The sequence below is a fragment of the Halorubrum persicum genome (assembly GCF_002727125.1).
Lineage (GTDB): Archaea > Halobacteriota > Halobacteria > Halobacteriales > Haloferacaceae > Halorubrum > Halorubrum persicum.
Genome location: NZ_NHOA01000020.1, coordinates 57,109 through 107,713, shown reverse-complemented (window position 1 = coordinate 107,713; position 50,605 = coordinate 57,109). Strand labels below are relative to the sequence as shown.

At 68.0% G+C, this 50,605-nt stretch carries 43 protein-coding genes (1 of these 43 cut by a window edge); 24 read left to right on the top strand and 19 right to left on the bottom strand.

Annotated features, from left to right (window positions below):
• Positions 1-541: HAD-IC family P-type ATPase (locus DJ69_RS03490; RefSeq protein WP_144050374.1), on the top strand; the 541-nt coding region annotated here is incomplete at its 5' end.
• A 19-nt stretch (positions 542-560) separates the two neighbouring features.
• Here the strand turns inward: DJ69_RS03490 and DJ69_RS03485 are convergent.
• Positions 561-1,436: a hypothetical protein gene (locus tag DJ69_RS03485; RefSeq protein WP_099254319.1), complete on the bottom strand. Its 876-nt coding sequence runs from the start codon at positions 1,434-1,436 to the stop codon at positions 561-563.
• A gap of 216 nt (positions 1,437-1,652) precedes the next feature.
• Between DJ69_RS03485 and DJ69_RS03480 the strand changes: the two genes are divergently transcribed.
• The 4 genes from DJ69_RS03480 to DJ69_RS03465 all read left to right on the top strand — a co-directional run bounded on the left by DJ69_RS03480 (position 1,653) and on the right by DJ69_RS03465 (position 6,677).
• Positions 1,653-1,982, top strand: a complete 330-nt coding sequence (locus DJ69_RS03480) for a DUF5783 family protein (protein WP_099254318.1) — start codon at positions 1,653-1,655, stop codon at positions 1,980-1,982.
• Between the two features lie 102 nt (positions 1,983-2,084).
• Positions 2,085-2,462 (top strand): NifU family protein, encoded by a 378-nt coding sequence (locus DJ69_RS03475; protein WP_099254317.1) that lies wholly within the window; start codon positions 2,085-2,087, stop codon positions 2,460-2,462.
• Positions 2,463-2,665: 203 nt separating this feature from the next.
• A complete protein-coding gene (locus tag DJ69_RS03470; protein WP_099254316.1) occupies positions 2,666-3,085 on the top strand; it encodes a PPC domain-containing DNA-binding protein in 420 nt (139 codons plus the stop codon).
• A 16-nt stretch (positions 3,086-3,101) separates the two neighbouring features.
• Entirely contained in the window at positions 3,102-6,677 is a 3,576-nt protein-coding gene (locus DJ69_RS03465) for a DNA polymerase II large subunit (RefSeq protein WP_099254315.1), read from the top strand.
• Between the two features lie 30 nt (positions 6,678-6,707).
• Here the strand turns inward: DJ69_RS03465 and DJ69_RS03460 are convergent, their stop codons facing one another.
• The gene (locus DJ69_RS03460; RefSeq protein WP_099254314.1) at positions 6,708-7,352 is read right to left on the bottom strand and encodes a bifunctional 4-hydroxy-2-oxoglutarate aldolase/2-dehydro-3-deoxy-phosphogluconate aldolase; all 645 of its coding nucleotides are present in this window, start codon (positions 7,350-7,352) and stop codon (positions 6,708-6,710) included.
• Between the two features lie 183 nt (positions 7,353-7,535).
• Between DJ69_RS03460 and DJ69_RS03455 the strand changes: the two genes are divergently transcribed.
• From DJ69_RS03455 to rpsJ, 6 genes are all read left to right on the top strand, one after another.
• On the top strand, positions 7,536-9,725 hold the full coding sequence (locus DJ69_RS03455) for an elongation factor EF-2 (RefSeq protein ID WP_099254313.1): 2,190 nt from the start codon (positions 7,536-7,538) through the stop codon (positions 9,723-9,725).
• A 196-nt stretch (positions 9,726-9,921) separates the two neighbouring features.
• The gene (locus DJ69_RS18995; RefSeq protein WP_275539509.1) at positions 9,922-10,044 is read left to right on the top strand and encodes a hypothetical protein; all 123 of its coding nucleotides are present in this window, start codon (positions 9,922-9,924) and stop codon (positions 10,042-10,044) included.
• On the top strand, positions 10,041-10,634 hold the full coding sequence (locus tag DJ69_RS03450; protein ID WP_099254312.1) for an amino acid-binding protein: 594 nt from the start codon (positions 10,041-10,043) through the stop codon (positions 10,632-10,634). Before DJ69_RS18995 ends, DJ69_RS03450 begins: the two co-directional genes overlap by 4 nt.
• Positions 10,631-11,617, top strand: coding sequence for a homoserine dehydrogenase (locus tag DJ69_RS03445; RefSeq protein WP_099254311.1), 987 nt, complete (start codon positions 10,631-10,633; stop codon positions 11,615-11,617). Before DJ69_RS03450 ends, DJ69_RS03445 begins: the two co-directional genes overlap by 4 nt.
• A 185-nt stretch (positions 11,618-11,802) precedes the next feature.
• Positions 11,803-13,068, top strand: a complete 1,266-nt coding sequence (gene tuf, locus DJ69_RS03440; protein ID WP_099254310.1) for a translation elongation factor EF-1 subunit alpha — start codon at positions 11,803-11,805, stop codon at positions 13,066-13,068.
• Between the two features lie 3 nt (positions 13,069-13,071).
• Positions 13,072-13,380: a 30S ribosomal protein S10 gene (gene rpsJ / locus DJ69_RS03435; RefSeq protein WP_004048854.1), complete on the top strand. Its 309-nt coding sequence runs from the start codon at positions 13,072-13,074 to the stop codon at positions 13,378-13,380.
• 96 nt (positions 13,381-13,476) lie between these two features.
• On the opposite strand, the gene DJ69_RS03430 is transcribed toward rpsJ, so the two are convergent.
• Together DJ69_RS03430 and DJ69_RS03425 are read right to left on the bottom strand one after the other, a co-directional pair.
• Complete coding sequence (locus tag DJ69_RS03430) at positions 13,477-14,037, bottom strand: rhomboid family intramembrane serine protease (RefSeq protein ID WP_099254309.1); 561 nt, start codon at positions 14,035-14,037, stop codon at positions 13,477-13,479.
• Between the two features lie 47 nt (positions 14,038-14,084).
• A complete protein-coding gene (locus DJ69_RS03425) occupies positions 14,085-14,381 on the bottom strand; it encodes a hypothetical protein (RefSeq protein ID WP_099254308.1) in 297 nt (98 codons plus the stop codon).
• A 219-nt stretch (positions 14,382-14,600) separates the two neighbouring features.
• Here DJ69_RS03425 and DJ69_RS03420 point away from each other — a divergent pair, with 219 nt between their 5' ends.
• The 4 genes from DJ69_RS03420 to DJ69_RS03405 are packed head-to-tail and all read left to right on the top strand — an operon-like array spanning position 14,601 to position 20,553.
• On the top strand, positions 14,601-15,821 hold the full coding sequence (locus DJ69_RS03420; protein ID WP_099254307.1) for a lysylphosphatidylglycerol synthase transmembrane domain-containing protein: 1,221 nt from the start codon (positions 14,601-14,603) through the stop codon (positions 15,819-15,821).
• Between the two features lie 22 nt (positions 15,822-15,843).
• Positions 15,844-17,025 (top strand): alpha-1 4-glucan-protein synthase, encoded by a 1,182-nt coding sequence (locus tag DJ69_RS03415; protein WP_099254306.1) that lies wholly within the window; start codon positions 15,844-15,846, stop codon positions 17,023-17,025.
• Positions 17,026-17,064: 39 nt separating this feature from the next.
• Entirely contained in the window at positions 17,065-18,222 is a 1,158-nt protein-coding gene (locus DJ69_RS03410) for an extracellular solute-binding protein (protein WP_099254305.1), read from the top strand.
• A 21-nt stretch (positions 18,223-18,243) separates the two neighbouring features.
• Positions 18,244-20,553, top strand: a complete 2,310-nt coding sequence (locus tag DJ69_RS03405) for an ArnT family glycosyltransferase (RefSeq protein ID WP_099254304.1) — start codon at positions 18,244-18,246, stop codon at positions 20,551-20,553.
• A 700-nt stretch (positions 20,554-21,253) separates the two neighbouring features.
• On the opposite strand, the gene DJ69_RS03400 is transcribed toward DJ69_RS03405, so the two are convergent.
• The 3 genes from DJ69_RS03400 to DJ69_RS03390 all read right to left on the bottom strand — a co-directional run bounded on the left by DJ69_RS03400 (position 21,254) and on the right by DJ69_RS03390 (position 24,260).
• A complete protein-coding gene (locus tag DJ69_RS03400; protein WP_245851468.1) occupies positions 21,254-21,907 on the bottom strand; it encodes a dolichyl-phosphate hexose transferase in 654 nt (217 codons plus the stop codon).
• A gap of 182 nt (positions 21,908-22,089) precedes the next feature.
• Positions 22,090-23,700, bottom strand: a complete 1,611-nt coding sequence (locus DJ69_RS03395) for a GMC family oxidoreductase (protein ID WP_099254302.1) — start codon at positions 23,698-23,700, stop codon at positions 22,090-22,092.
• Positions 23,697-24,260, bottom strand: a complete 564-nt coding sequence (locus tag DJ69_RS03390; RefSeq protein ID WP_099254301.1) for a gluconate 2-dehydrogenase subunit 3 family protein — start codon at positions 24,258-24,260, stop codon at positions 23,697-23,699. Before DJ69_RS03390 ends, DJ69_RS03395 begins: the two co-directional genes overlap by 4 nt.
• A 112-nt stretch (positions 24,261-24,372) precedes the next feature.
• On the opposite strand from DJ69_RS03390, the gene DJ69_RS03385 reads away from it, so the two are divergent.
• From DJ69_RS03385 to prf1, 5 genes are all read left to right on the top strand, one after another.
• Positions 24,373-25,983 carry an ABC transporter permease gene (locus DJ69_RS03385; RefSeq protein WP_099254300.1) on the top strand — a complete coding sequence of 537 codons (1,611 nt, stop codon included), beginning with the start codon at positions 24,373-24,375 and terminating at the stop codon, positions 25,981-25,983.
• Between the two features lie 87 nt (positions 25,984-26,070).
• Positions 26,071-27,006 carry an NAD-dependent epimerase/dehydratase family protein gene (locus tag DJ69_RS03380; protein ID WP_099254299.1) on the top strand — a complete coding sequence of 312 codons (936 nt, stop codon included), beginning with the start codon at positions 26,071-26,073 and terminating at the stop codon, positions 27,004-27,006.
• A gap of 144 nt (positions 27,007-27,150) precedes the next feature.
• Entirely contained in the window at positions 27,151-29,832 is a 2,682-nt protein-coding gene (locus DJ69_RS18210; protein WP_180271708.1) for a hybrid sensor histidine kinase/response regulator, read from the top strand.
• Between the two features lie 193 nt (positions 29,833-30,025).
• The gene (gene argS / locus DJ69_RS03360) at positions 30,026-31,834 is read left to right on the top strand and encodes an arginine--tRNA ligase (RefSeq protein WP_099254298.1); all 1,809 of its coding nucleotides are present in this window, start codon (positions 30,026-30,028) and stop codon (positions 31,832-31,834) included.
• 108 nt (positions 31,835-31,942) lie between these two features.
• Positions 31,943-33,193: a peptide chain release factor aRF-1 gene (gene prf1 / locus DJ69_RS03355; RefSeq protein ID WP_099254297.1), complete on the top strand. Its 1,251-nt coding sequence runs from the start codon at positions 31,943-31,945 to the stop codon at positions 33,191-33,193.
• 36 nt (positions 33,194-33,229) lie between these two features.
• Here the strand turns inward: prf1 and DJ69_RS03350 are convergent, their stop codons facing one another.
• The 6 genes from DJ69_RS03350 to DJ69_RS03325 form a co-directional block, all read right to left on the bottom strand.
• Positions 33,230-33,667 carry a metal-dependent transcriptional regulator gene (locus tag DJ69_RS03350; RefSeq protein ID WP_099254296.1) on the bottom strand — a complete coding sequence of 146 codons (438 nt, stop codon included), beginning with the start codon at positions 33,665-33,667 and terminating at the stop codon, positions 33,230-33,232.
• 43 nt (positions 33,668-33,710) lie between these two features.
• Positions 33,711-34,196 carry a rubrerythrin gene (locus DJ69_RS03345; RefSeq protein WP_099254321.1) on the bottom strand — a complete coding sequence of 162 codons (486 nt, stop codon included), beginning with the start codon at positions 34,194-34,196 and terminating at the stop codon, positions 33,711-33,713.
• Positions 34,197-34,356: 160 nt separating this feature from the next.
• Positions 34,357-35,571 (bottom strand): Fe-S cluster assembly protein SufD, encoded by a 1,215-nt coding sequence (sufD, locus tag DJ69_RS03340; RefSeq protein ID WP_099254295.1) that lies wholly within the window; start codon positions 35,569-35,571, stop codon positions 34,357-34,359.
• Position 35,572: 1 nt separating this feature from the next.
• Positions 35,573-37,003, bottom strand: coding sequence for a Fe-S cluster assembly protein SufB (gene sufB / locus DJ69_RS03335; RefSeq protein ID WP_099254294.1), 1,431 nt, complete (start codon positions 37,001-37,003; stop codon positions 35,573-35,575).
• Between the two features lie 52 nt (positions 37,004-37,055).
• Positions 37,056-37,976 (bottom strand): ABC transporter ATP-binding protein, encoded by a 921-nt coding sequence (locus tag DJ69_RS03330; RefSeq protein ID WP_099254293.1) that lies wholly within the window; start codon positions 37,974-37,976, stop codon positions 37,056-37,058.
• 148 nt (positions 37,977-38,124) lie between these two features.
• Positions 38,125-42,228, bottom strand: coding sequence for a DNA polymerase domain-containing protein (locus DJ69_RS03325; protein WP_099254292.1), 4,104 nt, complete (start codon positions 42,226-42,228; stop codon positions 38,125-38,127).
• Between the two features lie 101 nt (positions 42,229-42,329).
• Here DJ69_RS03325 and DJ69_RS18205 point away from each other — a divergent pair, with 101 nt between their 5' ends.
• The 3 genes from DJ69_RS18205 to DJ69_RS03315 all read left to right on the top strand — a co-directional run bounded on the left by DJ69_RS18205 (position 42,330) and on the right by DJ69_RS03315 (position 43,567).
• Positions 42,330-42,503: a DUF7331 family protein gene (locus DJ69_RS18205; RefSeq protein WP_180271707.1), complete on the top strand. Its 174-nt coding sequence runs from the start codon at positions 42,330-42,332 to the stop codon at positions 42,501-42,503.
• A gap of 137 nt (positions 42,504-42,640) precedes the next feature.
• Positions 42,641-43,099, top strand: a complete 459-nt coding sequence (locus tag DJ69_RS03320; RefSeq protein WP_099254291.1) for a DUF7322 domain-containing protein — start codon at positions 42,641-42,643, stop codon at positions 43,097-43,099.
• Positions 43,100-43,126: 27 nt separating this feature from the next.
• A complete protein-coding gene (locus DJ69_RS03315; RefSeq protein WP_099254290.1) occupies positions 43,127-43,567 on the top strand; it encodes a DUF7346 family protein in 441 nt (146 codons plus the stop codon).
• A 21-nt stretch (positions 43,568-43,588) separates the two neighbouring features.
• Here DJ69_RS03315 and rad50 read toward each other — a convergent pair whose 3' ends face one another.
• The 4 genes from rad50 to DJ69_RS03295 all read right to left on the bottom strand — a co-directional run bounded on the left by rad50 (position 43,589) and on the right by DJ69_RS03295 (position 48,334).
• The gene (gene rad50 / locus DJ69_RS03310; protein WP_099254289.1) at positions 43,589-46,282 is read right to left on the bottom strand and encodes a DNA double-strand break repair ATPase Rad50; all 2,694 of its coding nucleotides are present in this window, start codon (positions 46,280-46,282) and stop codon (positions 43,589-43,591) included.
• A complete protein-coding gene (gene mre11 / locus DJ69_RS03305; protein ID WP_099254288.1) occupies positions 46,279-47,562 on the bottom strand; it encodes a DNA double-strand break repair protein Mre11 in 1,284 nt (427 codons plus the stop codon). Before mre11 ends, rad50 begins: the two co-directional genes overlap by 4 nt.
• A 66-nt stretch (positions 47,563-47,628) precedes the next feature.
• Complete coding sequence (locus DJ69_RS03300) at positions 47,629-47,961, bottom strand: hypothetical protein (RefSeq protein WP_099254287.1); 333 nt, start codon at positions 47,959-47,961, stop codon at positions 47,629-47,631.
• A 109-nt stretch (positions 47,962-48,070) separates the two neighbouring features.
• Positions 48,071-48,334: a MarR family transcriptional regulator gene (locus DJ69_RS03295; protein WP_099254286.1), complete on the bottom strand. Its 264-nt coding sequence runs from the start codon at positions 48,332-48,334 to the stop codon at positions 48,071-48,073.
• A 140-nt stretch (positions 48,335-48,474) separates the two neighbouring features.
• Here DJ69_RS03295 and pan1 point away from each other — a divergent pair, with 140 nt between their 5' ends.
• Entirely contained in the window at positions 48,475-49,692 is a 1,218-nt protein-coding gene (pan1, locus tag DJ69_RS03290) for a proteasome-activating nucleotidase Pan1 (protein ID WP_099254285.1), read from the top strand.
• A gap of 89 nt (positions 49,693-49,781) precedes the next feature.
• Here the strand turns inward: pan1 and DJ69_RS18200 are convergent, their stop codons facing one another.
• Entirely contained in the window at positions 49,782-49,928 is a 147-nt protein-coding gene (locus tag DJ69_RS18200; RefSeq protein WP_180271706.1) for a hypothetical protein, read from the bottom strand.
• 83 nt (positions 49,929-50,011) lie between these two features.
• Positions 50,012-50,605, bottom strand: the 3' portion of a protein-coding gene (locus DJ69_RS03285; protein ID WP_099254284.1) for a DHH family phosphoesterase. It continues 582 nt past the right edge of the window; the window shows 594 of its 1,176 coding nt (coding positions 583-1,176); its start codon lies off the right edge, out of view — the gene reads right to left on this strand; it ends in the stop codon at positions 50,012-50,014.

The following is a 50,605-nucleotide window of genomic DNA, read 5'->3' as shown; positions in this document are numbered from 1 at the left end:
CGACCTGCTCCGCGACCGCGGTATCGACGTGATGATGATCACGGGAGACAACGAGCGCACGGCCCGCGCGGTCGCCGAGCAGGTCGGGATCGCCCCCGAGAACGTCCGGGCCGAGGTCCTCCCCGAGGACAAGTCCGACGCGGTCGAGGAGATTCAGGCCGACGGCAGTCACGCGATGATGGTCGGTGACGGCGTCAACGACGCGCCCGCGCTCGCGGTAGCGTACGTCGGCACCGCCATCGGGAGCGGCACGGACGTGGCCATCGAGGCCGCGGACGTGACGCTGATGCGAGACGACCCCGTCGACGTGGCGAAGGCGATCCGGATCTCGGACGCGACGCTCCAGAAGATCAAACAGAACCTCGTGTGGGCGCTCGGCTACAACACGCTGATGATCCCGCTCGCCTCGCTCGGGCTGCTCCAGCCCGCGCTGGCCGCCGGGGCGATGGCGCTGTCCAGCGTGAGCGTGCTCACCAACAGCCTGCTGTTCCGCCGGTACAAGCCGGACCGCGACTACCGGATCCTCGGCCGGCTACGGTGAGCGAGGCCGCTAGCCCCGGTCACGGCTCGCTCTTCGTGACACTGTACGCCTGATCGTCGTACCGAACCCGGGCCGTCTCGCCGTCGTCGACGATCCAGTCTGCCGTTTGCCTGTCCGTCCGGAGGACCACCCTCTCGACGTCTTCGTCCACGAACGCGAGCAGATTTCGGTAGCCGCGGTTCGGATGTCGCATCACCTGCTCGACGATGAGCGTGCGGCCGGCCGTCTGCGCTCGCTCCAGCGTGAGGGTGGCCCGCTCTCCGCCGTCGGCGGTACGCCACCTGTCCGCGGTGACGGTCACCGCGCTCCCGTTCGAGTCGCTCGTCGCGTCGTCCGTCGACACGACGGAGACCGGCGGTGCGTCGAACTCGACGAGGGCGGCGCTCTTCGCCGTCGCGTGCCCGTATCCCGCGACGGCCGCGTAGCGGCCGCCACCGAGGTACGGATAGCGATCCGCGTCTCCGTCGTCCACCTCGCCGGTCGCCGCCGCTATTGTCCACGTCTCGCTCTCGCCCGCGGGGAGATTGTGACAGATGCCATCGTGGCCGTACGGGCCGACGAGAAACCACCGGTCGTCTCTCAGCTTGTAGAGGCTCCAGTGGCCGCAACTGGTCGATTCCTGTGATCGATTGTGATACGTGAAGTCGATCTGAGCAGGCAGCTCCGTCCTTTCGGTGCTCGGACGGACGAACCCCTGAGTCGTTTCGTCGGACTCGTGGTACCAAGTGACCTCGTTCTCGCCTGGAAGATCCGGCACCGACATCCCGGCGAACCCCGAGTCGGTTGTCGGCCCGGATGTGCCTGCCGGATCGGTCGACTCGTTCCCTGTCGTGTTGCAGCCGGCGAGCGTTCCGAGTGTGGCCGACAGGCCAACGAGGAGGGAGCGTCGGCGCATACTCGTTCTGCCCGCCAGCGTGTGAAGGGTCTTGTGGGGGGCTCTCTCGGTGGGGTACGGATGGCCCGCGAATACATATTTAGTATAGCGACATACCATTTAAAACTCGATCGGGCCCTCAATTCCCGATCGACGGCGACGACCGCCTCGCCGGTCGATTCCGCCCCCTGAGCGACGATCGACCGGCTTTTTCCCCGTCGTGCCGTCAGCCCGCGTATGGCCGACGAGTTCGACCCCGAGAAGTTCGAGGACAAGTACGCGAACTACTTCAACGAGCTCCAGCGGGCGTACAAGAACGCGTTCAACCAGATGAACGACCGGTACGACTCGGAGCTGATCCACGGGATCGACCAGACGGTGCTCAACGAGTCCGAACCGTTCTACGAGGACGGCGAGTTCCGCGTCGAACTTCCCGAAAACCCCCGCGAGCGCATCCGCGGAGCGGTCTCCGTCGACGACGAGACGTTCGAGGAGACGCTCGACGAGTACGTCGACCGGATCGAGACGGAGCTGTACCGGACGCTGGGCGTCGAGCGTCCAGAGTGACACCGCCGCGTTCCGGCCGCTTCACCGCCCGATACGCCGATTCTCGCGGCGCGCGTTCCGTCGAACCAAAGGCATAAGCCGCCCGGACGCCAACCCGCTGGCATGAGCACGGACACGACTGACGCGGACAACGACCTCCGCGAGCGGATCACGAACTTCCTGCGGCGCAACTTTCCGCAGATCCAGATGCACGGCGGGAGCGCCGCCATCAGCCACCTCGACCGCGAGAACGGCGAGGTCACGATCCAGCTCGGCGGCGCCTGCTCCGGCTGCGGTATCTCCCCCATGACGATCCAGGCGATCAAGTCCCGGATGGTCAAGGAGATCCCCGAGATCGAGACGGTTCACGCGGACACCGGGATGGACTCGGGCGCCGACGGCGACCTCGGCGGCACCAGCAGCGGCGGCATGTCGCCCTCCTTCCCCGGCGAGACGACCGACGACGGCGGCGACGACGAAGGCCCCCAGGCCCCGTTCTGAGCGGTTCTCCCCCTCTACGGCTCGCGTTTTTCACCCGTCGGTAGCTGTTCGTTCGGTTATCCGGTGAGTGGCGTCTCTCCGGCCGATTTCGTGTGGACGTGGCCGACGGTCGCTGACTCGCGTTAAATCACATTTCGCTATATCAATTCACGACCGCCGTCCGACTGAAGGGTTTTTGCCCCCGGCGGTCGTGGACGGTTCCTATGCACCATCGAGAAGTCGAGTCGACGGCGGAGTACGTCGCACGATTCGAAACTGGCGCCGACTGGCGCGAGGAGATCGAGGACCTCGCTCGCGCGGAGGACGTCGAGGCGGGCTGGTTCACGGCGCTCGGGGCCGTGCAGGACGCGGAGGTGTGGTTCTACGACCAGGAGGAGACCGAGTACCGCTCGGTGACGTTCGACGAGCCGCTGGAGGTCGCCGCCTGCGTCGGCAACGTCTCGCTGCTCGAGGGCGACGTGTTCGCCCACACGCACGCCGTGCTGTCGCGGCCGAGCGGGCAGGCGCTCGCGGGACACCTCAACGCCGGGACCGTCTGGGCCGGCGAGTGTCATCTCCGGGCGTTCGCGGAGCCGCTGGAGCGCTCCCACGACGAGGCCACCGACCTCGACCTATGGCTCTGAGGCGGGACACGCGGCGATGAGGCAGGACGACGAGCGCTACTTCGCCCGGATCGAAGACCGGCTCGACGAGGCGTGGGACGTGGCCGAGGCCGCCAAACGGCAGGGTCACGACCCGAAACCGGAGATCGAGATCCCGATCGCCCGCGACATGGCGGACCGCGTCGAGAACATCCTCGGGATCGACGGGGTCGCGGAGCGCGTCCGCGAGCTGGAAGGCGAGATGTCCCGCGAGGAGGCGGCGCTGGAGCTCGTCACCGACTTCGTCGAGGGCACCGTCGGCGACTACGACTCCCGGGCCGGTAAGGTCGAGGGCGCGGTCCGGACCGCGGTCGCGCTGCTCACCGAGGGGGTCGTCGCCGCGCCGATCGAGGGGATCGACCGCGTGGAGCTGCTGGAGAACGACGACGGGAGCGAGTTCGTCAACGTCTACTACGCCGGCCCGATCCGGTCGGCGGGCGGGACCGCGCAGGCGCTCTCCGTGCTCGTCGCCGACTACGCCCGGTCGCTGCTCGACATCGACGAGTACAAACCCCGCGACGTGGAGGTCGAGCGCTACGCCGAGGAGATCGCCCTCTACGACAAGGAGACCGGGCTCCAGTACACGCCGAAGGATAAGGAGTCGAAGTTCATCGCCCAGCACATGCCCGTCATGCTCGACGGGGAGGCGACGGGCGACGAGGAGGTCTCCGGGTTCCGCGATCTGGAGCGCGTCGACACCAACTCCGCGCGCGGCGGGATGTGTCTCGTCGCCGCCGAGGGGATCGCGCTGAAGGCCCCGAAGATCCAGCGGTACACCCGCGATCTGGACGAGGTCGACTGGCCGTGGCTCCAAGACCTGATCGACGGCACGATCGGGAAGGACGGGGCGGGCGCGAGCGACGAGGCCGCCGCGGACGCCGACGGAGAGGCGGACGCCGAGAGCGCCGAGAGTGACGACACTGGCGACGACGCCGACGACGCGACGGACGGTGGCGCCGCGGACTCGGAAGCCGCCGAGCCCGACGGCCCCCTCCGCCCGAAGCCCTCGCAGAAGTTCCTCCGCGATCTGATCGCGGGTCGCCCCGTCTTCACCCATCCGAGCGAGTCGGGCGGGTTCCGGCTCCGGTACGGTCGCGCGCGCAATCACGGGTTCGCGACCGGCGGGGTCCACCCGGCGACGATGCACCTCGTCGACGACTTCCTCGCGGCGGGCACCCAGATCAAGACGGAGCGCCCGGGGAAGGCCCACGGCGTCGTTCCCGTCGACTCCATCGAGGGGCCGACCGTCCGGCTCGCGAACGGCGAGGTCCGGCGGATCGACGACCCAGAGGAGGCGAAGGAGATCCGGAACGGCGTCGAGAAGGTGCTCGATCTCGGCGAGTACCTCGTCAACTACGGCGAGTTCGTCGAGAACAACCACCCGCTTGCGCCCGCCTCGTACGTCTACGAGTGGTGGGTCCAGGAGTTCGAGGCGGCGGGCGCCGACGTGCAGGCCATGCGGGACGACCCGCACATCGACCTCGAACACCCAGACGTCGACGAGGCGCTCGCGTGGGCGCGCGAGTACGACTGCCCGCTCCACCCGACGTACACCTACCTCTGGCACGACGTCTCGGTCGACGCGTTCGAGGCGCTCGCGGACGCGGTCGCCGCCGGCGACGTGGTCGAGGGCGTCCTCGCGCTCGAGCGCACCGAGACGACGCAGCACGCGCTGGAGTCGCTGCTGATCGAACACGTCGCCACGCCGGACGCGCTCCGGGTCCCGGTATGGCGCCCGCTGGCGCGGTCGCTCGGTGTCGACGACGGGCTCCGAAAGACGTGGGAAGCGGGGGACATCTCGGCGGCGGCCCGCGAGTGGGACGACGGCGAGAACGCGGTGAAAGCCGTCAACGAGGTCGCTCCCTTCGAGGTCCGCGAGCGGGCGCCGACCCGGATCGGCAACCGGATGGGTCGCCCGGAGAAGTCGGAGAGCCGCGACCTCTCGCCCGCGGTCCACACGCTGTTCCCGATCAACGAGGCCGGCGGCCCCCAGCGCGACGTGGCGGAGGCGGCGAGCGTCATGGACGACACGGGCCACCGGGGACGGCTGGACCTGGAGGTCTCCGACCGCGTCTGTCCCGAGTGCGGCGAGCACACGTACCGGGCGCAGTGCCCGGACTGCGAGATCCACACCGACCTCCACTACGAGTGCGGCGACTGCGGCACCGTCTGCGAACCCGACGAGGCCGGCCGCGTCGAGTGTCCGCGCTGCGAGTGGGAGGTGACCGCGGCGACCCGCCAGGAGGTCGATCTCAACGACGCGTACCGCTCCGCGCTGGGGAACGTCGGCGAGCGGGAGTCGGCCTTCGAGATCCTGAAGGGGGTTCAGGGGCTCACCTCGCGGAACAAGACCCCCGAACCGATCGAGAAGGGAGTCCTCCGCGCGAAGAACGGCGTCACGTCGTTCAAGGACGGCACGGTCCGCTACGACATGACCGACCTCCCCGTCACGTCGGTCCGGCCCGAGGAGCTCGACGTCACCGCCGACCACCTCCGGGAGATCGGCTACGAGACCGACATCGACGGCGAACCGCTGCGCCACGACGACCAGCTCGTGGAGCTCCGCGTGCAGGACATCGTCCTCTCCGACGGCGCCGCGGAACACATGCTCAAGACCGCGGACTTCGTCGACGACTTGCTGGAGCAGTTCTACGACATCCCGCGCTTCTACGAGGTCAACGAGCGCGACGACCTCGTCGGCGAGCTCGTCTTCGGGATGGCGCCGCACACGAGCGCGGCGACTGTCGGGAGAGTGGTGGGTTTCACGTCGGCAGCGGTGGGATACGCTCATCCGTACTTTCACGCAGCCAAACGTAGAAACTGCGATGGTGACGAGGACTGCGTGATGCTCCTCATGGACGGACTGCTCAACTTCTCGAAATCGTTCTTGCCGGACCAGCGCGGCGGGCGGATGGACGCGCCCCTCGTGATGTCCTCGCGGATCGATCCGTCGGAGATCGACGACGAGGCGCACAACGTCGACATCGCGCGGGAGTACCCCCGCGAGTTCTACGACGCGACGCTGGAGATGCCCGATCCGGAGTCGGTCGAGGACCTGATTCAGATCGGCGAGGACACGCTCGGGACCGACGAGGAGTACCACGGGTTCGGTCACACCCACGACACGACGGACATCGCGATGGGGCCGGACCTGTCGGCGTACAAGACGCTCGGCGACATGATGGAGAAGATGGACGCCCAGCTGGAGCTGGCCCGGAAGCTGCGCGCGGTCGACGAGACCGACGTGGCCGAGCGCGTGATCGAGTACCACTTCCTGCCGGACATCATCGGCAACCTCAGAGCGTTCTCGCGGCAGGAGACGCGGTGTCTCGACTGCGGCGAGAAGTACCGCCGGATGCCCCTGTCCGGGGACTGCCGCGAGTGCGGCGGTCGGGTGAACCTCACCGTCCACCAGGGGTCGGTGAACAAGTACGTCGACACGGCGATCGAGGTCGCCGACCGGTTCGGCTGTCGTCCCTACACGAAACAGCGGCTGAAGGTGTTAGACCAGTCGCTGGAGTCGATCTTCGAGGACGACACGAACAAGCAGTCCGGCATCGCGGACTTCATGTGACGCGGTCGGGCCGCGCGATCTCCGGCGGCTCTAGTCGTCCGCCCGCGCCTCCTCGACCACCCGCGTGAACTCGCGGGCCGTCTCGGTGATCGCCTCGTAGTCGCCGCGCTCGGCGGCGTCGTAGTCGACGAGCGCGCCGCCCGCGCCGACCGCGAACGCGCCGGCGTCGATATACTCCGCGGCGTTGTCGGGGCCGACGCCGCCGGTCGGCATCATCGGGATCTGGCCGAGCGGCCCCTTCATCGCGCCGAGGTGGGCCGGGCCGACGGTTTTCGCGGGGAACACCTTCACGAAGTCGGCGCCGGCCTCGTAGCCGCGGACCGCCTCGGTCGGGGTCATCACGCCGGGCGCGCTGACGGCGCCGTAGCGGTTGCACGTCTCGATCACGTCCTCGTGGAGGCTCGGCGAGACGACGAACTCCGCGCCGGCCATCAGGGTCGCCCTCGCGGTCTCGCTGTCGAGGACCGTCCCGGTGCCCACGACGACCTCGTTGTCGAAGGAGCCGGCGACCGCGCCGAGCTTTTCGGTCACGTCGGGCGTGTCCGCCGTGATCTCGACGGCGGTGACCCCGCCCTCGCGCAGCGCCTCGGTGATCTCGATCAGCTGGTCGGCCTCGACCCCGCGCAGCACCGCGACGACGCCGCTGTCGACGAGCCGTGAGAGCGTCTCGTTCATACGCCCTCGTTTCTGACGACTACTTAAATAGAACCGGATGCGCACGGGAGATCGCTCTCCGACTGAGCCTCCGATCGTGCGACCGATCGACACGAAAACGGCGGCGATCGCGGGTCGATCCGGTCGAAACGGCCGAGACGAAACACTACCCTTTTGACCCTCCTATCGATAACAAGCGGTATAATGGGCCGACGCAAGAAGATCGTTCAAGAGTGCGAGCGGCTGATGGACAACCCGGAGCACATCCGGAACATCGCCATCGCCGCCCACGTCGACCACGGGAAGACGACGCTCTCCGACAACCTGCTGGCCGGTGCCGGCATGATCTCCCAGGACACCGCGGGCGAGCAGCTCGCGATGGACACGAAGGAGGACGAGCAGGAACGGGGCATCACCATCGACGCGGCGAACGTTTCGATGACCCACGAGTACGAGGACACCAACCACCTCATCAACCTCATCGACACCCCGGGCCACGTGGACTTCGGGGGCGACGTCACCCGCGCGATGCGCGCGGTCGACGGCGCGCTGGTGGTCGTCGACGCCGTCGAGGGTGCGATGCCGCAGACCGAGACGGTGCTCCGGCAGGCGCTCCGCGAGGGCGTGAAGCCGGCGCTGTTCATCAACAAGGTCGACCGCCTCATCTCCGAGCTCCAGGAGGGGCCCCAGGAGATGCAGGAGCGGCTGATGTCGGTCATCGCCGACGTCAACGAGCTCATCCGCGGGATGGCCGAGAACATGGAAGACATCCCCGAGGACTGGACCGTCTCCGTCGAGGACGGGACGGTCGGGTTCGGCTCCGCGCTGTACAAGTGGGGCGTCTCGATGCCGTCGATGCAGCGGACCGGCATGGACTTCGGCGATATCATGGACCTCGAGCAGAACGACAAGCGGGACGAGCTCCACGACCGGACGCCGCTCTCGGACGTCGTGCTCGACATGGTCTGTGAGCACTTCCCGAACCCGGTCGACGCGCAGCCCCGTCGTGTCCCGCGCATCTGGCGCGGCGACGCCGACTCGGAGCTGGCCGAGGGGATGCAGCTCGTCGACGAGGACGGCGATGTCGTCTTCATGGTCACCGACATCTCCATGGACCCGCACGCGGGCGAGATCGCGACGGGTCGCGTCTTCTCCGGCACGCTGGAGAAGGGCCAGGAGCTGTACGTCTCCGGGACGGCCGGCAAGAACCGGATCCAGAGCGTCGGGCTCTTCATGGGGTCCGAGCGCGAGGAGGTGGACCGCGTTCCGGCCGGGAACATCGCGTCGGTCACCGGCCTGCGCGACGCCATCGCCGGCTCCACGGTGTCTTCGGTCGAGATGACGCCGTTCGAGTCCATCGAGCACATCTCGGAGCCGGTCATCACGAAGTCCGTCGAGGCGCAGAACATGGACGACCTGCCGAAGCTCATCGAGACGCTCCAGCAGGTCGCGAAGGAGGACCCGACGATCCAGATCGAGATCAACGAGGACACGGGCGAGCACCTCATCAGCGGGCAGGGCGAGCTCCACCTCGAAGTGATCACCCAGCGGATCCGCGACAACCAGGGCATCCCGGTCATCACCGGTGAGCCGATCGTCGTCTTCCGCGAGCAGCCGCAGGAGTCCTCCCGCGAGGTCGAGGGGCAGTCGCCGAACCGCCACAACAAGTTCTACATCACCGTCGAGCCGATGGACCAGGAGATCGTCGACGCCATCCAGCTCGGCGAGGTCTCGATGGACATGCCCGAACTGGAGCGCCGCGAGGCGCTGCAGGAGGCCGGCATGGACAAGGACACCTCCCAGAACGTCGAGGACATCCACCGGACGAACATCCTCATCGACGACACGAAGGGGATCCAGCACCTCAACGAGACGATGGAGCTCGTCCTCGAAGGGCTTCAGGAGGCGCTCGACGACGGGCCGCTCGCCGCCGAGCCCGTCCAGGGGTCGCTGTTCCGGCTGCACGACGCGAAGCTCCACGAGGACACCATCCACCGCGGTCCGGCGCAGGTTATCCCCGCGGTCCGCGACGCGGTCCACCGCGCGCTGATCGACGGCGAGGTCCGCCTGCTGGAGCCGATTCAGGACGTCCGGATCGACGTGCCCTCGGAGCACATGGGCGCCGCGTCCGGCGAGATTCAGGGTCGCCGCGGTCGCGTCGACGACATGTACCAGGAGGGCGACCTCATGGTCGTCGAGGGCATCGCGCCCGTCGAGGAGATGATCGGCTTCTCCTCCGACATCCGCTCGGCCACCGAGGGCCGCGCCTCGTGGAACACCGAGAACGCGGGCTTCCGCGTGCTCGTCGACAACCTCCAGCGCGAGAAGATCATGGAGATCCGCGAGCGTAAGGGGATGAAGCTGGAACTGCCGCAGTCGATCGACTACTTCTAAGTCGACGACGCGGTTCGCGGTTTCTGCGGCTTTCTACGGATCTCGCGTCGGTCCTGCGCTCCCTTTTGCCCCTCTCACTCTTGTGTTCCGCTTGTCGGGGCGATCCCGTCGCCGTGCTGTGGGTTCACACGATTGAAGCGAGGCAACGCCTGCCATCGCCGAAGGCTTATACCTGATCCCCCGACTTCTTCCGGGTATGCAGACGGGCACGACTCCCGCTCGGCGCATCGTGACGGAGCCAGCAAGCGACCGCTCCGCCCCGCCGACAGGACCGTGCCGGATCGCTGTCACCACGCGTCCCGCGGAGGTGGCGGCGTGAGCGACGCCCGCGACGGGGTCCCCGAGGAGGCGGCGGACGGCGAGGACGCGACTCCCGACGGCGGCCACGCCGCGACGACGCCCTCGACGCACACGGTGCGGCTCGAGCTCGTCGACGAACCGGGACAGCTGCTCGCCGCGCTCCACCCGATCGCCGACAACGGGGGGAACCTCCTCTCGATCTACCACGAGCGCGGCAACAAGACGCCCCGCGGTCGCATCCCGGTCGAGGTCGACTTCGAGGCGACCCAAGAACGGTTCGAGGGGATCGTCGAGGCCCTCCGAAGCGAGGGCGTGAACGTGATGCAGGCGGGGACGGAGCGGTACGCGGAGGAGGTGACCATCCTGCTCTTCGGCCACCTCATCGACACGGACCTGTCGGACTCCCTCTCCCGGATCGAGGCCTGCGAGTCGGCGTCCGTCGCCGACGTGTCGCTGGCGGCGCCGCAGGGGACCGAGCAGGCGTCGAGCGCCCGGCTCCGCTTGGAGGCCCGCGCCGGCGAGACCGAGGCGGCGCTCGCGGCGGTCCGAGAGCTGGCCGATGAGAAGGATCTGCGTCTGGTCGAGCCGCTCACGGGGGTGGAAGCGTGAGGCTCGCCGTCGTCGGCGCCGGCGCGGTCGGTCGATCGGTCGTCGACCTCGCGGGCGAGTACGGCCACGAGGTCGTGGCGGTCGCCGACTCGTCGAGCGCGGTCGTCGCGGACGGCGTGGACAGCAGACACTCCGGCGTCGATTCCGACGCGGTGGTGGCCCGCAAGGCCGAGCGCGGGATCGTCGGCGACGACGATCCGGAAGACGCGCTGGCGGCGGACTACGACGTCCTCATCGAGGCGACGCCGACGACGCTGGGCGACGCCGAGCCCGGCTTCTCTCACGTCCGGACCGCGCTGGAGCGCGACCGCCACGCCGTGCTCGCGAACAAGGGCCCGGTCGCGGAGCGCTTCGGGGACCTGCGGGGGCTCGTCGACGACAGCGACGGCGAGATCCGGTTCGAGGCCACCGTCGGGGGCGCGATCCCCGCGGTCTCGACCGTCGAGGACATCGAACCGGGCCACGTCACGGCGGTCCGGGGCGTGCTCAACGGGACGGCGAACTTCATCCTCACGCGGATGGCCGCCGAGGGGCTCGACTACGAGCACGTCCTCGCGGAGGCGCAGGACCTCGGCGTCGCCGAGGCCGACCCCTCGTTCGACGTGGACGGGACCGACGCGGCGCTCAAATGCGTCATCCTCGCGAACGTGCTCTCGTTCGGCGCGGCGGACGACCCGGCCGACGCCCGGGAGTTCACGCTCGCCGACGCCGATGTCGAGGGGATCCGCGACGTGCCCGGCTCCGCGCTCCGGCTCGCGGCCGAGGACGGTCGGACCGTCCGGCTCATCGGTGAGGCGACGGGCGAGACCGTCCGCGTCGCGCCGCGGCTCGTCCCCGAGAACGGAACCCTCGCGGTCTCCGGGACGCAGAACATCGTCCAGATCGAGACCACCCACGCCGGCCGGCTCAACATCTCCGGGCGCGGCGCGGGCGGTCCGGAGACCGCGAGCGCGGTGCTCGGCGACGTCGGGCGGCTGGAGTAACCCGTTTCGCTTCCGAACCGCCTCACCGGACCGGGGACGCGAACCGGGCCGTGTGTCGTCTTCCCGTGCGCCGCGTTGTCGAGAATCGCCCGACGGCGTCGCGATCGTCTGTGGGGCGTATCGAAACCGTTTTAGTGGAATCTACCGAAACTTACTCACAGAGCGCCTTAGCGCGTGATTACCCCATGAGTGACAAACCGCACCAGAACCTGGCCATTATCGGCCACGTCGACCACGGCAAGAGTACGCTCGTGGGTCGCCTCCTCTTCGAGACGGGGAGCGTCCCCGAGCACGTAATCGAGCAGCACCGCGAGGAAGCCGAAGAGAAGGGCAAGGGCGGCTTCGAGTTCGCCTACGTGATGGACAACCTCGCCGAGGAGCGCGAGCGTGGCGTCACGATCGACATCGCCCACCAGGAGTTCGACACCGACGAGTACTACTTCACCATCGTCGACTGCCCGGGCCACCGTGACTTCGTGAAGAACATGATCACGGGCGCCTCGCAGGCCGACAACGCGGTGCTCGTCGTCGCGGCAGACGACGGCGTCGCGCCCCAGACCCGAGAGCACGTGTTCCTGGCCCGCACGCTGGGCATCAACGAGCTCATCATCGGCGTCAACAAGATGGACCTCGTCGACTACAAGGAGTCCTCGTACGACCAGGTCGTCGAGGAAGTCAACGATCTCCTCAACCAGGTCCGCTTCGCGACCGACGACACGACGTTCGTGCCGATCTCGGCGTTCGAGGGCGACAACATCTCCGAGGAGTCCGAGAACACCGACTGGTACGACGGCCCCACACTGCTGGAGTCGCTCAACGACCTGCCGGAGGCCGAGCCGCCGACGGACGCGCCGCTCCGCCTGCCGATCCAGGACGTGTACACCATCTCCGGTATCGGGACCGTCCCCGTGGGACGCGTCGAGACCGGGATGCTCAACACGGGCGACAACGTCTCCTTCCAGCCGTCCGACGTGGGCGGCGAAGTGAAGACGGTCGAGATGCACCACGAGGAAGTGCCGCAGGCCGGCCCCGGCGACAACGTCGGATTCAACGTCCGCGGCATCGGCAAGGACGACATCCGCCGCGGCGACGTCTGTGGCCCCGCGGACGACCCGCCGAGCGTCGCCGAGACGTTCAAGGCGCAGGTCGTCGTCATGCAGCACCCGTCGGTCATCACGGCCGGGTACACGCCCGTCTTCCACGCCCACACGGCGCAGGTCGCCTGTACGATCGAGTCGATCGACCAGAAGATCGACCCGTCGTCCGGTGAGGTCGCCGAGGAGAACCCGGACTTCATCAAGTCCGGCGACGCCGCGGTCGTCACCGTGCGCCCCCAGAAACCGCTCAGCATCGAGCCGTCCGGCGAGATCCCGGAACTCGGCAGCTTCGCCATCCGCGACATGGGTCAGACCATCGCGGCCGGCAAGGTGCTCGAAGTCAACGAGCGATAATCGATGCAGCAGGCACGCGTCCGCCTCGCCGGCACGAGCCCCGAGGACCTCGACGACATCTGCGACGACGTCCGCGAGATCGCGGACTCGACGGGGGTCGCCCTGTCGGGCCCGATCCCGCTGCCGACGAAGACGCTCGAGATCCCGTCGCGCAAGTCCCCGGACGGTGAGGGGACGGCGACGTGGGAGCACTGGGAGATGCGCGTCCACAAGCGTCTGATCGACATCGACGCCGACGAACGCGCGCTCCGTCAGCTCATGCGCGTCCAAGTGCCGAACGACGTCAGCATCGAGATCGTTCTCGAAGACTAAGCGCTAGGGCGTCCGTTCACACGCTCCCTTCGTTTTCTTACACGCTCGCTAGCGTCGCCGCCGTTCGGCGCCGATGACTACACGTCGGTCGCGCCGTTATCGCGCGTCGAGCAACCGCGTTCGCCCGGCGACGAGCCCGCAGAACGCGCCGGTCGCGTGGGCGATCAGCGCGACGCCCGGCGCCGCGGTCGTCGCCGTGAGGACCACGGCGGCGAGCCCGAACAGCGCGAACTGCGCCCGAGCGGAGAGCCGCAGCCGGTCGAACAGCGTCGCGCTCACGACGTTGCCCGCGAGGAGGTAGCCGCCGAGCGCGAAGACGGCGCCGCTCAGTCCCAGCACCGCCGTCGGCGGACCGATCAGCCCGCCGAGCGTCACCTGGGCGGCCCCAGCGAGCGCGCCGGTTCCGAGCACGAACGCGTGGAACCGGAGCCGCGTGGTCCGTCGCTCGACGAGCGGGCCGACGAGGACCAGCGCGAGCGCGTTCGCCAGCAGGTGGCCGATCGATCCGTGCGCGTACACGCTGGTGGCGAGCGTCCACGGCGCGGCGGTAAGCGGCGTCGACAGCGCGAAGATCCCCGCGAGGCCGACGACGCTCAACGCGAGCTGTGCGATTCCGACGAGCGTCGCGACAGCGAGGGTCTCGACCGTGGCACGCATCGTGCGTTCGTTCACGCCGGAGTCGGTTAAATCCGAATGCGGCGGCGTCAGATCACGTCGTCCGGGTCGTGTTCCGCGGCCATCCGCTCGGCCTCGGCGGCGTACCGCTCACGGTCGGCGGGGTCGTCGACGACGCCCACGTTCTCGGGGGCGGCATCGACGGCGGCCGTCGTGTCGCGCACGTCGGTGAAGGAGGTCAGCGCCCGCTCCTTGCGGAAGTAGCGCTCGCCGTCCGCGGTCGCGTACGTGAGGATCACCATGTTTTGCTCGTCGTCGGAGTAGGTGCGCTCGACGAGCCACATCCGAACGCGCTCGGCCTCGGCGTCGACTTCTGAACCAGTCATGTGTTGTCTTTCGAATTCTACACACAAACGGGTTCCGGGTAGCGATCGGGCCGATATGACGAGCCGGAGTGCCGAGCGACCGGCAGTTCGCCGCCCTCGGACCACCGAGCCCGTCGCTCTCGGCGGTGAGGACCGCCAAGGTTAAGTTATTTAGGCCGGCCTAAATCAACGTGTGCACGCTGAACGACTCCTCGAACGCCGTCGAACGGCGGTTGGCCCATGAGTGACGGCCGCGTTCGAGGCCGGCTCCGAACCCACCTCTCGCGGGAGCGGCTCACGGTCGTCGGGACGTTCGCCGTCCTCGCGATCGGGGTCGCCGTCACGGTTCGAACGCTCGACGCCGACAAGGTGGTCGGCGCGGCGACGGCGGCGGATCCGGCGCTGCTCGGCGCCGCGCTCGTCGTCTACCTCCTCTCGTGGCCGGTCCGCGGGCGCCGGTACGCCGACGTGCTCGCGGCGATGGGCCGTCGTTGTCGGGTCGGGTTCCTCACCGCGACGGTGTTCGCGAGCCAGACCGCGAACCTCGTGATCCCCGCGCGGGCCGGCGACGGTGTTCGCGCGTACCTGCTCAAGGAGCGCCGGGACGTTCCGTACCCGACGGGCGTCGCCTCGCTCGCGGTCGAGCGCGCGTTCGACCTCGTGGCGATCGGCGGTCTCGGCGGCGTCGCGCTCGGGGTCCTGCTCCTGACCGGCCGCTCGCCCGGATCGGGCGACTCGATCGGCGCGGTCGCCCCCTCGACCGCCCTCGCTGCCGCGGCCGGCATCGCCGCGGTCGCCGGGATCGTGTCGGCTGCGGTCGTCGCGGTCGCCCGGAGCGACCGGCGGGTCGGCCCCGCGCTCCGCGCGCGGGTCGCGCGCCCCCGACTCGTTCGGGCCGTCGACGCCGTCGTCCGGTTCGGCTCCGCCGTCCGGGTCGTCGCCGCCGACCCCCGGAGCCTCGGTGCGGTGTTCCTCTGGAGCACCGTCGTCTGGGCGCTCGACGTTCTCACGGCCGTGCTCGTCCTCGCCGCGCTCGTGGGCGGGATCGGTGGCCTCGTCCCCACGCCGACGCTGCTCGTCGTCGGCACGCTCGCGGTCAGCGTCGGGAACCTCGCGAAGGTGCTCCCGCTCTCGCAGGGCGGGATCGGGCTGTACGAGGCGGCGTTCACCGGCCTCGTCGTGAGCGCGACGGGACTGCCGGTCGAGACGGCGCTCGCAGCGGCGATCCTCGACCACGCGTTGAAGAACGCGATCACGCTCGCCGGCGGCGGGGTCGCGGCGATCGCGCTCGGCCTCTCGCCGACGGCCGGGCCCGCCGGGGACGGTGAGGCGACTCCCTCGATACAGACCGACGGGGGGAGCCCCGCCGAAGTCGACGGCGAGGGCGCCGCCGAACCTGACGGGGGAAGCACCACCGACGCCGAGAGCGAGCCGTCGCATCCCGGATCGTCAAGGTTTTAGGCCCGCCTAAAAACATCGGAGTATGGAAGAACGCCGCTCAGCCGTCGAGAGCGGGGACATCTGCGTGATCGTCCCCACGATTCGGGAGTACGAGTGCCTCCGCGAGTACGTCGCAAACGCCCGGGACCACGGGTTCGACGTCTCTCGGCTCCACTTCGTGCTCGTCACGGAGGATTTCTGCGATGTCGAGGAGATGCGAGCATTGCTCTCAGACCTCGACGTCTCGGGCGAGGTGTTCGACGGCAGCCGCCGCGAGGAGTGGTACGAGGCCAACGGGGTCGCGGAGTACGGCCACGTCGTCCCGGCCGCGAGCCACGCCGAGACGAGCTTCGGCCTGCTGTACATGTGGGCCGACGACTCCTTCGAGTACGGCCTCTTTATCGACGACGACACCCTCCCGCACGACGACGAGGACTACTTCGGCCGCCACATGGAGAACCTCGCGTTCGGGGGCGAGATCGAGCGAGTCCGCTCCGACGAGAGCTGGGTCAACGTGCTCTATCAGAACGCCGACGAGCACGGGCTTTACCCGCGCGGCTACCCGTACTCGGCGATGGACGAGGTGGTCGAGACCGACACGGTCGATGTCGAGCCCGGCGAGGTCGTCGCATCCCAGGGCCTGTGGACGAACGTCCCCGACCTCGACGCCGTCCGGATACTCATGGACGGCGACCTGGAGGGACAGGCCCAGACGCGGACGACGGCCGACGACTTCGGGAGCGACTTCGTCGCCGCCCGCGGCAACTACCTCACCGTCTGCTCGATGAACCTCGCGTTCCGCCGCGAGGTGATCCCGGCGTTCTACCAGCTTCCCATGGACGACAACGAGTGGGACGTGGGGCGGTTCGACGACATCTGGTCGGGCCTGTTCCTGAAGCGCGCCTGCGACGTGCTCGACAAGCGGATCTACAACGGCGACCCGCTGTGTGAACACAACAAGGCCGCGCGGTCGACGTTCGACGACCTCGCGAACGAGGTGGCGGGGTTGGAGCTGAACGAGCACGTCTGGGAGGTCATCGATGCGGCGGGCGACGACGCCGACTCGTACGCGGCCGTCTTCGACGCGATGGCCGACGCGCTCGCCGAGGGCGACTTCGCCGAGTGGAACAACGGCGCGTTTCTCAATCACTGCGGCGAGTACATGCGCGACTGGCTCGACTGCCTCGACGCGCTCCGCCGGACGCCGGCGCCCGCCGACGACTGAACCGACACCACTAAGTCTATTTAGGTTGGCCTAAAACACATGGCGACACACGGATCAGACGAGAGCGTCGACCGACGACGGTTCCTCGCTGCGGCCGGAGGAGTCGGCGTCGTCGGGCTCGCCGGATGCATGGGTGACGACAATGACGACGGCGAGAGTTCCGACGGCGGCGACGGCGGCGACGGCGACGCCGGGGAGTCCATCGGCCAGATCGGCTCCGGCCGTGAGGGCCGCGACGCCCCCGGCGGCACGCCGATGGCCGAGATGCCCGATCTCGAGGGCGAGCTCACGGTGTACTCCGGGCGCGGCGAGTTCCTCGTCGGCGAGCTCGTCAGCTACATCGAAGAGCTGTACGACGACTTCGACCTGACCGTTCGGTACGCCGGCTCCACCGACCACGTCAACGCGATCGTCAACGAGGGCGAGGGGTCGCCGGCCGACGTGTTCTACTCGGTCAACGCGGGGTCGCTCGGCGCGCTCGCCGACGCGGGACGCACGCAGGCGATCCCCGACGACGTCGCCGAACTGGTCCGCGAGGAGTTCCGGACGGACCAGTGGATCGGCACGTCCGGCCGCGCCCGCACCGTTCCGTACAACACCGAGTCGTTCTCCGAGTCGGGCATGCCCGACGACATCATGGCGTACCCCGAGGAGTTCGACGGCGACCTCGGCTGGGCCCCCTCCTACGGCTCCTGTCAGGCGTTCGTCACCGCGATGCGGATCATCGAGGGAGAGGAGACCACCCGCGAGTGGCTCGAAGCCGTCGTCGAGTCGGGCATCACCCCGTACAACAACGAGTTCGCCGCCTGTCAGGGGATCGCCGACGGGGAGATCGACGCGGCGTTCACGAACCACTACTACATCCAGCGCGTCCTCGACGGCAACCCGGGGGCGTCGATCGCCACCGCGTTCACCAGCGGTGACGCCGGCGCGGTGTTCAACGTCGCCGGCGCCGCAGTCGTCGACACGGCGAGCGACGCGACGCTCGCCGGGAACTTCGTCCGCCACCTGCTGTCGGCCGAGGCGCAGGACTACTTCGCCCGGTCGACGTTCGAGTACCCGCTCATCCCCGACGTCGAGCCGATCGGGGACCTGCCGACGATCGACGAGCTCGACGTTCCCGACATCGACTTGGCGGAGCTGTCCGACCTCGAAGCGACCATCGACCTCATGCGCGACGCCGGCGTCGAGGTCTAGGCACTCCCCCCACTGACTCCCGTGTCGTCCCGTCAGGACCCTTCTGCCCCGCGCTCGTTCGCACGCCGCCTCGTGAGCCGCGGCCGCGCCCGGATCGCCCGCGCGGACCGCTTCACGCTCGCGGCCGCCCTCCTCGCCGTCGCGGTCGGCGTCCTCACCTTCGGCATCGCCGCGACCGTCTTCGCGCGCCACTCCGTCAACCACGACGAGGGCGTGTACCTCATGCAGGCCGCGCTGCTCCTCTCCGGCCAACTGGAGATCCACGCGGGCGAGCTCGCCGACGCCGTCCACCCGTGGTTCTTCATCGAGGACGGCGGCCGGCTCTACCCGAAGTACAACCCGGTCCCCGCGGCGATGTACGCGGTCTCGATGTGGCTGTTCGGCGAGCCCCGGGTGACGCTCGCTGTCGTCGCCGCGGGCAACGCGGCGCTCGTGTACCTGCTCGGCGCGACGGTCTTCGACCGGCGGGTCGGCCTCGCCGCCGCCGCCCTCTTCGCGGCCTCGCCGATGGCGCTCGTCACCTCCTCGGTGTTCCTCCCGTACGCGCCGACGACGTTCCTGAACCTGGTGTTCGCGGTCGCCTACCTCCGAAGCGTCCGCGATCGGTCCGTCGCGTTCGCCGGACTCGCGGGCGTCGCGATCGGGCTCGCCTTCTTCGCCCGGCCGTACACCGCGGTGCTGTTCGCGGCGCCGTTCATCCTGCACGCGCTCGTCCGGGTCGCCGTCGCGGTCCGAGACGCGGGGGGTCCGCCGCTCCCCCTCCCCGGCCCCGTCCGCCGCCACGGGCTCACGGCCCTCTTCGGCACCCTGTTCGTCGGCGTCACGCTCGCGTACAACTTCCGGATGACGGGGTCGCCCCTGACCTTCCCGTACGAGGCGTTCGCACCGATGGACGGTCCCGGCTTCGGCGAGCGCCGCATCCTCGGTCACACCGAGGAGTACACGCCGGAACTGGCGCTTCGCTCCAACGGGTACGCGCTGTGGTACCTCGCGACGCGCTGGGTCGTCGCCGGACCGCTCGGCACGCTGCTCGCGCTCGCGGGCGGCGGGGCGGCCGCGCGGCGGTGGCTGTCCGGCCGGCCGGCCCTCGGAGCGAGTGCCGGGAGCGACGGGAGCGACGGAACCGACCGAAACGACGCCGACGCCCGCGCGATGCGACGGTTCGAGCGCACCGCCGGGCTCCTGCTCGTCGGCGTCGTCGTCGCCGTCGTCCTCGGAAACCTCTTCTTCTGGGGGACGAACAACCTCCTCGCGACGTTCTCGGACCCGACCGACGGGCTCGTCGCCGGCTTCGGCCCGTTCTACCACTTCGATCTCCTCGTCCCGCTGTCCGTTTTCGGCGGCGTCGCCGTCGCCGCCGGCGGGCGCGGGCTCTCCCGGCTCCGCGCGCGGCTCTCATCTCGGATCCCTCGACGAACCGCGCGTGCCGCGGTCGTCGCGGTCGCGGCGCTCGCGCTCCTCGGCGGGGCGCTCGGCGCCGCCGCCGCGGTCGAGGCGCCGCTCGACCGGCACGCGGCGCACGCCGACAAGTACGAGACGGCGTACGAGCCGGTCGAGTCGGCCACGTTCGACGACGACCTCGTCTTCGTCCCAACCTCGTACGGCGAGTGGCTCCATCACCCGTTCCAGCCGTTCCGGAACGACCCCGGGCTCGACGGGGAGGTGGTGTACGCGCTCGACCGCGACCCGGTCGAGGACTTCGCGGTGATCGACGCCTACCCCGACCGCGACCTCCACCGGTACGCGTACCAGGGGGAGTGGACGCCGGACCCGGACCGCCACGTCGACCCCAAGCTCGAACCCCTCGACGTTCGCGCCGGCGCCCGGGTCGACGCGACGACGACGGTCGGGATCCCCGAGCGCGTCGAGACCGCGCAGATCCGCGTGGAAACGGTGCGTGGCGCTGCCGATGAGGGGACGGGCGACGAGTTCGCGCGCTACGTCGTGAACGATCCCGACGGCTCGCTCTCGGTCGACTGGTCGGTCGGGCCCGACGGGGTACGGCTGGCCGGCGCGCCGAACGCGACCGTCCCGATCGCCCCCGAGGGCGACGAGGCGATCGTGACGGTGACGCTCGTCGACCCGACGGGCTCGACGTTCACCTACCGACAGGAGGCGGCGGTTCGAGCCGCGGGCGGCGGGGAAGCGGGCGGTAGTGAAGCGGGCGGCACCGCGGACGCCGGCGTCGAGGTCGTCTGGCCCCCGGAGCGCTCGGTGTGCCGCCTGGTCACCGAGTGCGGCACCGAGGGGACGTACCTCCCGGAGGACCCGGACGCTCACGCCGAGTGGGTGGTCTTCGAGACGCGCGCTGACGGCGTCGACGATCGGTGAGTCGCCGGCGGTTGGTTCCAAGCGGTTGTCGGCGGTTCCGCGATGGTGACCCCGCACGCGCGCCTCGTGGCCGCCAGAGACGGCCACTCGGAGGCGCGCACCACCGTCTCGGTCATCTTTCAGTAGTTGCCAATCCTGCTTCTTTATTCGGTGGTAGCGGTGAAACGCCGGTTCATTACATCTGCAAACGGATCAGTTCGGCTGGTTTCCGATCCGTCGCCAACTCGCTATTCCGATCGCCAAGCAGAGCGCAGTATAGGCCCCGAGGAGGACAAACCAACGCAGTCCGGTGGGGGGAACGAAACACAGCACCAGCCCGAGACCGATCGTGGCGAGGCCGCCGAGAATCGCCCCACACCCACCGACCCGTGCAGTGTGTTCCGGTGAGCCACTGGCGTTTGGTGCGAAAATGAGATCCGCCCGGTCATCTGTCTGTGTTCGACGCCCAACGTAAACCGTTCCGAGCCCTGTTACAATCAAAAGCAGCCCCCCAATCACGTCTCCAGCCGTCATCTTACACTGACCGTTGAATCTACATCAGATAAATGCCCTCCCCGTGCGTACCAATTCTGTCCTTTCAGTTTCAGCCGCTCGTCTGCGTGCAGAAATCGCGTTAGCAACTACTCCGATACACAGTCGACGCCGGCAGTCCGCGTTGGTGTGACTGACTCACCCATCTCCGAAGGGCGATCGCTCCCGCTCAGAACCGCCGCAGCCGCTCCTCGAGGCAGACGGTCACGATCGACTTCGCGATGGCGGCGCCGCCCTCGATCGGGTCGAGCTTCGTCTCACCCAGCCGCTCGGCGTACGCGATCGGCTCCTCGCGCACGTCGTATCCCCGCATCAGCGGGCGGATCAGCAGCTCCGCGGAGAGGCCGGTGTTCTCGGTCCACCCGATGTCCTGCACGACTTCGCGGCGGTACGCGCGCATCCCGGTCGTGGTGTCGTGAACACGCTCGCTCATGAGCAGGGACGCGAGCGCCGCGAACGCCTGATTCCCGAACCGGTTGAACGCCGGCATCGCGTCCGCGCCGTGATAGAGGCGATCGCCGCTGACCACGTCGGCGCCGTCGTTGATCGCGTCGAGGAAGTCGGGAAGCCGTTCCATCGGATACGTGTCGTCGCAGTCGGTCGTGACCACGACCGGGCGGTCGGGGGTCAGGACGGCCTCTCGGACGGCGACGCCGTACCCCTGCGGCTCCTGCTCGATGACCGTCGCCCCGTGCTCGCGGCCGATCTCGGGGGTCCGGTCCGAGGAGCCGTCGACGCAGACGACCTCGGCGCGCCCGTCCGTGACGCGCTCGATGTCGTCGAGGACCGTCTCGATCGCCTCCTCCTCGTTGTACGTCCCCATGACGACGCTCAGGTCGTCGAAGGTGTACGCGTCCCCGCTCTCCTCCTCGGTCGCGCCGTCGGCCTGTGCGGTCGCGTCGACAGCGACGGAGTCGGCCCCGTCGGTCGCCTCGTCGTCGGGCGTCGTGATCGAACTCATTACTCCGGACGAGTCACCCTACGCACTTGAGTTTTTAGGTTTGCCTAAAGCGACTGCGAGAGGCGTTCTCGAACGTCGTCGGCGGCGCGTAGCGCGAGCGCGGCGATCGTCAGCGTGGGGTTCATCGCGCCGCTCGTGGGGAAGACGCTGCTGGAGGCGATCCAGCAGTTCTCCAGATCGTGGGTCCGGCAGTCGGCGTCGACGACGCCGGCGTCGGGGTCCTCGCTCATTCGGGTCGTTCCCATGTGGTGGTACGCGGGGCCGGTCGCGTCGGGGCCGACGACCCACTCGATCTCCGCGCCGAGCTCTTCGAGAATCGACCGCTGGATCTCGTTGGCGCGCTCGATCGTCCGGAGGGCCCGGTCGCCGACGCTCCAGTGGACCTCGGGGACGGGGTTGCCGCGGTCGTCGGTGCGCTCGGAGTGGAGGGTCACGTAGCTGTCCGACCGCGGGAGCTGCTCGACGAGCCCGCCCATCGCCACGTGAGTGCCGTAGCCGTCGCGGAGCCGACCCAGCAGCTCGTCGCCCCAGTCGTCGCCGGTCAGCGCCATCTCGACGGGCGAGGGGCCGGCGTAGTTGAAGAACTCCAGCTTGAACGGGGCGACCTCCTCGTTCGCCTCGTCGTAGAACTGGTCGCACGCGCTGGTGTAGAAGCCGACGTGATTCTGTCGCGTCGGCTCGTCGAGGGTGCCGCCCACGCCCGCGAACAGGTGGTCCATGAAGAACTTCCCGACCGTCCCGCTGGAGTTGGCGAGGCCGTCGGGGTACGCGTCGGACGCCGAGAGCAGCAGGAGCCGCGGCGTCTCCACGCCGCCGCAGGCGACGACGAACGCGTCGGCCTCCTGCCGGTGTTCGGTCCCGTCGGGCGTCGCGTACACCGCGGCGGTCACCGAGTCGTCGCCGTCGTGTTCGAGCCGCTGGACCGGCGCTCGGTCGATGACCGTCGCGCCTCGCTCCTCCGCGCGCTCGACGTGGACCGTGGCGTCGTACTTCGCGCCGGCCGGACAGACGGGCTGGCAGGTGCCGTAGCCGGCGCAGGCCGACCGACCGTCGTACGCCTCGGAGTTGCGCGCGTTCGGCACCGAGTGCATGTCGATCCCGAGCTCCTCGCAGGCCTCCGCGAACAGCGAGTCGCTGTACGAGGGCTTGAACGCGGGCATCGGGTGCGGCTCCTCGCGCGGCGGCGCGTAGGGGTTGTCCGACGCACCGGCGACGCCCAGCTCGCGTTCGGCCTCCGCGTAGTACGGCTGGAGGTCGGCGTAGTCGATCGGCCAGTCCGGGCCGACGCCGCGCTCGGTCCCCGAGTTAAAATCGTCCTCGTGGAGCCGCATCACCATCCCCTGCCAGTGGAGCGTCGACCCGCCGAGCCCCTTGACGCGGGCGTGGTTCAGCGGGTAGGAGCGTTCCCCGGAGGTGGCGTAGGCGTCGCGCTCACCCCCCACGTCCCACACGTCCGGTCGACCGTCGCTCGGTCGGATCGCCCGCTCCTGTCGCGCGAGTCGGTCGGCGGGATCGAACCGGGGGCCGGCGTCGAGGACGACCACCTCGTGATCGGGGGCCAGCCGGTCCGCGACGAGCGCCCCCGCCGGCCCCGCGCCGACCACGCAGACCTCCGCGTCCGCCACGGGAGTCCGGTCGACGTCTCCGGCGCTCATCGCGGCCCTCGCCGGTAGCTCTCGGTCCCGCCGGGGTGGCCCTGCGGGTTCTCCAGTCCCACGAGCTCGCCGCCGGTCGGCGAGGCGTACAGCGCAAGCAGCAGCTCGTTGACCACGTAGTAGCGCACCCGCTCGGCGAGCGTTCCGTCTGGGACCTCGTCGGCGACGTCGGCGCCGACCTCGCGGAGGAGTTCGTCCCGCGTGGTCTCGGAAAGGTCGACGAGCGGCGCCCCGTGCCACGAGCGGGCGGCGTCGTCGAGGTCGCCGACCGTCGCTCGCAGTCCCGCGGCGTGTGCCGACCCGTCGAGCCGACCGTCGAGGAAGCGGTCGACGAACGCCTCGACCCCGTCGACCGCTTCCGGGTAGACGACGGTCGCGACCGCGGCCATCGACGCGCGGACGGCCGCCTCGTCGAGGGCCGCCGCTTCGGCTTCCCCGGCGCCGTCCGCTCCCCCGGCGCCGTCGCCTCCGTCGTCCGATCGGCGCGTGCCGAGGGCGACGCCGCCGGTCGCGCCGACGGTCGCCAGCGCGGCAACGGCGTCGCGCCGCGTCAGTTCCATATCCGGTTTAGGCTTCCCTAAACTATTATATCCGTCGGACCCGATCGACGACCGGATCGCAACTGCTAACGGTCGGTGTGGCCTCCTCCCGATAACCCCTCCCTTCCGGACCATGAGCTTGACACGCCGGATCCGCGACATCCTGACAGACGGCGACGACCGACTACCGGTGGGGCTGACGCTGCTCTCCGCCGCCATCGCCGGCACGCTGGTGTTCCCGCTGGCGTGGCTGGTGATCCGGGCGGTCACCGTCGAGCGGTCGCGGGCGATGGAGCTGCTGTTCAGCGCGGGGACCGCCGAGATCCTGGTGAACAGCCTGTTGCTGATGGGCGGCGTCACCGCGTTTTCGATCCTGGTGGGCGTTCCGCTCGCGTATCTCACGGCGCGGACCGACCTCCCCTTCCGCCGGTTCTGGTCGATCGCGGTCGCGCTCCCGCTCGTCGTTCCGAGCTACGTCGGCGCGTTCTCCTTCGTCTCCGCGTTCGGCCCGAGCGGCGAGTTCCACGACCTGCTCGCGCCGCTCGGGATCGAGCGGCTCCCCGACATCTACGGCCTTCCGGGGGCGATCCTCGTCATCTCGCTGTACACGTACCCGTACGTCTACCTGACCACGCGCGCCGCCCTCCTCTCGCTCGACACGACGCTGATCGAGGCGGCGCGGACGCTGAACCACGGGCGGCTCGAGGCGTTCCGCCGCGTGACGCTCCCCGTGATCCGCCCCGCGATCGCCGCCGGGTCGCTGTTGGCGGCGCTGTACGCGGTGTCCGACTTCGGGACGCCGACGATCATGCGGCTCCCCGTCTTCACGCGCCAGATATACGTCGAGTACAACTCCTTCGGGAGCGACTACGCCGCCCTCCTCTCCCTGCAGCTGCTCGCCGTCGTGCTCGTCGTGCTCGCGCTGGAGCGGCTCGTGCAGTCCGACGGCAGCGCGCACGGCGACGACGCGGGTCACACCGACCGGCTCGTCGGGTTGGGGCGCTGGCGCTGGCCGGCGACGCTCCTGCCAGCGTCCGTGTCCGCGGTCGCGCTCGTCGTCCCTCTGTGGATCCTCTATCTGTGGCTCGTCCGCACCGACACGGGCCGCCGCCCCTCGATGGCGTTCGAGTGGGTACAGGCGCTCAACTCGGTGTCGGTCGCCGCGGCGGCCGCCGTCGTCGCCGCGCTGGCGGCGCTCCCGGTCGCGTACTTCGCCGCGAACCACGACACCCCGCTGTCGACGCTGTTCGAACGCGCGACGTACGTCGGCTTCGCGGTCCCTGGGATCGTGTTGGCGCTCGCGCTGGTCTACTTCGGGTCGGGCTACCTTCCGTGGCTCTACCAGACGCTCCCGCTCCTGGTGTTCGCGTACGTCGTCCGGTTCCTCCCGCAGGTGGTCGGATCGACGCGGACCTCGATCCTGGGCGTCGACCCCCGACTCGTCGAGGCGAGCCGGGCGCTCGGCGAGTCGTCGATGGGCGCCTTCCGCCGCGTGACGTTCCCCCTCGTCAGATCCGGGATCGTCGCCGGCGCCGCCCTCGTGTTCCTCACGACGATGAAGGAGCTCCCGGTCACGCTCATTCTCCGCCCCTCCGGGTTCGAGACGATCGTCACGCAGATCTGGCGCGCACAGGAGTCCGGGCTCTACCAGTACGCCGTCGTCCCGACCCTCCTGCTCCTGGTCATCTCCGGGCTCTCGATGGTCGTCATGCTCGCGCAGGAGGGCGGCGAGGACGGGCTCTGAACGCGGGGCCGCTCCCTCGCGCCGCTCCCGCGTGAGCCGCGTCCCGATTCCGCACCTACTTACCCGACTCGGCCTCAGGAACCCGGTATGGACCTCTCCAATTCGACCGCACTGGTCACCGGCGGCGCGGGGCTCGTCGGAAGCCACCTCGCCGCGCGGCTCCGCGACCGCGGGGCGACGGTCCGCGTGGCCGACGACCTCTCGAAGGGGGACCGCGAGCGCGTCCCGGACGGCGTCGAGTTCGTCCGGGCGGACCTCACCGCTCCCGACGGCGTCGCCGAGGCGGTCACCGGCGACCTCGACGTCGTCTTCCACTTCGCCGCGTACACCGACACGAACTACGACGACGACCGGGAGCTGTTCGAGGCGAACACGGAGATGACGTACAACGTCTTGGAACGCATGCACGAGGTCGGCGTCGACCGGCTCGCCTTTACCTCCTCCTCGACGGTGTACGGCGAGGCGCCTCGCCCGACGCCCGAAGACCACGGCCCCCTGGAGCCCATCTCCATCTACGGCTCCTCGAAGCTCGCCGACGAGGCGCTGATCTCGACGCACGCCCACTCCTACGGGGTGCAATCGTGGGTGTTCCGTTTCGCGAACATCGTCGGCCCCCACCAGCGCGGGAACGTGATCCCCGACTTCATCCAGAAGCTCGACGCCGACCCGAGCGAGCTCGAGATCCTCGGGGACGGACGGCAGGAGAAGTCGTACATGCACGTCTCCGAATGCGTCGACGCCATCCAGCACGTCGTCGAGCACGCCGACGACGAGCTGAACGTGTACAACCTCGGGACGGAGACCACCACGTCCGTCACCGACATCGCCGACATCGTCAGCGACGAGCTCGGCGTTGACCCCGAGTACGCCTACACCGGCGGCGACCGCGGCTGGACCGGCGACGTGCCCAAAATGCGCCTGTCGATCGAGAAGCTCACCGACCTCGGCTGGAAGCCCTCGATCGAGAGCGACGAGGCCGTCCGGCGGAGCGCGCGCGAACTGATCGACGAGATCGCGGAGTAGGCGTCGGAGGCTGCGCTGTATACGGGGCGCGAACGTCGCGCCCGCTTCCGATCCCGCAGCTACGGCTGCGATCTCAGGGGCAATTATTCAGATTGAGAGACACCCCCATACACATATGCCTAGCCATGTCATCGTGCCACAGGAATGACTGGCACGATTGACACGATCGCCGTCCTCCACGTCGATGACGAACCAGATTTCGCAGATCTGACCGCGACGTTCCTCGAACGTGAGGATGACCGATTCGAGGTCGAAACGGCGACCAGTGCCTGCGACGCGCTCGCTACCTTCGAACTCCCGGCGTTCGATTGCATCGTCTCCGATCACGATATGCCGAGCATGAACGGGATCGAGTTCCTCGAGGAGGTGCGCGAGGAGTGTCCCGACCTCCCGTTTATCCTGTACACCGGGAAGGGGTCCGAGGAAGTCGCTTCGGACGCGATCACCGCGGGGGTCACCGATTACCTGCAAAAAGGGAGCGGAACTGACCACTACGCGGTCTTAGCCAATCGCATCGGGAACGTCGTCGAATCACGCCGGTCTCAACAGAAACTGGTCGAACGAGACCGAGACCTCAGCCGGTATAAACACATGATCAACTCGATGTACGAAGCCGCTTGCCTCTACGACGAACACGGCCGCTTCGAGATCGTGAACGAGTATCTGGCCGGCTGGTACAATACGACTCGCGAGGCGCTCGAAGGCGAAGAGAGCAACCTCATCCAGATCGTCCAAGAGCGGGCCGACAACGGAGACCCCTATCAAGCGCTTCTCGACGGACAGCGCGACCAAATATCGGGGGAGATCGAAGCGGAGTTTCCCAACCACGGACACGCCGTGTTAGAGTACCGATTAACTCCGCTCACGATCGACGGGACCGTCGAAGGAGTCGTCGGCGTCACCCGTGACATAACCGCCCAGAAGGGACATCAGCGGGAGATCGAACAGACAAACGCGCTGCTTTCGACGCTCTTCGACGCGCTCCCCCAGGGCGTTCTCGTCGAAGACGACGCTCGGAACGTCTTGGCGGTCAATCAGCAGATGTTCGACCTCTTCGAGCTGCCGAGCTCGCCCGAGGGAGTCGTCGGTGAGGACTGTGAGCGTCTGGCCGAAGCGATCAGCGACATGTTTGCCGACTCCGAGTGGTTCGTCGAGCGCACCAACGAACTGATCGCGAAAGGCGAACCGGCAGACGGGGAAGAGCTTGAGCTCGCTGACGGGCGAACGTTCGAACGGACCCACCGACCGATCGAGCTCCCGAACGGCGAGGGACATCTGTGGGTGTACCGGGACGTGACCGCTCGCAAGATCCGCGACCACGAGATCGAAACGATCCAGCGGCGGTTCGAAGCCGTCCTCGAGAACACGCCGACGCCGATGTTTATGAAGGACGAGGGGGGTGAGTACCTCTTCGTCAATCAGGCGTACCGCGACCTCTTCGACCTCCGGGACGAGGAAATCGTCGGGCGGACGGACGGCGAGATCCACTCCTCGGAGATGGCTACCGATGTCCGACGGAACGACCGTACCGTCATCGAGCGCGGCGAGCCGATCGAGGTCGAAGAATCGATCGCCGTCGACGGGAACGAGCTGATCTTCCTGACCACGAAGGTCCCCGTCTACGATACGGGGAGGCGCTCCGACCCGGACTCGCCCGTCGCCGTCTTCGGCGTTGCGACGGAGATCACCGAACGCACGGTCCGCGAGCAGCAGCTCGAAGCGTTGAATCAGGTCACCCAAGTGCTCATGCGTGCGGAAACGCGGGACGAGATCCTCGAGATCGGAACCGAGACGACCAGAGACCTCCTGGGAATCGAGCTTAATGCGATCCACCTCTACGACGAGGACGCCGGGGCGCTCGTCCCGGCGGCGGCCACCGACGCGGTGTACGACCTCATCGGCGAGCCTCCGTCGTTCACCGGCGAGGACAGCATCGCCTGGCGCGTCTATCAGCGAGGGGAGCCACGCGCAGTCGACGACGTCCACGAAGACCCGGACCGATACAATCCGGACACGCCGGTTCGGAGCGAACTCTACCTCCCGCTCGCGGACTACGGGATCCTGATCGCCGGATCGCCGTCACCGGAGTCGTTCGACGACGAGGACGTGCTCTTGGGCGAGATCTTGGCCGGCGGGCTGACGAGAGCGCTTGAACAGGTCGAGCGAACCGCGCAGCTCCGGGATCGCGAACGGGAGCTCACCGAGCAGAACGACCGGCTCGAAGAGTTCGCCAGCATCGTCTCTCACGACCTTCGGAACCCGATCACCGTGGCCGAAGGGCACTTGGAGCTGGCTGCCACGGAGTGCGACAGCGAGCACTTGGAACACGTGAAGCGCGCCCACGAGCGAATGTGGGCGTTGATCGAAGACCTCCTGACGCTCGCCCGTGAGGGCGAGGCGGTAACGGAGTTCGAGTCGGTCGCGTTGACCGGACTTATCCAGGGGTGCTGGGCGAACGTCGAAACGGGCGATGCCACGCTGATCACCGACACCGACCGAACCGTACGGGCCGACAAGAGCCGTCTGAAACAGCTGTTCGAGAACCTGATTCGGAACGCCATCGAGCACGGTGACGGGGACGTGACCGTGACGGTCGGCGAGACGGACGCGGGGTTCTACGTCGAGGACGACGGCCCCGGAATCCCCGCGGACGAACGCGAGGCCATCTTCGACGCCGGCTACTCGACGCAGGCGGACGGGACCGGCTTCGGATTGGGTATCGTCCAACGGGTCGTGGAGGCCCACGAGTGGGAGATCGACGTGACAGACGGTGACGAGGGGGGCGCACGCTTCGAGATAACCGGCGTCGAGTTCGGTGCCGAATGAACCCCCGTCTCGGCCGCGCCGCGCCTGACGGGCCCGACTGAGTTCGACAGCGCGGTTGCGGTAGGCTCGCCGCTACCGACGTCGAGGGGACCTCGAAAATCCCGCCCTCACGCCTCCGCAGCCTCGGCGGACGGCGCGGCTCCGCCCGCGCCGCTTCGGAAGGGCCTTTTAACCCGCCCGTCGAACGGACGGTATGTTCAGGCAGCTCCGGTCGGAGGTCGAGACGGCGCTCACCGCGGCGCTCGACGACCTCGACCTCCCGACCGACGACCTCGGCATCGAACGCCCGCCGGACGACATGGACGCGACGCTCGCCTCCAGCGTCGCCTTCCGGCTCGCGGGCGAGGTCGGCGACGCGCCCCCGAACGTGGCCGCGACGGTCGCGGCGGCGGTCGATGTCGACGGGTACGACTACCTCGACACGGTCGACACCGCCGGCCCGTACGTCAACTTCCACGCCGGCGAGCGCTACCTCGCCGACACGCTCGACGCGGCCGCCCCCGACGCGGGTTACGGGGCGCTCCCGGACAAAGAGACCTCCGTCGTCGTCGAGCACACGAGCGCGAACCCGACCGGCCCGGTCCACGTCGGCCGGGCGCGCAACCCGATCGTCGGCGACGCGGTCGCGAACCTCCTGGCGTACGCGGGCTACGACGTCGACCGCCACTACTACGTGAACGACGCGGGCCGCCAGATGGCGGTGTTCACGTGGGCGTACGAGCGGTTCGACGAGTCCGATCTCGACGCCGAACCGGCCCGCGACCGCGCCGAGTACGACCTCGTGCGCTACTACCGCAAGGGGAACGCGTTCTTGGAGGAGGCCGACCCCGAGGCCGTCGAGGCCGCCGAAGACGAGATCGCCGCGATCCTCCAGGGGCTCGAATCCGGCGACGAGGAGACGTACGAGCGCGTCAGTGCGGTCGTCGACGCGGTGCTCGGCGGCATGAAGGAGTGCCTCGCCCGCCTGCCCGCGGAGTTCGACGAGTTCGTCAAGGAGACGCGGTTCATGCGCGACGGCTCGACCGACGACGTCGCCGCGCGGCTCAAGGAGACCGACCACGCCGTCTACGAGGAGGACGCCTGGCAGCTGGAGCTCGACGAGTGGGGGATCGACAAGAACCTCGTCTTCCTGCGCTCGGACGACACCAGCCTCTACACCACCCGCGATCTGGCCCACCACGAGTGGAAGTTCGCGAACTACGACCGCGCCGTCACGGTGCTCGGCGAGGACCACAAGCTGCAGGCCGACCAGCTCGACGCGACGCTGGAGCTGCTCGGCAACGACACCGACCAGCTCGGCCACGTCATCTACTCGTACGTGAACCTCCCCGAGGGGAAGATGTCCACCCGGCGCGGGACGGGCGTGATGCTCGACGACCTGCTCGACGAGGCGATCGAGCGCGCTCGCGACGCGGTCGAAACGCGGATGGACGACCGCATCCGCGACGACGACCTCACCGACGAGGACGTCGAGCGCATCGCCCACCAGGTCGGGATCGGCGCGGTCCGGTACGACATCGTTTCCAAACAGCCCGCGAAGGCGATCACCTTCGACTGGGAGGACGCGCTCGACTTCGAGGGGCAGTCCGCCCCGTTCGTCCAGTACGTCCACGCGCGCTGTTGCGGAATCTTAGACGAGGCGGCCGACGCGGGGATCGAGGTGCCGGGCGTGACGGCGGACGACGCGGGAGTCGTCGACGGCGGCGCTCTCGACGTCGACGCGTCGACGCTGGAGACCGCGGAAGCCCGCGACCTCCTCCGCGAAATCGCTCGCTTCCCCGCCGCGATCGAGGCGGCGGCGGACGACCTGGAGCCGCACACGATCGCCACGTTCACCCGCGAGTTCGCGGACGCGTACAACGCCTTCTACCGGGAGTGTCCCGTGGTGACCGCCGAGGACGCGGAGCTGCGTGCCGCCCGCGTCGCGCTCGTCGCGGCCGCGAAGCACACGATGGCGAACGCGCTCGACGTGCTCGGCGTCGAGGCGCCGGAGTCGATGTAGGAGACGGCGAGGCACGCAGCACCGCGTTCGGCGGCCGTGCGGCTCGGCTCCGCCGCGCCGGCGGGGAGGTCAAAGCTTACTTACACGCACGCCGCCGTAGTTTGGGTAATGAGTAGCGACGCACAGAAGGCGAGCGAAGACCGGCGGAAGTACGAGTTCCGCAAGGTCATCGAGGAGCTCCGCGAGTACGAGGGCTCCGGGACGCAGCTCGTCACCATCTACATCCCCGAAGACCGGCAGGTATCCGACGTGGTCGCGCACGTCACGCAGGAACACAGCGAGGCGTCCAACATCAAGTCCAAGCAGACCCGGACGAACGTGCAGGACGCGCTCACGTCGATCAAGGACCGCCTCCGCTACTACGACACCTTCCCGCCGGAGAACGGCATGGTGATCTTCTCCGGGGCGATCGACGCCGGCGGCGGTCAGACCGACATGGTCACCAAGACGCTGGAGTCGCCCCCGCAGCCCGTCCAGTCGTTCCGGTACCACTGTGACTCCGCGTTCCTCACCGAGCCGCTCGAACACATGCTCGAGGACACCGGGCTGTTCGGGCTCATCGTCTTGGACCGCCGCGAGGCCAACGTCGGCTGGCTGAAGGGGAAGCGGGTCGAGGCCGTCAAGTCGGCCTCCTCGCTCGTCCCCGGCAAGCAGCGGAAGGGTGGCCAGTCCGCCCAGCGGTTCGCCCGACTGCGGCTGGAAGCGATCGACAACTTCTACCAGGAGGTCGCGGGGATGGCCAACGACCTGTTCGTCGACAAGCGCCACGAGCTCGACGGCATCCTCGTCGGCGGCCCCTCCCCGACCAAAGACGAGTTCCTCGACGGCGACTACCTCCACCACGAGCTTCAGGACAAGGTGCTCGGCAAGTTCGACGTGGCGTATACCGACGAGTCCGGGCTGAAGGACCTCGTCGACAACGCCAGCGAGGCGCTCGCCGACCAGGAGATCGTCGAGGATAAGCGCCACATGGAGGAGTTCTTCGAGAACCTCAACACCGGCGAGGAGGCCACGTACGGCTTCGACCAGACCCGCCGAAACCTGATTATGGGCTCCGTCGACCGCCTGCTCATCTCCGAGGACCTCCGCTCCGACGTGGTCGTCTACGAGTGTCCGAACGGCCACGAGGAGTACGAAGTCATCGACTCGCGACACTCCACCCCGTCTCACGAGTGTTCGGAGTGCGGGGAGGAGGCCGAGGTCGACGAGCGCGAGGACGTGATCGAACACCTGATGGCGATCGCCGAGCAGCGAGGCACCGACACCAAGTTCATCTCCACCGACTTCGAGAAGGGCGAACAGCTGCTCGACGCGTTCGGCGGTATCGCTGGGATCCTGCGCTACTCGACGGGCGTCTAAGCGTCGGCGTCGAAAACATCTCTCCGGCTTTCTCCCCTACTGCTCCGGCTCTACGGGCGTCGCGATCTCCAGACACGCGCACGCGTCGGTCTCGGGATCGAAACAGTCCGGACACTCCGGCTGGCGGTCGATAATGGTGTCGAGCCGCTCGGCGACGGTGTCGTCGATGACCGCCTCCAGCTCGCGGGCCTCGTCGCGGAACTCCTCGACCGCGAGCACGTTCGCTAGGAAGCGCTCGATGATACAGTAGGTCTGGAGCGCGTCCCGCGCCCGGACGATCCCGTCGTCGGTGAGCTGTACCCCCTTGTACTTCTCGTGTTCGGCGAGCCCGCGCTCCTCGAGCTTTCCGATCATCTCGTTGGCGCTCGCCGGGCTGACTCCGAGCGAATCGGCGATCGACCCGGTCGAGGCGGGACCGTCTTCCTGCTTCTGTACGACGTATATCGTTTTGAGGTACTGGTCTGCGGTGTTCACGGCTTCCCTCCGTCGGCGCTCGTCGTCGGCTCGATCCCCTGATTCATCGTCGCTCCATGACCTCCGTTACCTCGCTGACCCCCTCGGCCTCGTCTTCGCGGATCGCCCGCAGTTCGTCCAGCAGCTCCGTGCGGTCAAGCGAGAACTCGGCGTCCGACTCCTCGATCGCCTGAATGAGGTCGTCGTAGAACTTGTAAGCGGTCTCCTCGTTACACAGCTGGTCGTAGAGGACCCCGTCGAAGTCCTCCGGTTGAGTCCGTCCGTACCGCGCGTCCACGAGCGACTCGATCTCGTCGAACGGGACGCTGTCGACGCCGAGCCCCTCGATCAGCGATTCGAGCCGCTGGCGGTGTTCGGCGGACTCCTCGGCGGCGTCCGCGAGCAGGTCCTCGATCTCCTGATCGAGTTCGGCGTCGAGGCTCTGGTAGTGGTGGTGCGCCCGCGCCTCCACGACCTCCTCCAGCACGATCCCGATCTGTAGCAGCCGGGCGAGCTGGTCGTCCGAGGCGATCCGCTGGCTCACGCTCACGGCGACCACCCGTCACCGTTCGATACGACCCTTCGCATACACGTCAACTCAGACGTAGTCCGACTTAAGGAGTTCCCCTTCATTCGCCGACCGATCGAGACGCTCACCGCTCATCGCGCCGTTCGCGGAGAAATAGAAACGCCGCTGGTCCGCGACCGGACTACTGCAGGCGCTCGAAGACGAGCTCCTCGACGTCGTCGCGGAACTCGTCGACCGCGATCTCCTCTAACACGGGGACGAAGAAGCCCTCGACGAGCATGTTTCGGGCCGTGTGCGAGTCGATCGAGCGGCTCTCCAAGTAGAACAGGTCCTCGGCGTCGACCTGTCCGACCGTCGCGGAGTGGGACGCCTCGGTGTCGTGGTTGTTGATGATCAGCTTCGGCGACGCGTCCGCCTCGGCGTCGTCGGACAGCATCAGCGTGTTCTCGCGCTGGTAGCTGGAGGTGTTCCACGCGTCGTTGCCGACGTCCTGGACGCCCTCGTAGACGGAGCGGGCCACGTCGTCGAGCACGCCGCGCGTGACCAGGTCGGCCGTCGTGTGCTCGGCCTGGTGCCAGACGCGGGCGTTGATGTCGAAGTGCTGGTCCTCGGTGCCGAAGAACGTCCCGACGATCTGGCTCTCGGCGCCGTCGCCGTTCAGCTCCGACTCCACGTCCGAGCGCGTCAGCTTCGACCCGAAGTTGCTCTCGATCCAGTCGACGGTGCCGTAGACGCCGACGTCGGCGCGCTTCAGCGAGTAGGTGTACGTCTCGTCGTCCAGGTTCTGGAGCGACCCGAACTGGACGCTCGCGTTCTCGCCCGCCGCGATCTCGACGAGGTTCGAGAAGTACCGGTCGCCGTCGACCTCGCCGTCGCCGGGCTCGATCGACTCGAGGATCGTCACCGACGACGACTCCTCGGCGACGACGAGCGTCTGGCTGAACAGCGAGCGGGAGTTCATCTCCGCGCGCACCGTCACGTCCTCGACGTCGACGCCCTCGGGGACGTAGACGAACGTCCCGGTCGTGAAGAGCGCGACCGACAGCGCGGTGAGGTAGTTGTGTTCGGGGTCGAGCACCGAGCCGAAGTTCGCCTCGATGACGTCGCCGTACTCGTCGAACGCCTCGGTGAAGGGGAGGACGACGACCTCGTCGTCGCCGACGGACCGCTCTGTCGTGTCCGACTGGTTCAGCGGATCGACCAGCGACTCGAAGTCGAGCGCCTCCAGGTCCGTCCAGCGCCGCCCGGGCGTCTGGATCACGTCCGGCAGCTCGGCCGTCTCCAGCGCGGACAGCGCGTTCAGACGGGTCTCCAAGAGCCACTCGGGCTCGTCGCGTTCCTCGGCGATGCGTCGTACCGTGTCCTCAGAGAGGCTCTCGATTGCTTGCGTGCTCATGTTATCCGAGCGAGCCCTCCATCTCCAGCTCGACGAGCCGGTTGAGCTCGACGGCGTACTCGATGGGCAGCTCCTCCGTGATGGGCTCGATGAAGCCCGAAACGATCATCTGCTTGGCGTCGTCGTCGTCCAGCCCGCGCGACTGCAGGTAGAAGATGTCCTCGTCGCCGATCTTCCCGACGGTCGCCTCGTGGGCGACGTCGACCTTCGACTCGTTGATCTCCATGTACGGCATGGTGTCCGAGGTCGACTCGTTGTCGAACATCAGCGCGTCGCACTCGACGGCGGTCGAGGAGTTCTCGGCGCCGTCGGCGATGTGGACGAGTCCGCGGTAGTTCGTGCGGCCGCCGTCCTTCGAGATGGACTTCGACTCGATGGTCGATTTGGTCTCGGGCGCGTTGTGGTACACCTTCGCCCCGGTGTCGATGTCCTGCCCCTCGCCCGCGAAGGCGATGGTGATGTGGTTGTCGGAGGCGCCGCGCCCCTTCAGGATCGTCGAGGGGTACAGCATCGTCGCCTTCGACCCCATCGATCCGGAGATCCACTCCATGCGCCCGCCCTTCTCGGCGATGGCGCGCTTGGTGTTCAGGTTGTAGGTGTTCTTCGACCAGTTCTGCACCGTGGAGTACTGGACGTGGGCGTCCTCGCCGACGAACACTTCCACGCCGCCGGAGTGGAGGTTGAACGCCGAATACTTCGGGGCCGAACAGCCCTCGATGTAGTGGACCTCGGACCCCTCCTCGGCGATGATGAGCGTGTGCTCGAACTGGCCCATCCCCTCGGAGTTCATCCGGAAGTACGCCTGTACCGGCATGTCGACCGTGGTGTTCTCCGGCACGTAGACGAACGAGCCGCCGGACCAGATCGCGCCGTGAAGCGCGGCGAACTTGTTGTCGCTCGGGGGGACGCACTTCGTCATGAAGTGCTCGCGGACGAGCTCCTCGTGCTCCTGGACGGCCTCGTCCATGTTACAGAAGATGACGCCCTTCTCCTCCCACCGCTCCTGCATGTTCTGGTAGACGACCTCCGACTCGTACTGGGCGCCGACGCCGGAGAGCGCGTTCTTCTCGGCCTCCGGGATGCCCAGCTTGTCGAACGTGTCTTTGATCTCGTCCGGGAGTTCGGTCCAGTCGTCGACGCCGGCGCGGACGTCGACGTCCGGCCGAATGTACGGGATGATCTCGTCGACGTCGACCTCGCTGAGGTCCGGCTGGGCGGGCCAGTCGGTCGGCATCGGCATCTCCTGGAACTGCTCGAGCGCGCGCAGGCGCCGCTCCAGCATCCACTCCGGCTCGTCTTTGTCCTCCGAGATGACGCGGACCGTCTCCTCGGTGAGACCTTTCTCGGTCTGGAAGGCGGATTTCTCCTCCTTCTTGAACTCGAAGCGGGCCTCGGTGTCTGTCTCCTTCAGTTCGTCCTGTTGTGAGCTCATAGTATGATGTTACGTTGTTCCGGACTTACGTGTATCGCGTGACTGGATTCAGTTACGCGGCCTCGAACGCGTCCTCGCGGACCCAGTCGTACCCCTTGTCCTCGAGCTTCTCGGCGAGCTCCGCGCCGCCGCTCTTGACGACCTCGCCGTCAAGCATCACGTGGACGTGATCGGGCTCGACGTAGTCGAGGATCCGCTGGTAGTGAGTGATCTGGAGGACGCCCGTGCCCTGCTCGTCGCGGAGCGCGTTGATCCCCTTCGAGACGTCCTGCAGCCGGTCGATGTCCAGCCCGGAGTCGATCTCGTCGAGCACCGCGACCGCGGGCTCGAGCATCGCCGCCTGCAGCACCTCGTTCTGCTTCTTCTCGCCGCCGGAGAAGCCGGCGTTGAGGTAGCGCTGCATGAACTTCTCGTCCATGTCGAGCAGCTCCATCTTCTCCGAGAGGATCTCCTGGAACTCGGCGACGCCGATCTCGCCGTCGTCCGCGGGGCCCTCCATCGGGGAGGTGTCGTACCCGTCGTCCTCGTCGTCCGCGTCGGCTTCCGCCTCCTCCTCCTCTTCGAACAGCTCCTCGCGCTCGTCCGCCTTGGCGTTGAGCGCCTGCCGGAGGAAGTTCGTCATGGTGACGCCCTCGATCTCCGCCGGGTACTGGAACCCGAGGAAGATGCCGAGCGCGGCGCGCTCGTTGGGTTCGAGCTCAAGCAGCTCCCAGTGGTAATCCTCGTCGTCGATCTCGGCGTCGATGTCGGCGACGTCCTCCTCGTCGAGATGCAGGAGGACCTCGCCGCCGGTGACCTCGTACGCGGGGTGGCCGGCGATCACCTTCGCGAGCGTCGACTTCCCGGAGCCGTTCGGGCCCATCAGTGCGTGGATGTCCCCGGACTCGACGGTCAGGTCGACCCCCCGAAGAATGCGTTCGCCGTCCTCTTCCGCCACTCGCGCGTGAAGATCGTTGATTTCGAGAGTTGCCATATGTATTCTCGTGCCTCGTGTCCCAACAGTGGTGACTTGGCGGGTTAATGGTTACGCATCTCCCCGTAGAATCTCCCGAGATCGGTAAGAATTTTTCTCAACTATCGAAAAGCGGTTTTCGGGCTTCCGATTCAGGCGTCGAAACGGCTCACATGAACGAGCCGAGCCCGGTCTGTTCTTGCCCCGTCTTGACCTCCTCCCACGACATCCCAAGCGCCTCGATGACGCGCTCGATCGGGCCCTGAAGCGTCTTGTCAAGCATCTTCTCCCAGTCGACCTCGAACTCGTCGGGCACCTGATCGGCGTACTCGAAGCAGATCACGTCCGGGTCGCGTTTGAACTCCCCGTACAGGTGATCTCGCTGCGGGTCGAGCCCCTTCTCTTCCTCCATCCGTGCCCAGAAGTCGGGATGGACCTTCTCGATGTACAGCCGCTTCGGCTTCGACCCGCTCCCGAAGTTGGTCCCGAGCATGCGGTTGGCGTACTTCGCTCCGCGCACCTGCGCGGTCGGCGTCTCGTAGGCGTCGAGCTTCTTGCCGATCCCGCCCGGAATCCCGATCTCGTCGAGGTCCACGTCGCCGTCGAGCACCTCGGCGATCACGTCCACGAGGTACGCTTTCACCTCCTCTAGATCCTCGTCGATGTCGTCGCCCGTCACGATCGTCTCGATGACGTTCTGCTGGACCTCCTTCGTGATCCCGGCGATGTCCGACCGCTTGTACTCGAACCCGGTGATGTCGATGTCGTCGACGTCCTTCCCCTCCTTCCAGATGATGTGACCCGCGTACCGCTTCTTCTTGCCCGCCTGGAAGAACCGCCGGTAGAGCTTCTCGAACTCGATCTGGAAGCGGTGAGCATCGGCGTTGAGCTCCTCTCGCGCGAAGTCGTCGTAGCGCTCGTTGATGTGGTCCTCTATCTCGAAGGAGGTCTCGATGGCCTCCGCTTTATCCACTTCCTGTCCGAGAGACAGCATGACGGAGTCGGTGTTATGAAGGACGACCCCGCCGACGCCGTCGACGAAGTTCTCGTTCTCGGCGACGCTGAGATCATACACGTACCCGTCGTGATCCACTTCCTCGACGACCGGATCCCGCCCGTTTCGGTAGTAATCACACGTTCGAATCGTGTAGCTTCCTTTGCTCTCCCTGTACTTCAGCGAGTGTTTCTCCTCGCGCTGTGTGAGCAGCGTGGAGAGCCCCGCAGCGAGTTCTCGACTCGTCGTCTCGAAGTCGAAATTCCGCTCGCAGTACTCGGCCGAGTACCGCGGGAATTCGCGTGAGCCGTCTCCCTCGACGAGCACGTCGACAAAGAGCTGTTGGAGATCGTCGGAGAGGTTGAACACGAACCCAGGGATGCGCTTCCCACGCGACGTCTGCCCGGCGAACTCACGGAAGAACACCGCCGAGAGCTCGTTCATCATCTGGAGCTTGTGGGTGCCGTCGTCGTACGTTACTGACTGGTCCCCGTCGTCGGTTCCGTACTCGACGGTTCGTTCGTTGGACGTGTCCGACGCAATAACACTCGCTATCGCTCCGTCGAACAGACGGAGGTAATCCTCTTGGAGGCCTTCCAGCCACTCTGTTCTGGATTCGGCGATGCTTGCGCCGAATCTTGAAGCCGTCGTCTCGACTGTCGATGCGCTCCCCTCGGTGACGTACGCGGCGAGCAACCGAACGAGCGCCCGTCCGTCTTCGGAGTCCAAATCGACGTATCGCTGTACCTTGATGCTCTTCTCTATCGCATCGTGATGCTTGTGGCCGAACCAGACCCAGTCGTCGTTCGCGTGGACTCGCTTGACCTTCTTCTCCGCGTTCTCGCTGCCGACGCTTCGGCCGTCCTCATACTCTCGCGTGTATCCTTCCAACACGTCGTACACGTCGATTTTCTCCACTGTTTCGACCTCGGGGAGATCAGGTACCCGAAGTGGCTCTTCGACGTCTTCCGGCTTCGTTTCGACCAGCTGTCCGTCTTCTTCGACGACATACGAATGGTCTCTAGTCGTCGTGGACTCGCCGAACTTGTGCTGGAGATTCACCACCGGTTTGTCGGTCTCGTGCCGGATCACCTGCTCGATCGGCTGCCACTCCGGTTCGGTGTCCTCGGTCACCGAAAGCGCCTCCCATCCGTCCAGGCGACGCCGTTCCTTGTCGATCGACACCGAAGCGACCGATCCGCCGTCGGCGGTAATAAGCACGTTCTCGCTCGCGGTCGCGTCCGACCGCTCGAAGAGATCGGCAATTGGCAGGATTCGAACTGTTCCCTCAGGATCGCGCACGACGATGGGCCTATCGCCCGTGACGCTGTCCCCGTACGCGACGTCGTGGCCCAGTTCCTCTGCGGCTTCCTCGGTGAAGTCGATAACCTCGCGACCGGTCGCCGTGACGGCTGCTGCGCCTTCTTTGTCGTACAGCCGGAACCGATCCCATCCCGTCACGCCGTAGAGAGAGTTCATAATAACCTTGACAGCCCCCTGCTGTCGGTCGTACTGCTCGTACGGCTCGGTGCCCGGGTCGTGGTCGTTCCGGAGCGCCTTCTTCTCCTCGCGCTCGGAGAGCAGCTCGTCGACCATCTCGCGCATGATCCCGTCCGGCTCCTTCCGGAAGTGCGTCCCGTTGGGGGCGACGTACGTCTCGTCGCCGTACTCCGCGGGGTCGACCTTCGTCTCCGGGCCGGCGTTGATCGTCACCATACACATCGGATAGAGGCTCTTCAGGTCCTGGACCGTCACCATCTCCTTGACGCCCGTGATCGGATCGAAGACGGCGCCGCCCTCGAAATCCTCCGACTCCTGTTGGCCCTTCGTCGGGAGCGCGAACTTCCCGAACGCCTTGTGGAGGACGTACATGTCGACGGTGTCGCCTGGGGTCGGCGCGTCCTCGATCTTGCAGCCGACGAAGGTGCGCACCTCGTCCCAGAAGGCGATCACGTCCTGCTTCCGGTCGATCTCGACGCACAGCTCCACGTCGCGGATGCTGTACTCCAGTAAGCGCTCCGGGTCCTGCTCCCAGAGGTCGCCGATGTCGCCGGTGTAGCGCTCTTTCCCCACACCGAGCTCGCGCTCGCCGACCGCGTCGAGCCGGTACGACTCCAACTCGGTGAACATCGTCCGCTTGTACGCGTACAGCAGGTCGAAGACGACCCGGCCCTTGATGTCCGGGCCGCCCCACCCGGAGCGCCACACCTCGCCGATCCGGGAGAGCCGGTCGACCGAGAGGTCGTACTGGCTCCCGTCGTCGAGGACCTCCATGCGGTCGAGGACGTACGGCGCGTCGAAATCCTCGAAGTTCCACCCGGTCAGCAGGTCCGGATCCGTCTCGTTGAGATACTCGATGAACGCGTCGAGCATCGCGGCCTCCGCCTCGAAGGTGCGCACCTCGAAGGTGAGATCCCCGCCCTCGTCGACGATCCCCTCGTAGTCCGGGAGATCCGACGGGGGAGGGATCTCGGCTTCCGGCGCGTCGTACAGCCAGACGACGTACTCGTCGTCGTAGGAGTCGTGGCTGGTGAGACAGATGATCGGCTCCTCGCCGTCTTCGGGGAAGCCGCGGCGGTCGTCGACCTCGATGTCGAAGGTGTTCACCCGCATCTCGGCGTCGACTTCGGCCGGTTCCAATTGTCCCTCGTGGACCTGCATCGTTCCCGAGCCGTCGTCGAGCCGGCGCTCCTCCACGCGGATCCCCCCGTTGAGCCCGTTGTCGATCAGGAACCGGTTCGGGAAGCGGATGTCGGCCTCGAAGCTGGTCGCGAAGTCGTCGCGGATGGCCCCCACGTCGCGCGGCGTTCGCGTCACGATCCGGGTGAGCGGCTCGCCGCGGATGCTCTCGTACCCCTCGCCGTCCGGCGTCTCCTCGCGGGTACCGATAACCACGTCGTACTCTTCGACCGGGTCGCGGTCGAGGTCGGCCGTGGGGACGTAGAAGTACGGCTCGACGCCGAGCACGCGGACGTGTTCGCGGATGTCGTCACCGTCCTCGACGGGCCGTCGACCGAAGACGTGGACGACGGGGTACTCGTCGCTCCCGTACCCCTCGACGGCGTAGTCGATCTGGGTGATCATCAGCTCGACGGTCCCCGTCGACTCGGGGAACTTCGCCTCGTCGACGTCGACCACGTCGCTGACGTGTCCGCGCCCGCCGCCGGCGACGGCGGCCGCCTCCTGTGCGGCCAGCTCCTCCCGTTCGATTTCCGTGTCGTCGCTCTCCCCGTCGCCCGCGCTGGCCGACGAGAAGTCCGACAACCCCGACTGAGTCATACCCCCGCTTCGGCGCACCCGGCTAAAAAACTCGGCTTTCGGGTGCGGCGAGGAGTCCCGGCACGGAAAGGCATATAATGTGTGACGGCATACCACGCTCTATGTCTTCGGACCCACGTTCGGAACCCGAGGTGGCTCGCCCGGCCGGTCGCGACGCGGTCGACGCCGAGGTGGAGGTGTACGAGGACGACGGGAACGTGGTGCTTTTCGACGCCGCGAACCCCCTCGCGTGGGTCGAGGCGAGCCGAACCGTTCGGCTGGCCGACGCGACCTGATCGACGCTCCGCTCGCCGCAGTCGTCGCTTCGTCCGTCTCACGTTCCTCCGACGCGCGTCTCACTCCCAGCCGACGCGTCGCCGGCCTTCTCGCGGTCGGACGGAACCCCTTTGCCCCGTCCCCGCGTACGTCCGACGTGTTCAGCCTCGACGAGGACGACGAGGGCGAGGTCTCCTTCGGCGAGAGCTCCGACGCCGAGCGGGAGATGACGCCCGACATCCCGAAGGCGCCCTCGGTGAAGACGTTCGACGACGGCGGCGACTTCGAGGGCGCCAGCGACGTCGATTCGGGGACGCTTCGCGCGTTCGTGATCGCCGTCATCTACGCCAACGCCGCGGTGCTCCTCGTCGCGCTCGGGCCGATGCTGTGGTTCTTCGAGGGGTGGTCGCGGATCGGTCCGGCCCTGTTCGCCGCCGGCCTTCTCGCGGGCGTTCGGACGTACCAGACGTACCGGTCGTGGGAGCGCTCGCGGGACGCCGCCGAGTCGGATTCCGACGACGAAGCCGCCACCGACGAGCCAGTCGCCGAGTCGGATGACGCCGACTCCGCTCCGGACGTCGAGCGGGACGACGACACCGAGACCCCGGAAGCGTAATGTCCGCGCGACCGCTTTCTCCGATCCATGCAGACGGTTCGTGACGCGGCCGGCGAGACGTACCTCCTCGTGAAACGCTCCGCCGAGTCGAGCAGGGTCCGGAACCCGGACACCGGCGAGGAGCGGTACGTCGACAACGACGAGCTTCGCGTGGTCGACGGGGAGTCGCCGCTCGCGACCGCGGCCTCGGGCGTGCCGGCTCCGGTCCGCCGGACGCTCGGGGCGGTCCGCGACGACCGGTCCCTCGGGCTCCTCGCGGTGGTCGTCGACGAGGGACCGCTCGCCGCGATCGACCTCCTCGACGCGGCCGACATGTGCGAGTCCGACCTCCACGGCACGCTCACGGAGTTCCGCGCGGCCGGCCTGATCGAGGAGGTCGAGGTCGCGGGGCGGCGCGGCTACGAGGCGACGCCGGTCGCGGTCGACGCGATGGGGGCGCTGCGGGGCGGGTCGTCGGGCCCCGACTGACGCGCTTCCGCCCGAGCCCGCTCAGTCGTCGGCGAGTTCGGCGACGTCGAGCGCGGCGGCGTCCTCCCGCCGCACCGTCGACCGGTTCGAGCGCGGGTTCTTCTCCACCGTCACCAGCTCGTCGGCCGCGCCCACCAGCTCGTCGTCGTGGCTGACGATGAGGATCTGTCGCACGCCGAAGCCGCGCATCTCCTCGACGAGCCGGACCAGCCGGGAGACGTGTCCGGAGTCGAGGAAGACGGTCGGCTCGTCGAGGATGAGCGGCGGTGTCGGTGCCGCGCCTTCGATCCCCTCCGAGAGCAGCCGGTAGATCGCACAGCGCAGCGAGAGGTTGAAGAGGGCGCGCTCGCCGCCCGAGAGCTGTTCGGGGTCGAGCGGCTCTCCGTCCTTCTGGTAGACGGTGAGGACGTACTCGCCGTCGAGCTCGATGTGCGAGTACGCGTCGTTCCCGTAGACGAGGTCGAACGTCTCGTTGAGGGTGCGCTCCAGCTCGGCGACGTTGCGCTGGCGGAGCTCCGCACGGAGGTCGCCGTACATCGCCTCCAGTTCGCTCGTCTCCTCGTGTAGGTCTTCGAGCGCCGCGACCGTGTCGGCCAGCTCCTCACGCTCTCCGCGGAGACTCTCGAGCTCTCGGATCTCGCCGTTCACTCCGCCGATCGCGTTCTCGAGCTCGGTCCGCCGCTCGGCGAGCCGATCGAGCTCGGCCTCGACCTGCTCGAGGTACTCCTCCGCCCGCTCTCTCTTCGCCTTCGCCTCGTCGACCGCGTCCTCGTCGACCGCCTCGGCGAGCTCGTCGCGGCGCTCGCGCTTGTCCGCGAGCCGCTCGCGTCGCTCGTCGTTCACCTCGCTCAGGTTCTCCCGCTTCTCGCGGCGGCGCTCGATCTCGCCTTCCGCGTCCGCGATCGCGGAGAGCCGCTCCTCGATCGCCGCCACCGCCTCTCGCGCGTCGTCGACCGCCGCGAGCGCGTCCTCCAGCTCCGACACGCGGGCCGCGGCCTCCGTCGCCTCCTCGCGCTTCTGGGCGGCGACATCGCGGGTCTCTTCGGCCTCCTCGCGGAGGTCTTCGGCGCGCGCTCGCTTCTCCGTCGCCGCCTCTCGCTTCCGCTCCGCCTCCGCGCGCTTCTCCTCGACCCGCTCTTCGAGCATCTCGACGGTCTCGTCGATCTCGTCGAGCCGGTCCGCCGCCGACGCGAGGTCGTCGAGCTCCGCGATCCGGTCGCCGAGGTCGCCCTCGCGCTCGCGGGCGGCCTCCAGCTCGGCCTCCAGCTCGGCGACCCGCTCGCGGTCCTCGTCGATCCCGCTCGCATGCGGCGAGTCCTCGACCGGCTGGCCGCACTCGGGGCATTTCCCCGCCGCGAGCAGCTCCTCGGCCTCTTCGACGCGCTCCCGGGCGTTTTTCAGCTCCGCCGACAGCTCCGCGATCCGCTCGCGGACCTCGCCCCGTCGCTCGCGGAGCGCCTCCCGCTCGTCGGCGACGCCGTCGCGGTCGACCTCGGCGTCGGCGGTCGCGAACCGCTCGCGGAGCCGGTCGGCCTCCTCGCGGAGCTCCTCGATCGAGGCTTCGCGCTCGTCCGCCTCGTCCGCGGCTGCCTCGGCCTCGTCGGCGAGGTCGTCGGCCTCGGCCTCGACTTCCGCGGCGCGTTCGGTGCGGTCGTCGGCCTTCCCGGCGAGGTTCGTCGCCTGATTCCGGAACGCCTCGGCGCTCACTCGCCCGTCGTCGAGCTCCTCGCGGATCGCCTCCTCCCTGTCGTCGAGTTCGGCGCGCCGCTCGGCGATGGCTTCGTCGCTCGCGTCGTCGATCCCGGCGTCGTCGAGCCGCTCGTCGATCGCGGCCTCGATCTCCGCGATCCGCTCGCGGCTCTCCCGTATCGCATCGCGGTGCTCGTCGCGCTCGCGTTCGGTCGACCGGACCGTGGATTCGAGCTCGTCGATCTCCGCCTCGATCGACTCCAGCTTCTCCCGCTTCTCCGCGTGGGCCGACAGCGTCTCCGCGGCGGCCTCGCGGGTCTCCTTCGCCTGCTCTCGCTGCGTCTCGTACCGGTCGATCTCGTCGGTGACCTCGGAGAGGTCGGTCTCGAGCGCGTTGAGCCGATCGTGGAGGCCCTTCTCCTCCTTCTCGGCGATCTGGTCGTCGAGCTGGTCGAGCCGCCCGCGGCGGTTCTCCAGCACGTCCTCGACGCCGAGCCGCGCGGCGCCGGCGCGCTCGCGGTACTCCTCCAACTTGCCGAGCTGGAGCAGGTCGTCGATCGTGTCCTGCCGCTCGCGCGGCGTGGCGTTGATCAGCTTGTTCACCTCGCCCTGCCGGACGTACGCGCAGTTGACGAACGCCTCGGCGTCCATCCGGAGGAGCTCGGTGACGAACTCCCGGACCGCCCGGGCGCCGTCGCGGGACACGTCGCTCCCGTCGGTCGACTCGAGGGTGCACCGGTGGTCGATCCGCCCGTCGTACCGCTTGAGTCGCCGCTCGACGTGGTAGGAGACGCCGTCGTGCGTGAACCAGAGATCCACGTCGGTCTCCTCCTCGCCGTTCGTGATCACGTCTTCGAGGGTGCCGTCGAGCGCCTTCGAGCCGTACAGCGCGAAGAAACAGGCCTCCAAGAGCGAGGACTTCCCGCTGCCGTTGAGTCCGTGGATGACGGTGACGCCCTCGGCCAGTCGGAGGTCGGCGTCGCCGTACGGCTTGAAGTTCGCGAGCCGGACCCGGTCGAAGTTCATAGGTAGTCCTCCATGGAGACCTGCCCGTCAGGCTCGTCGCCGCTGTCGGTCGGTTCAGTTGTGGCGTCGCCGTCGGTCGATTCGTCGGAACCGCCGTCGTCCGCTTCGGATTCGACGCCGTCGCCGGCCTCGTCTCGGGCCTCGCTCCGGTCGAACGCGCCGAGGTCGTCGGGGTCGTCGACCCGTTCCTCTATCCGTCGTTTCACCGTCTCCCTGACGTTCGTGTCGGGGACCGTGTCGGCGCGGACCGCCTCCTCGACGTCGAGTCCGGCCTCCGACAGCCCCATCTCTTCGACCCGCTCTCGGACGGCGTCCTCGGGGTCGGCGAAGCTCACGTCGACCTCGGCGTCCGTCTCCACCTCGCGGCGGTCGGTCACCCGGGCGATCAGCGCCCCCTCGTCGGTCGCGAACTCCTCGATTGCGGCCGGCGTGACCGGATCGCCTTCGCCCGTCACGTCGACGAGGACGACCGCGTCGTCGAGGTCGTGCTGCCGGACTCGCTCGCGCACTCGCGCCGCGCCCTCTCCCTCGCGGAGATCCGCCTCCACGAAGACGAATGGGCGGGTGTCGAGGGCCCGCCGCCGGATCTCCACGCGGTCGTCGCCCCCGGCGGCGTCGGCGTCGAACGTGACGAGGTTGTACCCGCGCCCCTCGCGCTCGCTCGCGCTCGCCCGCTCGGTCGATCCCGGATACGTGACCCACGTGCCGTTGACTTCGGCCACGTCGGGCGTGTGGTTATCGCCCAGGAGCATCGCGTCGAACGCCACGTCGCTCTCCGCGAGCACTTCCTCCGTGTCCCAGTCCGCGTAGCCGAACGGTTCGAAGAGCCCGTGCGCGACGAGGGCGGCGTACTCGGCGTCGTGGTCCGCGAACGCGTAGTCGAGGTCGTCGCGGCGCGAAACGGGGACGTGATCGAGGCCGTAGAAGGCGGTGTCGCCGACGACCGTCGGCTCGTCGTCGAGCCGCGTCGCGAGCCCCAGCCGCTCGAACAGGTCGAGCCACTGGCCGCCCCGCGTCGCCTCGTGGTTCCCGACCACGGCGAGGAAGGGGATCCCGGCGTCGTCGAGCCGTCGGAGGACCGAGATCGTTCCCATCAGGTCGGCGAGCTCGGGTCGGCGATCGTGGAAGAGGTCGCCGGCGTGGACCACCGCGTCGACCTCTCCGTCGATCGCGTCGTCGATCACCGCCGCGAACGCGTCGAGGAAGTCCTGTCGTCGGACCGGCGAGTGGTACTGCGCGTACCCCACGTGGGTGTCGCCGGTGTGGATCACCCGTGTCATCTGCCCCGGTCTTGGCCGGTATCGGGTTTAGTGGTTCCGGGGGCGGGGCGGAAGTGGTCCGGCGGGTTATCGGCGACGCTCGTCGCTCTCGTCGTTCTCGTCGCTCCAGCCGTCGACGATTCGCTCGTCGCTGCCAGCGGCCGCCTCGCGAAACCGGCGAAACGCGGCGCGCGCCTCGCGCCCGCGTTCCGCGTCGGCCTCGTCACCTGCGCGCTCGGCGGCGCCGATCGCGTCGTCGAGCCGGTCGAGCCCGTCGGCGTCGACGAACGCGGCGGCGCGGCGCAGGTCGCCCCGCGCGGCCTCGGCCTCGTCGATCACGGCGACGGACGGTCGGGTCGCGGTGTCGGTGCGACTGGCCAGCGCGGAGAGCGCCCGCTTGACGGCGGCGGTCGAGACCATGGGCGTGCTGGGTCGCCATCGCTCATAAGCGGTGGCTCTGGGGTGTGTCGGATGGAGAGCGTGTACGCGGCGGGGAGTGGTCCGAGAAGAAGCGGTCGCTCCCGATCGGCTACACCGACAGGGTGTACAGCCGCTTCCGGGCGTCGGCGAAGGAGAACCGGGAGTCGACGACTTCCTCCTCCTCCAGCCGCGAGAGCGCGTATCTGACGGTCCGAGGCGGGAGCAGGGTCTCCTCGGCGAGCTCGCTCTGCGTGAGCGTGTCGTTGTAGTCGAGCACCTTCGCGACGAGCTTCGCGCTCGGCGGCAGGTCTCTGACGGCGCTCCAGCGGTCCGTGACGTCCTCCTCGGCGGTGACGGCGTCGGTGGCACTCATGCGTACACTCTCCTAATTCATGCCATTAGATAATATTTACTATCCTATTTAATTACTATTGGAAATATTTTGGGCGAACACAGCCTGGTATCTCTCCCCCACCCGAAACCTCTTACCCGCGAGACGCTTTATTACGCACAATGACAGACACCGTCGACGACGTCGAGCTCCCCTACGACGAGGGGTCGGCGTCGAGACAGGAGAAGATCGAGTCCCTCCAAGAGGAGCTCGACGTGCTGGAGTCGCAAAACGAGGAGATGCGCGACAAGCTCCTCGACGCGAACGCCGAGAACAACAAGTACCAGCAGAAGCTCGAGCGGCTCACACACGAGAATAAGAAGCTGAAGCAGTCCCCGCTGTTCGTGGCGACGGTTCAGGAGATCACGCCCGACGGCGCCGTCATCAAGCAGCACGGGAACAACCAGGAGGCGCTCACCGAGATCACCGCCGAGATGCGCGAGAAGCTCAACCCGGACGACCGGGTCGCGGTGAACAACTCGCTGTCCGTCGTCAAGAAGCTGGAGAAGGAGACGGACGTGCGCGCCCGCGTGATGCAGGTCGAGCACTCGCCCGACGTCACCTACGCCGACATCGGCGGGCTCGAAGACCAGATGCAGGAGGTCCGCGAGACCGTCGAGATGCCCCTCGAACATCCCGACATGTTCGAGGACGTGGGCATCCAGCCGCCGAGCGGCGTCCTGCTGTACGGCCCGCCGGGTACGGGGAAGACGATGCTCGCGAAGGCGGTCGCCAACGAGACGGACGCCACCTTCATCAAGATGGCCGGCTCCGAGCTCGTCCACAAGTTCATCGGCGAGGGGGCGAAGCTGGTCCGCGACCTGTTCGAGGTCGCGCGGGAGAACCAGCCCGCCGTCCTCTTCATCGACGAGATCGACGCGATCGCCTCGAAGCGGACGGACTCGAAGACGTCGGGCGACGCCGAGGTCCAGCGCACGATGATGCAGCTGCTCTCGGAGATGGACGGCTTCGACGAGCGCGGCGAGGTCCGGATCATCGCCGCCACCAACCGCTTCGACATGCTCGACCCCGCCATCCTCCGCCCGGGCCGCTTCGACCGGCTCATCGAAGTGCCCAAGCCGAACACCGAGGGCCGCGAGATCATCTTCCAGATCCACACCCGGAAGATGAACCTCGCGAGCGACATCGACTTCACCGAGCTCGCCGAGCTGACGCCGGACGCGTCCGGCGCCGACATCAAGGCCATCTGCACGGAGGCCGGGATGTTCGCGATCCGCGACGACCGCACCGAGGTCACGCTCGACGACTTCCTCGGAGCTCACGAGAAGCTCCAGACGGACGACGAGACCGGTGCCGACGACTCGCTGGCGTTCGCCTGAGACGGCTCACCGCTTCCGATTTCTCCCCTGTTCGGTCACGTCGTCGACCGTTCGAGACGCCGTCCGTCAGTTCGACGCGTCGCCGGCCGTTACAGCGCGCGTACGACCACGTACGGCAGAACGAAGAGGAACGCGAAGATCAGTCCGGTCGCGATCGCGTAACCGACGCCGACGCCGACGAGCGCGCGCCACCCGTCGTCGGTCGGCAGATCGCCGAGCGCGAGATCCGTGCTCATACCCGACCCTTCGTCGCTGTCGACTTAACTCCCGGTGGCTGCTCCGTCTCCGGCGCTGCTCCTCCCCCGCCGTCTGTCGCCGTTCACACGTCGCCCGCCATCGCGCGGAACAGGTCGTCGGCGAGCGCGTCGCGGTCGACGGTTTCCGGATCCTCGTCGCCGGTCGGGTCGACCGTCGGCGCGATCGTCCCGCCGCCCATCCGTGAGTGGCCGCCCCCGTTGCTGTTGTCGCGGTCGGACATGACGGCGTCGATGGCGTTCCCCATGTGGACGCGGTCGTCCCGCGACCGGCCGGAGAGGTGAACCGTCCCGTCGCGCTCGCCGATCACCACGACGGCGCTGACGCCCTCCAGCTGGATCAGCTCGTCGGCCGCCTGCGGGATCGCGTCGACGTTGTTCACACCCCCCACGTCGGCGACCGCGAACGACCCCTCGATGCGGCGGCCGGCGATGGCCCGCGCCTTCACCTCCAACACCTCGGCGTCGACCGCGGGGTTGGCGATCCGGTCGAGCCGGTCCTGGTCGACGCCGGGGTACACGTACGCGGCGGCGGCGAAGTCGGGTTCGCTCGCGCCGACGGTGAGATGTTTCGTGTCGGTGAGGATCCCGTACAGGAGCCCCGTCGCCGTGTCGGTGGGGAGCGTGAGGTCGCTGTCCGTCTCGCTCGCGTGCTTGTC

What these genes read in the sequence shown, in the direction of transcription:
- DJ69_RS03485 (WP_099254319.1), bottom strand. Translation starts at nt 1,436, where the DNA reads ATGCGCCGACGCTCCCTCCTCGTTGGCCTGTCGGCCACACTCGGAACG.
- mre11 (WP_099254288.1), bottom strand. Translation starts at nt 47,562, where the DNA reads ATGACACGGGTGATCCACACCGGCGACACCCACGTGGGGTACGCGCAG.
- DJ69_RS03415 (WP_099254306.1), top strand. Translation starts at nt 15,844, where the DNA reads ATGGAAGAACGCCGCTCAGCCGTCGAGAGCGGGGACATCTGCGTGATC.
- DJ69_RS03380 (WP_099254299.1), top strand. Translation starts at nt 26,071, where the DNA reads ATGGACCTCTCCAATTCGACCGCACTGGTCACCGGCGGCGCGGGGCTC.
- DJ69_RS03475 (WP_099254317.1), top strand. Translation starts at nt 2,085, where the DNA reads ATGAGCACGGACACGACTGACGCGGACAACGACCTCCGCGAGCGGATC.
- DJ69_RS03385 (WP_099254300.1), top strand. Translation starts at nt 24,373, where the DNA reads ATGAGCTTGACACGCCGGATCCGCGACATCCTGACAGACGGCGACGAC.
- DJ69_RS03460 (WP_099254314.1), bottom strand. Translation starts at nt 7,352, where the DNA reads ATGAACGAGACGCTCTCACGGCTCGTCGACAGCGGCGTCGTCGCGGTG.
- DJ69_RS03455 (WP_099254313.1), top strand. Translation starts at nt 7,536, where the DNA reads ATGGGCCGACGCAAGAAGATCGTTCAAGAGTGCGAGCGGCTGATGGAC.
- DJ69_RS18210 (WP_180271708.1), top strand. Translation starts at nt 27,151, where the DNA reads ATGACTGGCACGATTGACACGATCGCCGTCCTCCACGTCGATGACGAA.
- prf1 (WP_099254297.1), top strand. Translation starts at nt 31,943, where the DNA reads ATGAGTAGCGACGCACAGAAGGCGAGCGAAGACCGGCGGAAGTACGAG.
- rad50 (WP_099254289.1), bottom strand. Translation starts at nt 46,282, where the DNA reads ATGAACTTCGACCGGGTCCGGCTCGCGAACTTCAAGCCGTACGGCGAC.
- DJ69_RS03295 (WP_099254286.1), bottom strand. Translation starts at nt 48,334, where the DNA reads ATGAGTGCCACCGACGCCGTCACCGCCGAGGAGGACGTCACGGACCGC.
- DJ69_RS03395 (WP_099254302.1), bottom strand. Translation starts at nt 23,700, where the DNA reads ATGAGCGCCGGAGACGTCGACCGGACTCCCGTGGCGGACGCGGAGGTC.
- rpsJ (WP_004048854.1), top strand. Translation starts at nt 13,072, where the DNA reads ATGCAGCAGGCACGCGTCCGCCTCGCCGGCACGAGCCCCGAGGACCTC.
- DJ69_RS03410 (WP_099254305.1), top strand. Translation starts at nt 17,065, where the DNA reads ATGGCGACACACGGATCAGACGAGAGCGTCGACCGACGACGGTTCCTC.
- DJ69_RS03330 (WP_099254293.1), bottom strand. Translation starts at nt 37,976, where the DNA reads ATGGCAACTCTCGAAATCAACGATCTTCACGCGCGAGTGGCGGAAGAG.
- DJ69_RS03315 (WP_099254290.1), top strand. Translation starts at nt 43,127, where the DNA reads ATGCAGACGGTTCGTGACGCGGCCGGCGAGACGTACCTCCTCGTGAAA.
- DJ69_RS03470 (WP_099254316.1), top strand. Translation starts at nt 2,666, where the DNA reads ATGCACCATCGAGAAGTCGAGTCGACGGCGGAGTACGTCGCACGATTC.
- DJ69_RS03425 (WP_099254308.1), bottom strand. Translation starts at nt 14,381, where the DNA reads ATGACTGGTTCAGAAGTCGACGCCGAGGCCGAGCGCGTTCGGATGTGG.
- DJ69_RS18995 (WP_275539509.1), top strand. Translation starts at nt 9,922, where the DNA reads ATGCAGACGGGCACGACTCCCGCTCGGCGCATCGTGACGGAGCCAGCA.
- argS (WP_099254298.1), top strand. Translation starts at nt 30,026, where the DNA reads ATGTTCAGGCAGCTCCGGTCGGAGGTCGAGACGGCGCTCACCGCGGCG.
- tuf (WP_099254310.1), top strand. Translation starts at nt 11,803, where the DNA reads ATGAGTGACAAACCGCACCAGAACCTGGCCATTATCGGCCACGTCGAC.
- DJ69_RS03390 (WP_099254301.1), bottom strand. Translation starts at nt 24,260, where the DNA reads ATGGAACTGACGCGGCGCGACGCCGTTGCCGCGCTGGCGACCGTCGGC.
- DJ69_RS18200 (WP_180271706.1), bottom strand. Translation starts at nt 49,928, where the DNA reads ATGAGCACGGATCTCGCGCTCGGCGATCTGCCGACCGACGACGGGTGG.
- DJ69_RS03400 (WP_245851468.1), bottom strand. Translation starts at nt 21,907, where the DNA reads ATGGGGACGTACAACGAGGAGGAGGCGATCGAGACGGTCCTCGACGAC.
- DJ69_RS03480 (WP_099254318.1), top strand. Translation starts at nt 1,653, where the DNA reads ATGGCCGACGAGTTCGACCCCGAGAAGTTCGAGGACAAGTACGCGAAC.
- DJ69_RS03465 (WP_099254315.1), top strand. Translation starts at nt 3,102, where the DNA reads ATGAGGCAGGACGACGAGCGCTACTTCGCCCGGATCGAAGACCGGCTC.
- DJ69_RS18205 (WP_180271707.1), top strand. Translation starts at nt 42,330, where the DNA reads ATGTCTTCGGACCCACGTTCGGAACCCGAGGTGGCTCGCCCGGCCGGT.
- DJ69_RS03325 (WP_099254292.1), bottom strand. Translation starts at nt 42,228, where the DNA reads ATGACTCAGTCGGGGTTGTCGGACTTCTCGTCGGCCAGCGCGGGCGAC.
- DJ69_RS03300 (WP_099254287.1), bottom strand. Translation starts at nt 47,961, where the DNA reads ATGGTCTCGACCGCCGCCGTCAAGCGGGCGCTCTCCGCGCTGGCCAGT.
- DJ69_RS03430 (WP_099254309.1), bottom strand. Translation starts at nt 14,037, where the DNA reads ATGCGTGCCACGGTCGAGACCCTCGCTGTCGCGACGCTCGTCGGAATC.
- sufB (WP_099254294.1), bottom strand. Translation starts at nt 37,003, where the DNA reads ATGAGCTCACAACAGGACGAACTGAAGGAGACAGACACCGAGGCCCGC.
- DJ69_RS03420 (WP_099254307.1), top strand. Translation starts at nt 14,601, where the DNA reads ATGAGTGACGGCCGCGTTCGAGGCCGGCTCCGAACCCACCTCTCGCGG.
- sufD (WP_099254295.1), bottom strand. Translation starts at nt 35,571, where the DNA reads ATGAGCACGCAAGCAATCGAGAGCCTCTCTGAGGACACGGTACGACGC.
- pan1 (WP_099254285.1), top strand. Translation starts at nt 48,475, where the DNA reads ATGACAGACACCGTCGACGACGTCGAGCTCCCCTACGACGAGGGGTCG.